This is a genomic window from Natrialba aegyptia DSM 13077 (genome assembly GCF_000337535.1).
Lineage (GTDB): Archaea > Halobacteriota > Halobacteria > Halobacteriales > Natrialbaceae > Natrialba > Natrialba aegyptia.
Genome location: NZ_AOIP01000029.1, coordinates 1 through 55,578 on the forward strand (window position 1 = coordinate 1; position 55,578 = coordinate 55,578).

Consider the following 55,578-nt stretch of genomic DNA (forward strand, 5'->3'; position numbering starts at 1 on the left):
CCCTCGGAATATGTTATAAAGGATGGATGGTTAGCAGCATTTCGGTTGCGTTTAGCGTGACCGCACCTTTCGGACGTTTCACTTCGATTTACGTTCTGTTTTACGAGTCCCTCAGAGTATCCGAGACATTTTAAAACAGGATCTAAGGGATTATATTCTATCTAATCCGTTTCGGACGACTTCCTTGGTTGGTGAAACGTTCTCTACGAATCTATGTGTGGCTGAACGACTAAATCGATTACGATCGCTCGTGAACCCAGAACTCGTCCTCGAGCGTCACCTCCTTTTTGAACAGGGGGACTTCGTCTTTCAGCCGGTTAATCCCGTCCTCAACGGTCCGGAACGCTTCTTCGCGGTGGCCCGCGAGCACGACGACGAAGACGATGTCCTCGCCGTCCTCGACGACGCCGGTTCGGTGGTAGAGTTCGACGGCGAAGACGCCGTCGCGCGCCTCGAGCTCGCGTTCGAGCGCGGCCATTCGTTCGTCCGCGACGCCCTCGTACTTCTCGAACTCGAGGTACTGCGTGGGGGTGTCGTCCTCGGCGTCTTTCTGCCGGACGCGCCCGGTGAAGGTCGCGATTGCGCCGGCGCGCGGTGCGTGGGGGGAGCGCTTGACGCGCTCGACGAGCGAGCCGAGGGTTCGGTGGGGATCGGTCGCTTCGAGGCGCTCGCGGAGGTCGATATCGCCGAGTTCGGTGGCGCTGGCGATCGTGGCGAGGGTGTCGGCGGGAGTGTGCTCGTGCTCGTGCTCGCGCGCGGTCGGGCCGTCGCCGACGACGACGGCGGGGTATCGGAGCGAGGAGACGCCGACGACGACGGCGTAGTCGCAGTCGGGCGCGAGCCGGTCGAGAGCCTGCTGAACGGAGAGGCCGGTTCCGCTCGCAGTCCAATCGCCGTCGGCCCCGAGATCGACGGTCACGTCGCCACCCGTCGTGAGCGCACCGTGTGTCCCGTCCGCGATCGTCGCGTCGTAGCGGATGACGCCGACGCGACCCGCCTGCGCGAGTTGATCGATAGCGCCGTCGACGACCCGATCGACCGTCTCGTCGCCGCCCCCGCCGTCGAGGATTCCGAGTACGTACATCGTCGTTGCGTACGCTTCGGCCGGTCGGACTTTGTAGCTGTCGCCGCCCGTTCCCGGTCGACTGGTGGTCTCTCACAGTCGGTCTGCAGTTGGCAACTCTTAAGATAGCAACCCGGTTACACCGGGTTAGCATGAAAGTGGTCGTCTCTATCGGCGGCAGCGTACTCGTCCCCAAACCCGGGGCTGATCGGGTGGCCGAACACGCCGCCGTCGTCGAAGACCTCGTCGCGGACGGTTGTCGCGTCGGTGCCGTCGTCGGGGGCGGCGGCGTCGCACGCGAGTACATCGGGGCCGCACGCGATCTCGGGGCAAACGAAATCGAACTCGATCAGCTGGGCATCGACGTAACCCGGCTCAACGCGCGCCTGCTCATCGCCGCGCTCGGCGAGGACGCCGTCACCGCGCCCGCGGAGAACTACGACGAGGCCGGCGAGGCGCTCCGGCGCGGCGACGTTTCGGTGATGGGCGGGGTCGCACCCGCACAGACCACCGACGCCGTCGGTGCCGCCCTCGCCGAGTACATCGACGCCGACCTGCTGGTTTACGCCACGAGCGTCCCCGGCGTCTACAGCGCCGATCCCAACGAGGACGACGACGCGACCAAGTACGACGACCTCAGCGCGGACGAACTCGTCGACGTTATCGCGGGCCTCGAGATGAACGCCGGCGCGTCCGCGCCCGTCGACCTGCTTGCGGCGAAGATCATCGAGCGCTCTGGCATGCGCACGATCGTCCTCGACGGCACCGATCCGGACCGGATCGCGAAGGCGGTCCGCTACGGCGAACACGACGGCACCGACGTGATCCCGGACGGTGCCGGCGAAGAACCGACCTACTGGGCGCAGGACGAAGATGAGTGACGACGACGCCGGACGGAGTCCGTACACGCTCCAGCAGGAGGGCGACGAGACTCGCCACGCTTTCTGGGCCGATACGGTCGCAGACCGCGTCGAGGAACGTGTAGCCGACCGAGACGCCGACGAGGAGGACGCGGAGATCGTCATCAAAGGCGGCATCTCCCCCTCCGGCGTTCCACACCTCGGGAACGTCAACGAGATCATGCGCGGCTACTTCGTCGCCGAGGTCCTGCGCGACCGCGGCTACGAGGTCCGACAGGTCTTCACCGCGGACGACCGCGACCCGCTTCGGAAACTCCCGCGCACGCTCTGTACTCTCGACGGCGAACTCGTCGATCTCGGCGAGGTCGACGCCGGCGCGCTCGGACGCAATCTCGGCCACCCCTACACCGACATCCCCGACCCGTTCGGCTGCTGTGACTCCTACGGCGATCACTTCTCGCAGATCATTCAGGACAGCGCGGACGCCGTCGACGTGCCGATCGACATGGTCTCGACGACCGATCTGTACGAGGACGGCGCGTTCGACGACGTAACTCGCCACGTGCTCGAAAATCGGGATCGTGCCCGTGAAGTTCTCGCCGAGTACCAGGACAAGGTCGACGAGGACTACGTCCCCTTCAACCCCATCTGCGAGAACTGTGGCAAGATCACGGAAACGGTGACTGGCGTCGATGTGGACGGTGACGAGACGCCGACGGTCGACTACCGGTGTACCGACCTTGACGCCGGCGACAGCACTATCGACGGCTGCGGCCACGAGGGGACCGCCACGCTTCGGGAGGGCAAGATGCCCTGGCGCTTCGAGTGGCCCGCCCAGTGGCAGGTGTTGGGCGTCGACTTCGAACCCTTCGGCAAGGACCACGCCGAGGGATCCTGGCCGAGCGGCGACGACGTGGCGCGCAACGTCCTCGAGATCGAACCGCCCGTCCCGATGGTCTACGAGTGGTTCACCCTCGACGGCGAGCCGTTCTCCTCCTCCGAGGGGAACGTGATTCTGGTCTCGGACGTGCTCGAACTGCTCGAACCCGAGGTTCTCCGGTACTTCTTTGCAAAGGACCCCTCGCGGGCGCGAGACTTCAGCATCGAACGCCTCGACCAACTCGTCGACGAGTTCGATCGCTTCGAAGCGATCTACTTCGACGAGGTAGCGGAGGCCAGCGAGGACGAGCGGGCGTTCGCAGAGCGAGTCTACCCGTTCGTGGTCGAGGACCCGCGTGAGGAGCGTATCCGGCTTCCCTACACCTTCGCCGCGGTGCTCGGCATGACCGACGACCCGGACCTGCGCGAGGAAATCGCCCGCCGCGAGGGCCACATCCCCGACGACGCCCCCGAGTGGGCCGTCGAGGACGCGCTGGCTCGCGTCGAACGGGCGCGCAACTGGGCGCGCCGCACCGAAAACGAGTTCGACTACGAACTCAAGCGCACTGCCATTCCCGATCACGAGTTCGACGCGGCGACCGAGGAGGCGCTCGCCGAACTCGCGGAGTTCATCGAGGAGGGCCACGGTGCCGAGGAGATTCAGGGGGAGATCTACGAGACGGCAAAGCGCCACGACGTGGCTGTCGGCGAGTTCTTCGGCGCGGGCTACCGGCTCTTTTTCGACGAGGAGCAGGGCCCACAGCTCGGGCCGTTTCTGGCGAAGGTGGATCGGGAGTTCGTCGTTGCGCGGCTTCGCCGGGAGCGGTAGTCGCGGTTCGTGCGTTGCGTTCTGCCGCTCGTTCTCATTGCTCCGTTCTCACTCGCGATCCCGTTCTGCTCTCGCTTCTCGTCCCGTCTCACGCTTCGTCTTCTGGAGATGGCAGCGGTTCGAATTCGCGACGCGATGCCAGACAAAAGCCCTTTGAGAGCACCGCGCTGAATTACTGTCGATGGATCTCGGTACGCCAGCGGTTGTCTCGGTTCCCGAACTCTTCGGGTCGGAGGTTCTCACGTGGGTCGTCGTGGGACTCTTGCTCTACTGGGTCGGGATCATTGCGCTCCAGAGGTCGGGGTACCTCCCCGAGTTCGTCGGCACGCAGGGGCCGATCCTCACCCTCCACACCAAACGCGGCCGCGCCGTCCTAGATTGGCTCGCGGGCCCGAAGCGATTCTGGCGGGCCTGGGCGAACCTCGGTATCGGCATCGCCATCGTCGTTATGGTGGCCATGTTCGGATTCCTGCTGTTCGCGGGGATCGCGGCGGTGAGTTCGCCCCAGCCGACGGGGAGCGTCCAGCAGCCCCGCAACGTGCTCGTTATTCCCGGCGTCAACGACTTTCTCCCGCTGTCTGCGACGCCGGGAATCGTCGTCGGCCTGCTCGTCGGCCTCGTCGTCCACGAGGGCGGACACGGCCTGCTCTGTCGCGTCGAAGACATCGACATCGAGTCGATGGGCGTCGCGATGCTCGCCGTTCTCCCGGTCGGCGCGTTCGTCGAACCCGACCAGGAGAGCAGCAAGGACGCCTCCCGCGGCGGGCAGACGCGGATGTTCGCCGCCGGCGTGACGAACAACTTCGCGATCACGATCCTCGCGTTCGCCCTCCTGTTCGGCCCGATCGTCGGCTCGATCGCCGTCGCCCCGGGCGCTGCCGTCGGCGGCGTCGCGCCGAACTCGCCGGCCGAAGACGCCGGGATCGAACCGAACGATCGAATTACCGCGATCAACGGTGAGCCGGTCGCGGACAACGCCGACCTCTCGACGCAACTCGAGGGAAGCGACGGAGAGGTCTCTGTCGAACTCAACGGCGAGCAAACGGTTACGGCCGATCATTCGCTGCTCGTCACCGCGGCGGTCGACAACGGCCCCGTACCCGTCTCGACCGGCGATTCCGTCGTCGCTGTCAACGGCGAGGGGGTCGCAACCGAAGACGAGTTCCGCGACGCCGTCGGCGACGACGAAACGGCGACGCTCACCGTCGAGTCGGCGAATACCGACGAGACGACGGACTACGAGACTCCGATCGGCCCGCTCGTTACCGTCCTCGAAGATGAGCCTCTTGCGGGCGCAACCGGGATGGCAGACGAATCCGTCGTTATCACTGCCGTCGACGGCGAACGCGTCTACGATTACAGCGATCTCACCGCCCAGCTCTCCGATCGCGACCCCGGCGATGAACTCTCGCTCGTCACGTACGCGGGCGATGACCGCCAGGAGACGACCGTCACGCTCGGTGAACACCCACAGCAGACCGATCACCCGTATCTCGGTATCATCGGCACGGCCGGCATCAGCGGGTTCGAACTGAACGATACGCTCGGGGCCCAACTGTACCCGGCCGACGAGTACCTCGCCGTCCTCGGGAGCGGCGGCGAGAGCAGTTACGGCGCTGTGACCGACACGTTCATCGGGAAGGTCGGTCTTGCGCTCCTGTTACCGCTGATCGGCGTCATCGGCATCTTGCCGTTCAACTTCGCCGGTTTCACCGGCGGCATCGAAAACTTCTACGAGGTGCAGGGCGCACTCGGCGCTCTCGGCGATGGCACCGTCTTTATGCTCGCCAATCTGCTGTTCTGGACCGGCTGGATCAACGTCCAACTCGGCTTCTTCAACTGCATCCCGGCGTTCCCGCTCGACGGGGGTCATATCCTCCGAACCAGCACGGAAGCGATTATCTCCCGACTCCCGATCGATGCAACCCGCGGGATGGTCCGAGTCGTCACGACCTCCGTCGGCCTCACGATGTTTGTGAGTTTCCTGGCGATGATATTCGCCCAGGGGATGCTCGCCGGTTAATCGGATACGAGTGACACTCTTCACTCCTCACCCGTCAATCGGTTATTCTGATTGCTCCGGAACTCAGGCTACTCGAGTCACTTGTCGTCCACGTCGATTCCGTGGCGCTCGTAGAACTCGTCAGGCGTCGAATCGAGGCGCTCGAATTCGGTATCGAAGTAGTGTTCGTGGTGGCGAACGACCTGTTCGACGACCCACCGACTGAACGTCTCGTTGAACTGCCACTCCCCCTCTTTCTCGGGGATCTCGAAGCGCTCATCCGTCGAGAACGCGGCGTAGACATGGAAAAAACCGAGAATAACGTCCGCGAAGTCTCGCGCCTTCTCCGTGCTGCTCTCGCGGCGCTCTTCGAGTTCACTCGCGCCGGCGTCGGTGAGTTCGAAGTACTTGCGGTCGGGTTCGTCCTCGCGTTCGAGGCGTTCGGCCCAGCCTTTCTCTTCGAACTTATAAAGGATCGGATACACGGAACCGTAGGACGGTTCCCAGTGGCCGCCACTGATCTCGCGGATTTCCTTCAGAATTTCGTAGCCGTACCGGGGTTTCTCCTCGAGCAGTTCGAGGACGAGATAGGCGATAAGTCCCTTCGGCGGTCCACTTTTCCGCATACGGGACGTGATTTAAACGGACGTACGTAAAGGGTTTCGGTCACGCGCGTGCTCGCCCGAAACCCGGTCCTTCTTGGCCTCGCCGTCCCAACCCGCGCGTATGGACCGACGGCAACCGCCACAGACCGACGAAGGCTGGTACGTCTTACACGACTTCCGTTCGATCGACTGGGACGGCTGGCGCGACGCCCCCGAGCACCGCCGCGAGCGCGCGCTCGCGGAGGGAGTCGACTACCTCTCGGCCGCAACTGAACTCGCGGACGCCGAAGAGGGCGGTTCTGCGGTGTTCTCCGTGCTCGGCCACAAGGCCGACCTCCTGATCTTGCACCTGCGGCCGACGCTCGCTGCTCTGGATTCCCTCGAGCGACGGTTCGAGCAAACCGCACTCGCCGAGTTCACCGAGCGCGCGGATTCGTACCTCTCGGTAACCGAGGTTTCGGGGTACATGTCCCAGGAGTACTTCGAGGAGGACGGCGAAATCGAGGATACGGGGACGAAACGGTACATCGAGTCCCGGCTCAAGCCGGAGATTCCGGACAGCGAGTTCGTCAGTTTCTATCCGATGGACAAGCGCCGCGGGCCGGAAGATAACTGGTACGACCTGCCGTTCGACGAGCGTGCCGAGCACCTCTCGGCTCACGGCGACATCGGCCGGGACTACGCCGGTCGCGTGACCCAGATCATCTCGGGCAGTGTCGGCCTGGACGACTTCGAGTGGGGCGTGACGCTGTTCGCGGACGACCCGACCGACGTGAAGGAACTGCTCACCGAGATGCGTTTCGACCCGTCGAGTTCACGCTTTGCGGAGTTCGGTCGGTTCCTCTCGGCGCGGCGGTTCCCGCCGGCGAATCTGGGGGCGTTCCTCGCGGGGGAGCCGGTCCCGCAGGAGTCGACGGACCCACACGGCGGGCATTCACACGGGTCTCACGAGCACGGTCATAGCCACGACCACCACGAGCACGGTGGCGATTCGGGCGGCCACCACCACGGCCACGATGCCGACAGCCCACACGACGATGAGAGCGGCGACAGCGACGACGAGAGCGTTCGCAGCGAACTGGATGAACTCGGCGTCTACGCGGGCCAGCCCCACGGCGAAGACGTCCACGCCGTCGTGCTCTACTCCGCGGCCGACTCCGACGAGCTGTTCGAGGAAGTCGAGGGGCTGCGGAAAAACTTCGATCACTACGATACGCACGTGAAGACGGCGGTCTACGAGTCTCAGGGGAGCGACTCCGACGCCGAAACCGCGGTCGTCAGCCTCTGGGAGACCGACCGCGCCGCAAACACCGCCGCCGGCTTCCTCGCCGACCTCCCCGATATCGTTCGCCAGGCCGGCGACGACGAGGACGACTCCTGGGGGACCATGGGGATGTTCTACACCGTCGAACCCGAGCACCGCTCGGACTTCGTCGGCACGTTCGACGACGCCGCCTCGATCCTGGCCGACATGGACGGCCACCGCAAGACCGACCTGCTCGAAAACCGCGAGGACGAAAACGATATGTTCATCGCCAGCCGCTGGGACTCCCGCGAGGACGCGATGACCTTCTTCCGCAGCGACGCCTTCGCGGACGCCGTCGAGTTCGGTCGTGACGTTCTCGCTGACCGTCCGCGACACGTCTTTTTGGCCTGATTACCCGTTTCAGGCTTCACACCCGGCACGATTCCGGTCGTCGCCCTCACGCCGCCCATCACAGGCGACGGTCAGTCTCTCCGGAACCGACATCGGTTGATCGATGCCGTTCTAACACCGGTCAATGAGCGAGACGAACTCGTCGCTTGGACGACGTCTCTGGCGGTCGTATCGGTCGATACCGATTATCTATCGAATCGCGGTCGCGTTCGTTCTGGGGTCGCTCGTCGGGGTCGGCTTCGGCGAGCGAGCGACGCTTCTCGAACCGCTCGGTGAACTCTTCTTGCAGTTGCTCGAGATGCTGATCATCCCGATCATCGTCTTTACGCTGCTGGGCGGGATGCGCAAGCTGACGCCGTCGAAACTCGGGAAAGTCGGCGGGTTGACCGTCGGGATGTACATCGTGACGACGACGATTGCGGCCGTCATCGGACTCGCAGTCGCGAACCTGTTCGATCCCGGTCACGCGGTCGAGTTCACCGGCGGGGAGGCGGACTCGGCCGACCCGCCGACGGTGACGGAGGTGGTACTCGGCATCGTCCCCGACAACCCGCTGTCGGCGATGGCCAACGGCGAGATCCTGGCGACGATCTTCTTCGTCGTCGTCTTCGGACTCGCGCTGACGATGGTGCGGGCGGAAACGACCGACGAGACGGTAAGCGGTGCGGTAGACGGCTTCTTCGCGTTCGTCGAAGCCGGCACGCAGGCGCTGTTCAAGATCGTCTGGGGCGTGATGGAGTACGGCGTGATCGGCGTCTTCGCGCTGATGGCCTCGGCGATCGGCTCGGGCGGGTCCGACGCGCTCCTCCAGTTGGCGTCGCTCGTCGCGGTCATCGCGGTCGGCGTCGCGGTGCACATGACCGTCACCTATCTCGGTTTGCTGACCGTGGGCGTTCTGGGTCAGTCCCCGCTCGCGTTTCTCGCCGGCGCGAAGGACGCGATGGTGACGGCGTTTACGATCCGCTCCTCGAGCGGAACGTTGCCGGTGACGATCACGGACGCCGAGGAGAACCTGCGGATCGACGAATCGGTCTACGGGTTCGGGCTCCCGCTCGGCGCGACGATTAACATGGACGGCGCGGCGATTCGACAGGCCGTCACGGCGGTCTTCGCGGCGAACCTGGTCGGCGTCTCGCTGGGCCTCGGTGAGCAGGTCATGATCCTCTTTACGGTGATCGTCATTAGCATCGGGACTGCCGGCATTCCGGGCGCGGGGCTGATCATGCTCACCGTCATCCTGAACGCAGTCGGACTTCCCCTGGAGATCGTCGGTTTCGTCGCCGGCGTCGACCCGATCCTGGGACGGATCGCAACTATGAACAACGTCACCGGAGATCTCGCCGTCTCCTCCGTCGTCGGCAAGTGGACGAACTCGATCGAGTTCAGCGAGGGCGTCTGGGCTGATGGCGATCCCGGTGACGATGGCGGTGAAACGCGCGGTGTGACGACGGATTGAGATGCATGGACTACCCACGGCCCACGTACAGCGGGAGTCGTAGCGAGTTCAGTTCGAGTTCGCTGTCGGCGACCGGTCGTAGAAGAAGTAGCCTGCGACCCCGGCGATGCCGAGGCCGAGCGTGATGTAGGGCCAGTTGCCCGCCGGGCGATCCGTCAGGAACGCGTGGGCCGTTACGAATACTGCAAACCCGACGTGTGCGGTCAGTGTCGCGAGTCCGAACGCAGCGAGATCCATTAGTGGCGTATTCGACGTGTGGCCAATAGCCGTTTCGGAACGTCGGTTCTTCTGGGTACTGGGTTCTATATTCTGGGCGTTGAGTTCTGCGTTTCAGGTTCTGGAAGCGTTCCGTATTCTCTCCGCTAGAGAGTCGTCTCAATCCCGAGTCGCTTGCTGAACGTCTCGAACCGACGACTACCGACTTGTCCAGGCCGCGAACAAACCGCGTGAGAACGCTTAGAAATCGTGGTCCGGATCGTCTTCGACCGACCGCTTCAGCGAATCGCGGCGGGCCTTTGCGTCCCGGCCGGTTGCCTCGAGCAGGAAGTCGTTTTTCGCATCGACGGCCTCGCCGGCGGCTTCGAGTTCGTCCGGTTCGAGTTCGGTCGGATCGCGTTCGTGAAACTCGACGCCGAGCTTGTCTTTCTTCCCGGAGTATTCGACGGTGCCGGCGACGATTTTCTCGAAGACGGGGTTGTCGGGTTCGCCGATGACGTAGAGGTCGCTGCCCTTGAACTCCTGGGTCTCCGTGATCGGGCCGAAGTAGTCCTCGACTGTCGACTCCATGTCAGGAATTCGCTCTTCGAGATATTCACCGCGACGCATCTTGTACTCCTTCATGGATTGGAGATACACGGGGGAGTGTTTACCTCTTTTCATACTCGATGTTGTCGGTGTTCAACAGGTTCTTCGAGGGCGATTGCGGTCGGAAAAAGGAAGGGAAGTGGAACCGATTTGGCTGCACCCGTCAGCGCTGAGCGATCGAACAGTCACTCGCCAGACAGTCCGTCACTCGCTATGCTGTGCCCGCTCGCCGAGGTATCCTTTTCGACACTCCGGACAGATGTCGCCGGTGCGAAGCGAGCCGCGATCGCCCGTGGTGACGAAGTCACAGCGCGGGCAGTAGAACTCGGTGGGAACGTCCTCCGTCGGGGGACTCGAGTCGCCGGGTGCGGGGGCGTCGCTGACGCGTTCGATACCGGTGCCGGTGCCGGTGTCAGTACCGGGGTCGGCGCTTGAACTCGGACCGCTCGTGGGGGCCTCACCGGACCGACCGGTACTGGCCTCGCCGGTGACGGTATTCGCACCGACGCCCGAGTCCGTCTCGCCGGCGTTGAACTGTGCGTCACTGCCGGAGGGATCTGCCGTCACCGTTCTGGCGTCAACTGCCGACTGGTCTTCGTAGGCGGTCGAATCGTGTTCGAGGACGACGGCATCGTCCTCGGTCGGGTCCGTCTCGTAGTCGTCTGCGTCGGGCCACTCCCCGTTAGGGTCGTCATCGACCGGCGGGCCAACGTCCTCAGAGTCTGGCCACTCGCCGTGTTCTCTGTCCCGGTTGCGTTCGGGTTCGGGGTCGTCGTCTTCGAGAATCTCGCCATCGTCGGTAATCGGCTCGCCGTTCTCGTCGGTTGGAATGTCTCGAGTACTGTCGGTCACCTCACCGTCGGGACGGTCGACGCTGTCACCGTCTGTATTCGCGTCGATCGCTGGCTCGGACTCCGTCTCGCTGCCCGTAGTCGCATCGGGATCCGGATCGGCGTCGATGTCGGTATCGGCGTCGATAATCGTCGCGTCATCGGTAATCGAGTCGGACGCCGGATCGGAACCCTGGTCGTGGACGAATCCGTCCCGCTCAGCGCGTTCCTGCTGGGGAGCCGTCGATGCGGGTGTCTCGGTCTTCGTGGCTGTGCCAGTGTCGGTATCACTCTCGGGAGGCAGTTCTCGGTCCGTCGCCGCAGTCTCGTTCGGCTCGCTCCGAGCGTCGGGCTCGGCCGCCCGCGCTGCCGAGAGACTCGTCACTTCGGTGTTCTCACTGATGACGTGTCTGTCACCGCAGCGAACACACTCCTCGTACTCCTGGACGGTGACGACGACCTCACTGCCCCGTTCTTCGCGCTCGCGGTCGACTCCGGACTCGCCGTAGTCGTGCCCGAGCAGCGAACATCGCAGGACCATTGTCCCATCGTACCGAGCCTGGCCATAAAAAACGTACCGCCTGAACCGTCCCGTTTCGTGTCATGTGACGGCGCTGATGGCTCTTGAGACTGCTCTCGAATAGACACGCTCAGAAACCCGTACTCGTCGTCGCCGTCGGCGGTAACAACAAACGTCAAATCCCAGGTCGTCGAAGCTAGCAACGGACACCGATGAGAGCAAAGCCGGAGTACCGAGACCGGGAGCGGACGGAGGTTGCGGTCCTCGATGCGCTCGTCGACCGCACCGACGACGGGATGTCCGTCCTCGAACTCCGGGCCGCCGTCGAAGTCGAAATCGACGACCTGGAGGACGCCCTCGCGACGTTGAAAGACGACGACCTGATCGTCGTCGAAACGACCGGGAGCGAGACGCTGATCAAACCGGACGAGCGCGTCGTTCCCGACGAGCCGACGACGGAGGACGACGACCGATCCATCGGCGACTGGCTCCGGGACCGCTTTCCGTTCTGACCCGAACTGCCCCGTTCGGACATTCGAATCGAAACGCCTGTGGGGATCTGGCCCCTGTCCGAACGTATGAGCCTTATTTCGTCCGTTCACGAGGATCACGGAGCGACGTTCGGCGAGCGGGGCGGCCGGACGATCGTCGAGGACTTCGGACGCCCGGCACGAACCCACCGCGCGGTTCGCAACGGCGTCGGACTGCTCGAACTCGCCTCCGACGTCATCGTCGTCACCGGCGACGACCGCCGCGAGTACGTCGACAACGTCGTCTCGAACCGCGTTCCCGAAACCGACGGCCGGGGCTGTTACGCGCTCGTCCTCGACCCGCAGGGCGGTATCGAGATCGAACTCTACGTTTACAACGCCGGCGAACGCCTCCTGCTCTTTACGCCGCCCGGAACTGCCCCGGACCTCGCCGCCGACTGGTCCGAGAAGGTCTTCATTCAGGACGTCGAGATCGACGTCGCGACCGACGAGTTCGCAATCTTCGGTATCCACGGCCCGAAGGCGACCGAGAAAGTCGCGAGCGTCTTAAACGGTGCCGCCTCGCCCGACGAGCGGTTTTCCTTCGTCCGCGGCACGATGGGCGACGAGGGCGTCACCGTCATCCGAACGGACGCGCTGACGGGTGAGGAGAGTTACGAGGTCGTCTGCGCCGCCGCCGACGCCGAGGCGGTCTACGACACGCTGTTGAACCAGGGCATGAACGCCGCCCCGTTCGGCTATCGAACCTGGGACAGCCTCTGTCTCGAGGCCGGCACCCCGCTGTTCGAAACCGAACTCGAGGGGACGATTCCGAACGTGCTCGGCCTGCGCACCGCCCTCGACTTCGAGAAGGGCTGTTACGTCGGCCAGGAAGTCGTCTCGCGCGTCGAAAACCAGGGCCAGCCCAGCCGGCGGCTGGTCGGGCTAACGCTCGAACACGGCAGCGAGGCGGCAACTGAACTCGTCCCCGAAGCCGGCGCGGCCGTCTTCGACGGCGATGCCTCCGTCGGCGAGATTACGCGGGCGGGCGTCAGCCCGATTCTCGAGTCACCGATCGCGCTCGCGCTCGTCGAGTTCGGTCTCGAAGCCGATGCGGTCACCGTCCGCGTCGATGGCGAGGAGGTGCCGGCAGTGCGGACCGAACTGCCGTTCGTCGACGGATCGGACGACTCCGCCCGATTGCCGGTGTATCCGTAATCGCGATTCGGTGGCGTCGATGGCGGGTCGGACCCGGAACAGGAGTGAAAACCGGACCCAGACTCGGACTCGGAACCCAAACGAGAACCGGAACCGGAACCCGCACCGGAACTGGCCGGGCCCACGCTCAAGGGCGGCGAGAGTGCACGGTCGACTATGACCGACTCCGACTTCGACGACACCGATTTCGCGGAACTCGCGGACCGCGTTCGCACGCAGTCGGCCGACGCACCAGGCTCCGACACCGAGCGCGTGACCATCCGCTCGCTCGAATCGCTCGATGCCGACGCGCTGTCCGCACTGCTCGAGATGGCCGAAACCGACCACGACCGGCCGGCCGAACTCGTCTTCGTCCTTCCAACCGACGCTACCGAGGCTGACTCGTCCGTCGCTGAACTCGAGGACGCGCTCGGCCATCCGGTTCGCGTCGAGGAGTCGTTACCCAACGACACCGTCCTGTTGCTGCCGACCGATGCCGTCGACGGCGTGGAACTGGTTGATCCGGGTTCAATCACCTGCGGTGTCGTCGGCACGGCATAAACTGGCGAACTGTCGGATCGATATCGACTAAAACGGCCGTCATGGGGCGAGACAGTCGGGTGTGCGTGGGAATAGCGACTCAGTTATCTTCGCCGGGAACGTACGCCGTCACATGGCAACTGCTACCGATACTCCTGGTGAGAGATCGCTTGCTCGCCTCCCGAGCGATGCCGTTCGCTCGTTCAAAGCAGGATTTTCGGGCGAGATCGTGCTTCCGTCGGATCCGCCGTACGACGACGCCCGACGGCTCTGGAACGGCATGATCGACAAGTATCCCGCGATCATCGCCCGCTGTTCGGGCGTCGCCGACGTCGTTGCGGCGGTGAACTTCGCCCGCGAGCACGAGTTCAGCGTCGGTGTTCGCGGCGGCGGCCACAACGTTTCCGGCACGGCCGTCGTCGACGGCGGGCTCGTCGTCGATCTCTCGGCGATGAACGGCGTTCGCGTCGACCGTGAGGCGGGGACGGTCCGCGTCGAAGGCGGCGCGACGCTCGGCGATGTCGACCGCGAAACCCAACTGTTCGGTCTCGCGACGCCGCTCGGTGCCGTTTCGAAGACCGGCGTGGCGGGATTGACGCTCAACGGCGGCTACGGTCATCTCAGCCGCCAGTACGGACTGGCGCTCGATAACCTGGTCAGCGTCGATATCGTCACCGCGGACGGACGAGTTCGCACGGCGAGTGCGGCCCGGAACGAAGAGCTGTTCTGGGGCGTTCGCGGCGGTGGCGGCGCGTTCGGCGTCGTCACGTCGTTCGAGTTTAGCCTCCACGAGGTCGGTCCCGAGGTGTACGCGTTCTTCGCCTGGTTCCGCGGCGACGAGGCACACCGGGCGGTCGATCGGTTCCGGGAGTGGACCGAGACCGCCCCGCGGACCGCAGGTGCTCTCGCGGTCGCTGCACACGTTCCCGAACTCGAGGAGTTTCCCGAGTCGGCGTGGGGCGAGACCGCGGTCGCGTTCCTCGGGTCGTTCCGCGGCGACCTCATGGACGCCGAGTCCGTTTTTGAGCCGCTCCGAACGGGGCTCACCCCGATCGTCGACTTCAGTGGCCCGATGGCGTTTACCGACCTGCAGTCGATGCTCGACGAGGACTACCCCGACGGGCTTCGGTACTACTGGAAGTCGATCTACGTGACGGAGGTTACCGACGAACTCGTCGACGTCATGGTCCGGTACAACGAATCCGCGCCGTCCGAACTCTCGACGGTCGACCTCTGGCACTTAGACGGTGCGGTCGGCGAGATTCCCCAGGACGCGACCGCGTTCTGGCACCGGGATAAGCCGTACATGTTCGCCGTCGAGGCGAACTGGGAGGACGCCGCGGACGACGACGCGAACGTGACGTGGGCGCGCGAGGCCATCGCCGACGTGCAGGCGCTGTCGGTCGGCGCGGGCCGGTACGGAAACTTCCCGGGGATGAACGAGGATCCCGGAACGCTGCTCTACGGGGAGAACGCCGCGCGCCTCGGCGAGCTGAAGGCGACCTACGATCCGGAGACCCTGTTCGTCGGAAACGAGGCGCTCTCGGAGCGGAACGACGACTGACGACGGTCCGATGGCCTGCCGTGACGAGACGTGAGGCGACGTGTGCAGTGACCGCCGGGCGGACCGAGTTCAGTCTTCGGTCTCTTTCTTGGCTTCGGCCTCCGCCCCAGTCCCGACCTCGACCTCGGTTTCGGATCCGGTCGCCGACGGTCGGTAGCGGCGGCTCACGGCTTTCCACCGGCCGCGCCTGACCAGCCAGTAGTTGATCCCGCCCGGCACGTACGTCTCGAGCAGGAGCGCGAGGTACAGCGCCGCGATGCCGAGCGGCGTGACCGGGCCCAGCAACGCGGCCGGTATCGCGAACAGGTATCGCCCCGCCAGCGAGGCGAGAAACGGCAGGCGCGTATCGCCGGCCCCGAGGAGGACGCCCGCTGCCGCGCCGTCGAGCCCGAACCCGATCGAACTCACCGCGCCGACGGCGACGAACGCCGCTGCCGCCGGCACCTCGCTCGACTCGGAGACGAAGGGGACCGCGATCGGCTCCGAGAGCACGATCACCAGCGCCGCGATCCCGGCGTAGAGGACGATCGAGAGTCGAATAATCGCCGTTCCGTAGGCGGCCGCTTCCCCCTCGTCGCTCGATCCCAGATGCTGGCCGACGAGTGAACTCGCCGCGAGCGAGAGTCCCCAGTTGACGCTGTTGATCAGGCCGCGGACGCGTCGACCGACTTCGAGGGCCGTGACGATGACCGGCCCGAAGGTAGCGGCGATCCACAGCAGCGGGAAGACGACGGCGCCGGCCGCGAGTCGGCGGCCGATTTCGGGCAGCGAAATCTCGATCAGTTCGCGGATGAGTTCGCGATCGATCCACGGTCCGTCTGCGGTGATGGGGACGGGACTCGGCGCCATGCCGAGCCAGCCGTACGAGCGGCCGGTCATCCCCCACGCGAGGACGACCGTGACGAACCCGGTCGAGAGCGTCGTCCCGATCGCCGCGCCGGCGACGCCCAGTCCGAAGCCGAAGATCAGCAGGCCGCTCAGGAGGACGTTGAGCACCGCGCCGCCGGCGCGGGCGACCATTTCGGTGAACGTGTCGCCGACGCCGGTGTAGGTCCGACTGGCGATGAGATTGCAGAGTTCGAACAGCGCCGCCGGTGCAACGAACACGAGATATGTACTTCCGTGATCGATCGGTGCCGCTTTCGAGCCGAGGAGTTCGATCAACGCGTTCGGGAACGCGAGAAAGACGGCTACGACCGGAAGGGCAAAGACGACGGCGAGCAGGACGCTCTGGGTGACGACGAGCGACGCGCGCTCGGTCGCCTCGCCGCCGTAGTTCTGCGAGACGAGCGAGACGGTGCCGCCCGCGAGGCCGAGCCCGAGCATCGTCACGAGTTCCCAGTAGGCGAGCGTACGCCAGCCCCGCGGTTCCGGCGGTGCCGACGGCGGTACCGACCATGGCTAGGTCGGCCGTCTGCTTCGACATGATCGCGAAGCCGGTGATAATCCGCGGCCACGCTAGTTCCATCGTCGGGCGGAATCGCTCGGCGTCGATGATACCGAGGCGCTCGAAGAGATTCGCGACGAACGCCACGACGCCGGTCACTCGCCCCGTCATCGCGTGTCCGTTTCGAGAGCGATTCCTTCGGTCTGTCGTTTGGCGTCCCGCGAGAGCCGTCGTTCAGCGGTGAATACATGACAGAACGGGAAGGCTTATTACCGGAACATCGCAGTATTTCGGTATGCGTTCGCCCTCTGTCTCCTCTCGCGCGGCCGCCGGTTTCACACTCGCAGCGATATCGCTGCTGCTGGTTTCGGCAGTACCGGTCCTCGCTCAGCCCGATCCGAACGGCACTCGCGTCGGCACGGATGCCGTGATCGGGTCGTTGTCCACCAGCGCCATCGGGAGTGCGCTGACCACGCTCGTCATCGGTGGACTGTTGATCGCATTCGCTCCCGATCGAACCCGGAGGTTGACCGATACCGCCCTTGACCGACCGGGAGCCGCGTTCGGCTACGGTCTCCTTACCCTGATCGGCTTTCTCGGTGCGGTTCTCCTGTTGGCGATTACGGTGATCGGGATTCTCCTCGCCGTTCCGCTGGCGCTGGTCTTTGCCATCGTGGCGCTCGTCGGCGGTGAACTCGGCTATCTCGCCGTCGGTCGACTCGTCTCCGAGCGGTGGTCATCGGCGTTAGCCGTCGCGATTGTCGTCGCCGCGATCACCGGATTCGTTCCTCTTCTCGGCGAAATCGTCGCGTTCGTGATCTCGAGTATCGGTATCGGAACGCTCGCGATGGCGGTGATCGATGACGGTTCGACGCAGCGTGGCGGCCGTCGCAGTCGTCGCAAGCGCCGCGGACGAGACGGCGCGACGTACGGCACCGATGCCGATTACGATGATTACGGTTACGATGATTACGACGATTACGGCAATGACGACGATACGACCCGGTACTGATCGTACTCAGCGCCAGGAAAGCAACGCCTTCAGGTGCTCGACCGAGGCCAGCGAGGTCGGCCGATCCATGTGGACGCCGATTTCGCCCGAGAGCGCCCCGAGGCCGACGTGCTGGACGGGTTCTGGAAACGAGTACGCCCGACGAATCCAGTGACCCAATCGCTGTTCGCGTTCTAAGTCCTCGCGCCAGGCGCGCTCGTAGGCCGGAAGCGTCGTCGGCCGATCGGGATCGATCTCGCGGGCGGCGTGGTCGGCGCTCGTCATGCCGTAGAGGATCCCGCCGCCCGTGAACGGTTTCGTCTGCGCGGCCGCATCGCCGATGAGAAAGCCTCGCCGACTCGTCACTCGATCCGCCGGCCCGATCGGGATCGCACCCGAACAGCGGTGTGACACGTCGATCTCGTAGCCGTCGATCAGTTCCTCGAAGTGCTTCGTCACCTGTACGCCCGGCGGCGCTGCCAGCCCGTACTCGACGCCGGCCTCACCTCGCGGAATCCGCCAGGCGAAAAACGTCGGCGGCGTGAGGTGCACGTCGACGAAATCCTGCTTGTCCGCCTCGTCGGAAAAGGCGAGCACGCCGTGGAGGAACTCGTCGGGTTCCGGAAGCCCGAGTTCACCTCGCACACGCGAGCGGGGGCCGTCGCAGCCGGCGACCATCTTGGCTTCGTGGGTGACGGTGCCGTCGGGGCCGCTGGCGACCACCTCGACGCGGTCGCGGTGCTCGCGAACGTCAGTGACGGTGTGTTCCTCGCGGATGTCCGCGCCGGCCTCGCGCGCGAGTTCGGCGAGGTGGCGGTCGAGGCCGACGCGGTCGATGACGTTCGAGGCGACGTCTCGCATGTAGAAGGGGTAGGAGTCGCTGTGTGGACCGCCGACGTGGAATCGCGCGCCGTAGATTTCGTTCTGGAAGAGTTCTTCGCGTGCACCGGGACCGGTGAAGTCCCAGATGTCGGTACTGACGTGTCCGGAACAGGCGAGTGGCACCCCGATGGTTCCCTGTTCGAGCGCGAGTACGTCAAAGCCCTTCTCGGCGGCCCGCCGGGCGAACCGCGCGCCGGCGGGGCCGACGCCCACCACGACGAAATCGTACATGTCCGTCACGTTCACGGCTGTCGGTAAATAGCCTGTCGAACGGCTGCACTAGCTGGTGAGAACCCCCTCCACAGGAGGGGTCGCCGCCCTTCCGTCTCTCGAACTTCCCTGTGAATTAGTCACATGTTGTTATGTGTCCCGGCATGATCTCCCAACCTATGTACGATGCGATACCGAGCACTGACGGCACGCTGATCGATCTGAGCATCGGGCTCGAGGACGGCGTTCCGAGCGAGCCGACTCCACCGCAAATCGACGCGTTCGACCACGAGGAGGGCGCGGGACGGCTCGCCGCGACGCCGCGGGTCCAGGGCTACGACATCGAAGCGAGCGACTTTCCCGACGGCCAGGGGCTGGCCTGGGTGGATCTCGCTGTGATCCCCACGCCGGAACGCACCTCGACGCACCCGCCCACTACGGTCCCGAAACCGACGGCGAACCGGCGAAGACGATCGATGAAATCCCGCTGGAATGGTGTCGCGGCACCGCAGTCATCCTCGACTTCCGGCGGAAAGCGCCGGGCAGCGGAATCTCCGTCGACGAGATCGACGCCGCACTCGCTGAACTGGATCACGACCTCTCGCCGGGCGAACTCGTCCTGCTCCAGACCGGCGCAGATGAACGCTGGGGCAGCCCCGAGTACCTCACCCAGTTCCCCGGCATGAACGCCGCGGGGATCGAATACCTCGTCGAGCGTGGAATCCGCGTGATCGGCACGGACGCCTACGGGCTCGATAAACCCTTCTCGGCGATGGCCGAGCGCTACGAGCACTCGGGCGGTGGCTCGAAGACGGCGATACCGTTGCACTCGAAATCGAGGGGATCGGCGTGCTCGAGCACACGGTCGTCGCATAGTTGATCCCCGTTTGCGGTTACTGTGGTTCGCTCTTGCCCTCGACGGCCGCGGCGCTTGCGGTGTGCAAAAAGCCGACGACGCCGATGTAGCCGACGAACAATTGAATGCCTGTCTCTTATACACATCTCTGAGCGNAGATGTGTATAAGAGACAGAACTCGCGCATCAGTACTCGGCGATACCGCACGGCGAAGTAGCCCCACCCGGTGTATAGTGCGACGACGGCGGCGATCAGGAATAGGTTCGAATCGAACACGACGTATAACGACCCGCCGATTGCCAGCCCGATCCCGAGCGCGACACTGATCGCCTTTCTCATAGTGGGGAACACGTCCGTCAGGTAATACGTTTTCTGGATCGTTGCGAACTGCGATCGCGAATCGCAATTTGAAGCCCAAAGGAGAGTTCGTGTGGTCGATTCTACGATTCTACGATTCTACGATCGAATTTCGAGTAACTCCCAGAGCCGCTCGACGTCGCCGTCGAAGCGCTCGAGGAGGTCGCGCATCTCCGCGCGATGCTCGGCGGTCACCGTCACGTGGACCATCCCCTCGTCGGGCTGGCCGTAGACGACGCTTGCACCCTCGGGCGCGGCGGCAATTGCGGGGACGGCAACTAGATCCTCCTCGCCGTCGACCAGCACCGTCGTGGGCTCGTCGGAAGCGAGCCCCTCCCGTAGCGCGCGAATCACGTCGCCAGAGAGTTCAGCCGGCGGGTTGATGACTTCGTGGGTCGGCTCGGTTGCGACGGTCTCACGGATCTCTGCGTCGACGGCGTCGCGTTTCGTTCGTTCGTCGACGAACGCAACGTCGGGAACGCGGCCGGCCGCGAGAAGGTGGTAGGTGACGACGTCCCCGACGGTGATGAGTGGGCCGTCGACGGTTTCGAGAAGGCGGTCGGCATCGGTTTCGATCGGGCCCATCGGCTCTTTGAGTTCGTGGCGAAGCTCCGTGGGCAGTACCAGTAGCTCCTCGTAGTCGCGTTCGCTGGCGTCGGTCGAACTGCTATCGTCGGGTGTCACGGCGGATGCGGCGATTACCGAACCTTGAGCGCGTACGCGCCGGGCTCGGTGACCTGCATTTCGCTTGCAATCTCGCTGTCTTCGGGGTGGGCGATGACGACGTAGCCGGCCCAGTCTTCCGTCAGTGACGAGGAGTTACAGGCGTCACAGGTCTCGCTGTCCGGATCGTTGACCCGGTGACACTCGCGACAGACGAGACGGTCGGATGCCATTGTTACTCACCTGCGGTCGCTTCGCGCTTTTCGTGGTCTTCCTCGAGCCAGCCGTGCTTGCCGAGGCCGGGCTGTTTTGCCGTGAGCCCGATCTTCGAGTCGCGGGGGTTTCGCTCGTCGATGCTTTTGGTGACGATGCGGGCGCGAATCGCGTCGTCGACACCGAGCGTGCGGTTCGATTCGTTCGAGGCGAGCTGTTGGTTCTCGGCGTCGAAGGCCAGATACTCGTCGCTGATCTGTGAGACGTGAAGCAGGCCGTCGACGGGACCGATTCCGACGAACGCACCGAACTCGACGACTTCGACGACGGTTCCGTCGACGACTTCCTGCATCTGTGGATCGAACGTGACGGCGTCGAAATCGGCCTCGTAGTAGACGCCTGGGCGGTTCGGAAGCACGGTCCCTTCACCGATATCGCGTACCTCAGTGACGGAGACGATGCTGCCGACTTCCTCGTCCATGCGTCCCTCGAGTTTGTCCTGTAGCAGTCGCTTGACGAGCGTCGGCGACACGTCGCCGAGCTCCTCCGGCGGTACCTCCACCGTATCCTTCAATCTAACCCGTTTGTACATCTATGGTTGAGTGATCGCTAACTTGTTTCTCCCGCGTAATGCAATTACCGGTCTCTTCGCTTCGAGTACCCGATCGCGTAGTGGTCGATCGTTCGTGACGACGTAGTCGACCGTGCCCTCGCGGGCGAGTTCGACCAGCGCGTCGTCGGCGTAGGATGCCTCGGTGTCGACGACGAGACAGCGTTCGGTCGCCAGATCGTGACCGACGTTCGCGGCGGTGCCTTCGCGGCCGCCCTTCTCGGAGAGTCGGCGGAGTTCTTCGATGACCGCCTGCGGCGTCGTCGGTTCGAACGAATCGAGGAGCCGTTCGAGTTCGTCGAACAGTCTGACGTCGAGTTCGACTGGCATCATCAGCGCGCTCGTATCGAGGGCGACTCGGGTGCTCATCGTGTATCGGTCTGTCTCGGCCCTATTCCTGTAACGTTCCGAGGCCGATCAGCCGCCAGCGAGCGCCGATCCGGCGGTTGATCGCGATTTTCGCGCCGGGGTCGGCGGTGACGGGGCGTTTGAGGTTGACCTCGCACTCGCCCTCGCGGGCGCTCGTTACCGCGCCGACGGTCGTTGCCGTCCCGACGGTCATCATCAACGGTTCGCCGGTGCTGATTTCCTCCACTTCGCCGCCGTCGGTGCCGACGACGCGCTCTAAGAGGTCGACATCCATCGTGAACTGCTGCCAGGTCGGCGGTAGTGAGCCCGGTAGGCCGGCCATGCGACCGGCCAGGGCGTCGCCTTTCGTCAGTGCGGGGTCGAGTCCCGTACCGACTCCGAGCAGGCCGCCGGGTGTGGCGCTGTCGACGGTTTCGCCGCCGGCTTGCAGCGAGCGAATCGTCGTTTCGATCGGGACGTACTCGGTCTGGCCGCCTTCTTCGACCTCGCGACCGGGGCGGATTTCGATCTCCTGGCCGGACTCGAGTTCACCTTCGACGAGGCTGCCGCCGAGGACGCCGCCGGCGAGGTCGCTTGCGGTCGTCCCGGGTTTGTTGATGTCGAAGCTGCGGGCGACGTGCATTCGGGCGTCGGCGTCGGGGTCGCGTTCCGGCGTCGGAATTTCCTCCTCGACCGCCTGGATCAGCAGGTCCATGTTGACCTCCTGGCCGGCCGAGACGGGGACGACGGGGGCGTCCTCGGCGACGGTGCCCTCGACGAACTCCTGGATCTGTTCGTAGTTCCGTCGGGCCTGATCGGAGTCGACGAGGTCGATCTTGTTCTGGGCGATGACGATGTTTTCGATGCCGATGATGTCGAGCGCCATCAGGTGCTCTTCGGTCTGTGGCTGTGGCACGGGTTCGTTGGCGCTGACGACCAGCACGGCCCCGTCCATCAGCGATGCGCCGGAGAGCATCGTCGCCATCAGGGTCTCGTGACCCGGGGCGTCGACGAACGAGACGGTTCGAAGCGGCTCGCTCTCGGTGCCGTCCGGACACTCCTCCTCGACGGTGTAGCGTTCGGGTTCGTCGCGGTCGGGGCACTCGCGGAACGTCGCGTCGGCGTAGCCGAGGCGGATGGAGATTCCGCGCTTCATCTCCTCTGAGTGCTGGTCCGTCCACGAGCCGCTCAGGGCCTGTACCAGCGTCGTCTTGCCGTGGTCGACGTGGCCGACGAGCCCGATGTTCACCTCCGGTTGTTGAGTTCCTGCCATAAGACGATGAGTAATCTTAGATAGGGCTTCCCCCGTGCGATTGATAAACCTACTGTTCTGAGGGCGTCTTTACCGCGTCGACGGTGACATTCTTGAGTGTCATTGTCTCGGACTCGTTTCGACCGCCGTCCGCCTCCGCACACTCCTCCCACCAGATATTGGAATAGTTACAAAAACAGTGTTGAGCGAACTACTTTGGCTACTGCCCGCATACGAGGGGCTATGAGCAAGCCGGATACGGCGGGCGACCGCGAGAGCGTTCTCGAGTGTACGGACTGTCTCGACCCTGCAGACGCGTTCGCCCTGATCGCAAACGATGCTCGGCTGTCGATCCTCGAAGCACTGTGGGCGGCCGATGAGTCGCCCGTTTCGTTCTCGACCCTGCGGCGCGAAGTCGGTATGCGCGACTCCGCACAGTTCAATTACCATCTCCAGAAACTCACGGGCCACTTCGTCACCCAGCAAGCGGACGGTTATGCGTTCAAACACGCTGGCGAGAAGGTCGTCCGCTCGGTGATCGCGGGCTCGTTCAACGAACACCCATCGATCGACCCGTTCCCCGTGGCGGGCCGGTGTGTCGACTGCGGGAGTTCGCTGACCGCGAGCTACGAGGACGAACGACTCGCGATCACGTGCGTCGACTGCGGCCACGGACACGGCGAGTACGCGTTTCCGCCCGGCGGGCTGACCGACCGAACGCGAGCGGAGATCGCCGACGCGTTCGACCAGCGCGTTCGGCACCTCCACTGTCTGGCCGCCGACGGCGTCTGTCCGGAGTGCAGCGGGCGCATGGAGACGCACATCGTCGAGGACGACGACTGCTGTCTCGGCGTCAGCCTCCGCGTCGACCACGAGTGTCGCCAGTGTGCGCACACGCTGTGCTCGGCCGCCGGCCTCCGGCTGCTCGACCACTCCGAGGTCGTCTCGTTCCACCGCGAGCGCGGCGTCTCCCTCGACGAGCGGCCCTACTGGACGCTCCCGTGGTGCGTTTCCGACGAGTTCACTCGGCTCGTCTCGCGCGACCCGCTCGAACTCGAGGTTCGGATGCCGCTCGCGGGCGACGAGTTGCGGGTGACGATGAACGGCGATCTCGACGTTCTCGAGACACACACCGTCGACGACTGATACGGTCTGCTGTAACGATTTCCCGGCGCAACCGCGGATCGTCCTGCGGTTGCGCCGGAAATGACTTACAGCAGTCCGTATGAAACGAATTTCAGTTAGCGACCGTACTGAAATGTTTTTCAGACTACACTTATCGGCGAGCGACGCCTCGGTCGAGACGAGAGATGATGCACGCACCGATCGCCCCTCGTCCGATCGATCCGCTTCCCGGGTACGGTCTGCTCACGGCCGCCGGTATCGCCGTCGGCCTGTCGGTCCTGCTCGTCGCATCGGCGCTCATCGCGTTCACGATCGTCACCGTCATCGGCGACCACCCAGTTCTGGTCCTCTTCGCCGTGTTCCTCGGCGGTGTTGGCCCGTTCGTCGCAAGCCTCCTCGTCCTCAGGCGGGTGCGACACCGATTCGTTACGCGATCGGCGTACGGTCGCGACACGCTACTCGACCCGGCGAACGACCGATAACAACCGCGAATCCGACTCCTTTTCTCGCTCGCCACCCACAGTACGAGTGATCCCTCGTGACCGAGTTCGCGTTTGAACTCGCGCTCTGTGCACACCTAGAGCAGTCCCGCGAGCAGCCGATCGCGGGTACCGATGCGCTCGTGGCCCGGCAACTCGGGGGGAGCGTCGCCGACCCCGGCGGTCGGATTCTCGACGTGGTCTGCGTCGAACCCGGGCCGGAGTTCGACGACCGCGCGGCGATCACGAGCGAGGAGATTCCCGACGCCGCTATCGAGTCCGCCGTCGGCCCCGGTCGCACCCGCTACTGGAAACGCGCCTTCGATTGCCACCCGGATCGCGCGCGTCGAGCGGTCGACCGGGCCTGCGAGATCGGCTTTTTCGAGCGCGAACGCCGCAACGGCCGCGAGTTCGTCCGACAGGTCGCGCGCTATCCCGACTGGTACGACCGCATCGTCGGCATCGAGAACAAGCCCGATCTCGGCCGACCCGGCGATCTCGAGGCGCAGTTGCGCACCGACGTGAGCCTCGCGCTGGTCGATACGGTCGTGCTGGCGACGGAGAGTTACGTCACGCGGGCGCACCTGCATCGGATTCCCGACGAGGTCGGCGTCTGGCGCGTTCATCGACCGGATTCGGGTTCGACTACGGCCGAGATCGAACTCGAGGTCGTTCGCGAACCGACGCCGCTCCCGACCGACGAGCCGGGTATCGAACCGCTCGCGTTCGAGCCCGGCCACGCGGCGATCGAACCCGTGACAGCGACCGCGAAGGCCCGGGCGCGCCGCCGACTCGCCGAACGAGCCTACGGCAAGGGCTGGCGGACGTACGACTTTCCAGCCTGCGAGGCCTGCACGCCGACCGACGCGAACGGCGCGACGCTACCGTACTGCGAGTGGCGCGACCGACTCGTCGACGCGAACTCGGAGTGCGGACCGTCCTGCCCCGGCTACGATTCCGGACCGGCTTCCGACGTTGAACTCGAGGCCGAACGCGATCGGCGGACGGCCTGGCGGCGGAATCCCGCCGGAAAGCGCCGCCGCCAGTCCGGACTCGACCGATTCGGCTGAGGACAGTGGCTGCTCCGACGCCGAAACATGGCGTCAGGATTCCTCTTCGACGCGGCCATAGCGGTCCTCGACAGCGGCGAGATACCCTTCGAGAAACGTCTCCGTCTCCTCCTCGCCGGCGCGGAGTTCGACGAGAAGTTCCTCGAGTTCATCGCGCGGGTGGTGACAGAGGTCGGTGTGGCAGTCGGGACAGAGGTGTTCGAACGCTTTGTCCGTGCGGTCCCACCGGTCACCGTATTTGTCGTACTCGCGGGCGGTCGACCGTGAGACGCTATCGCCGCAGGCGAGACACGTGACCGTCGCGGTACGGGAGCGAGAGGACCATGGCCACATAGGTGTACGAAGGCCATGTGGTTACTTAGCAATTGTCACACGTTCGCTCGGGCGGGAGTGTTCGGTCAGTCAATCGGTCTCGCTCGGGACTATTCGGCGTCCTGGAAGACGTTTGACGCGCCCGTTCGTCGCTGGTAGTACCGGACCCACACCCACTGTAGCGGGATGATCAAAAGCGGCGTGAAAAACGCCAGCGAGAGGCTTTGCGTCGCGACGACGATCGAGAACAGGAACACGGCCGGCGAAATGAGCCCACGGATCGTGATCAGCCGCGCATCCTGTTCGTTGATCCGGCTGTCCGTAAATCCGGCGCGGGCGGCGTAGGCCCAGACGCTCGTCATGAGCACGCCGACCAGGACGAAATTGATGGCGTACACCGTCCAGGCGAACTGCGTCCCGTAGCTTCCGATGATCTCGGTCGGGTACGGGAGAAACGAAATCGAGAGCAAGAACAGGAGATTCAGCCACAGCAGCACGCGGTCGTGACCGGTAATCGACTGAAAGAGGTTGTGGTGGATAATCCAGTAGAGACCGACGACGGCGAAACTCAGGAGATAACTGACCAGCAACGTCTCTTGGTCGCCGACTGCCGCCGGAAGCCTCGACGCAGGAACGTCTGGAACCTCGAACTGCAACACCAGGAGCGTGAGAACGATCGCGAAGACGCCGTCGCTCATCCCCTCCATTCGGTCCGTTCCTTCGCCGCCGAGTACCCTGACCATACCAGTACCCCTCGACGCGAGGTGCTGAATAGCCATCCCCGCCGCCGTGACCGGCCGCACCCACCCACCGATCGGAGCGGGACGAGACTCCCGCTCGATGAACCGGGTTAGTCGCGTTCCTCGCCCGTCCGATCGGTGGCGTCTGCACGGTCGCCGTCGCTTCCGTCGACGGTCGCGAATGGCTTTCCGGAACCGGGGTCAGCGTCAGCGCCAGTGTCGGAATCGCGTTCGAACGCGCCATCGGGTGTCTCGAGCGTCCCGTTCGGGTCGATCACCGTTCGCGCCGGAATCGGTTCCGCCGCCGGCGGACGGCGCGCGACCAGTCGCTGAAAGCGGGTGAGATCCAGCGACTGGTCCGTCTCGATCTTCTCGTACTCGACGACGATCCGGTCCCCCTCGGGAAAGATCCGGAAGTAGTTCAAACGAAAGGAGGGGTAGTAGATGCCCGGCAGCCGCGAAAACCAGGTCTCGACGTGCTGGAGCTTTTTCAGCCAGGTTCCGGTGTTGATGACCAGTCGGTCACCCCACCGAGTGAGCGACGCCCGATGCGTGTGCCCGTAGACGAAGACGGCGACATCAGAATTGGCCTCGAGAACGTCCCTTGCCGCACGCAAAAACGGTTCGTCCCCCTGCCCTACGCGGACGCCCGATAGCATAACCCCGAAGCGATCCAGCGTCTTTCTGAGATCCCGTCTGAATAGCCACAGCGGAATCGCGAGCAACAGGAGAATCGCGATAATGACGATGTTGATTGCGATGATGAACTCGAGAACGACCTCGCCGATACCGAGTGCATGGATGACGGGATTATCGGTGAAAAACGCCGACGGAAGGATACCCATTACCTCGAGGACGGTCCCGAACAGGTAGAGGAGCGTGATGTTGAAAAACAGCAACAGTGGGATGACGACGGCTCGAAGATACGGGCTCATCTCCCGATAGAAGTAGTTCGAGAGGAGCCAGCGCGGAATCTCCTCCATCGGCGCGACCGACTGGATGTCGCGAAGCCAGTCGCCCTTGGCTCGCCCGGAGTAACGACCGGCGGCGGCGACGATCCGCTGGACCACGAAGTACCCGACCGGGAGCGCGTTGGGATTTCCCCAGTCCGGCATCCGGTTGTTCGCGTCGTGTTGCTGGCCGTGTTCGATCCAAATTCGCGGCGTTTCGTCCTCGTCACCCCCGTCGACATCGACCTCGCGCGTGATCGAAACCACCGGTTCGAGCACGATGTTATACGCCGCGAGGCGGTCGATGTACGAGGTGTAACAGGCGAGGTCGTAGTCGTGATTGCCCGGGATGAGGGTAATGTCGATCACCTCGCCGGTCGCACGGAACTGCTCGAAGACGCGCGGGTGGTCCTCGATCACACGGTCGAGTTTCGCCGTCCCCGTCACTTCGGCGTACTCCCAGAGTCCGAAGGCGTCGCCGTTGATGATCAGTTCGACGTCGCCGCCACGCTCCTCGAGTTCGGCGAGAAAGTCGAGCAGTTCCGCCTCGAAATCGAGCGCCGTGAGCTGTTCGTCGCCGCCCATGTGGAGGTCGCTGATGAAGACGTATTCGCTGGCCATCGAACGCAGTCCGACGTACTACCAGCCACGGGTGGATAGTGGTTTCCCCGATCTCTCCGGGCACGTCGGTGCAGTTGGCTCAGTCCCCGTTCGCCATGACGATCGAGAGAGTGAGAGACGGCGAGGGAAAGAGAGAGAGAGAGGGGGAGACGGACCGGACGATAGCTATCCCGAGTCCCTCGGGGAGTTCAACGATGACTGCGAGAAGATGGCCGACGATATGTGCGCCATCGATATCTCGGACGGAGACGGCGAATCACCGCGCTAAACCTATTCCGTTAAATGGGTATAGCAGGTAGGGCGAGTATGCAAGTTAAATCCCGTCACCACCTTCGCAGCGACGACGTTTCCGAACTCGAAACGGATCTGTCCGACAAACTGGGCGTCTCCCTCGACGGCGACGCCTACGAGCGCGTCGAGTTCGAGGATGCGGATCGCGAGGTCATCCTGATCGACGGCGAGCCCCGAGTTGCCTTCTTCGACGAGGAGGCGTTCCTGACGGTTCGCGGCGCGAACGCCTACGAACCCGAGCGACGACTCGTCACGGTCGATACCGGCGCAATCTCGTTCGTCAGCGACGGTGCCGACGTGATGCGTCCGGGGATCACGGAAGCCACCGAGGACATCTCACCGGACGATCTGGTCGTCATCGCAGAGGAGACTCACGGCAAGGTGCTGGCCGTCGGCCGGGCGCGCGTCGAGGGCGCGGAGATGGCCGGTAACGAGGGGAAAGTCGTCGACTCGCTACACCACGTCGGCGACGAGTTGTACGAGTTCACGGCGTAGACGACCGGTTTCATCACCAATCACACGAGAATCAGTGCAGCCGCCGTTCTCAAACGGTACACCGGCGTTCTCCTCACTTGCGCCCACAACGCTCTTGGTTCTATTCGTGGGGCGGCTAGCTATGCCGACACCGAACGACGCGCGTGATTCCGCGTCCGAAACTGACACTACAGACACAACCGCGGACACGAACACCGCCTCGGACGAGGCCACAGACGCATCTTCAAAGGCCACTCATCCCGCGTTCGAACTCGACCTCGCCGACGACGAACTCGACGCCCTCCACGATCTCCAACTCGGCATCGAGAATCTCCATCGCTCCTACGGCGCACTCCTCGAGTTCCACCATCAACTCGGGCACGCGATGGACCGCATGAGAGACGCCGAAGCCGAACTTCGAAACGCCGGCCACGACGAGTGGGCCAACCAACTTCGCGACGAGCACCTCCCCGCCGGCGCGATCAACGACCAGTGGTCGTACGAACTCGTCGAAGAGTTCTCCGGGGAGTTTCTTACCGACGTCGAGACGTTCGAAACGGCCGTTCGCGACGAACTGGCCGACGGCCTCGATCACGTCAGCGAACGCCGCCAACAGCACCACCTCCGCGAGCGAGCACGAGACTCCCGGTAACTGGTGAGACGGTGAGGAAGTGTTTTCGACACCCTCGTCGTATCACCGCGCATGACAGACCGGTACGACGTTATCGTGCTCGGCGTCGGTGGCATGGGAAGCGCGACGGTCGCCCACCTCGCCGCACGCGGCGTCGACGTTCTCGGCCTCGAACGCTACGACGTTCCCCACGGCTACGGGTCCTCACACGGTATCACTCGTATCTTCCGTCTCGCCTACTACGAACACCCGGCCTACGTCCCGCTGCTCCGTCGCGCCGACGAACTGTGGACCGAACTCGAGAGCGACCACGACCGCCAGCTGTTGTACCGCACCGGCACCATCGACGCCGGTCCGCGCGGCGATCCGCTCGTCGAGGGCTCGAAGCGCTCCTGCGAGGAACACGACCTCGATCACGAGGTCCTCTCGAGTGCGACACTCTCCGACCGCCATCCGGGCTACCAGCTCCCGGAGACGTACGAGGCCGTCTCCCAGCCCGACGGCGGCTTTCTCGTTCCCGAGGAGTGCATCGTCGCACACGTCGACCGCGCCCACCACACGGCGCGACCGTCCGCGCCCGCGAACGCGTCGTCGACTGGCGGCCGACCGGCGACGACGGCGTCCGCGTCGAAACCGACCACCGCGCCTACGAGGCCGACGAACTCGTCGTCACCGCGGGCGCGTGGGCCGCCGAGTTCATCGACGAACTCGACGGGCTCGCCGTTCCCGAGCGCCAGGTTCTCGCCTGGCTCCAACCCGAGGAACCCGCCGCCTTCGACCCCGAGGCGTTCCCCGTCTGGAACCTGCAGGTTCCCGAGGGGCGGTTCTACGGCTTTCCGATTCACGGGGTTCCCGGGTTCAAGTTCGGCCGGTACAACCACCGCGAGGAGACCGTCGATCCCGACGCCTTCGAGCGCGAACCGACGCAAGCCGACGAGCGACTGTTGCGCGAGTTCGCCGAGCAGTACTTCCCGGATGGCGCGGGGCCGACGATGCGGTTGGAGACCTGTCTGTTCACGAACACGCCGGACGACCACTTCGTGATCGATACCCTCCCTGCGCATCCGCAGGTGTCGGTCGCGGCCGGCTTCTCGGGTCACGGATTCAAGTTCGCCAGCGTCGTCGGCGAGATCATGGCCGATCTGGCGCTCGAGGGCGAGACGGACCACGGGATCGGTATGTTCGGGCTGGATCGGTTCTGATACCGTCGGCGCACTGGGTCAGTCTCGCTTGCGGAGCGCTTGCGAAGCGCTTGCGACCGCTACTCACCGGGTTGACCGACCCGGTCCTCGGTCTTCGGCATCGCTGCTTACCCACAGTTTGACCTCGGAAACGAGCGCGTCGCTCTGTTGCAGGCCGTCGATATCGTAGTCCACCGAGATGTAGGTGATCTCCCGCTGTCTGACAACGTACGTCGCCGCTTCGGACTCCTCCCGGTAGCTGACCGACTCCGTCTCGAGGTCCCCGTCCGCGCGGGCCTCGACGAACGAGACGCGATCGCCCACGTCCGGGATCACGATCGACTCGGCGTCGTAAATCGCATCCACGAGTTCGTCGGTCTCGAACTCGTAGACGTAGAGCGAAATTTGATCGGAGCCGGTTCCCGTTTCCGTCGTTGACTTCCGTCCGTCTTCATGCATAGCAGTGAGCATATCGATTGTCGTTGCTGCTGAACGCACGGGTGGGCCGATCGAGGATCGAGACGCCTGCGTGATCGGTGATGGGGGTGCCACACTGTTGGCTCACTCCGTGCGTTAGCGCTACGAGAACGCCGAACGGCTGTGGGATCATTGTAATACGATCGTTGACCGTGGTATCGACGAGTCGAAATGCGAGACTTCCGTCATCGGTACCCAGTATTGCTGGCGTTGACTTCCGTTCTCTGAGACTAATCCGCGATTTCAGCCACCTGACTCGCGCGTGACGGACGACTCCGAAACCGACCGGTTACGCCGACGATTCCCGCGGCTGCTGCAGTCTCAGTATCGAGATGACACGACTCGATCGGGTGCTCCCACTCCGAACCGTCGCGTGGTGAGGAACTGATCCCGTCGCGACCGGTTGTTCTCGTTCGGTACGACCTCGAAACCAGCGAGAACACAACGGTCGCTTCGATGGACGGGGACGACCACTCCGTTCCGATATTCGACGACACGATGCAAGCACAACGTTCCTGATCCATCGCAGTCGCCTCCGACCTTCATGGAAAAATTGCAGACTCTCTTCCCGATAGATAGTTTTATCTATGGAAATGTAGACTCTCTAACTGATGCGGGGGTCGGAGTAGCACTCGTGATGGAGAGACAGGTCTCACAATCGGAGTCAGCGCACGGTGAACTTACCGAAGACGAACTCTTCGAATTACTGGCAAACCGCCGTCGACGGCACATCCTTCAGACGCTCATCTACCGGGACGAACGGATCGATATCGGGACGCTCTCACAGTCGATTGCTGCCAGCGAAGACGACCTCGCGTTCGATGAGGTCTCGAGTAGCGACCGCAAACGCGTCTACACGGCACTCCAGCAGTCCCACCTGCCGAAGATGGACAACGCCGGCGTCCTCGAGTTCGACCGCGACCGAGGAACCGTCGAACCGACACCGGTGCTCGACGACGTCAAAATTTATATGGACACCGTCCGCGGACGCAATCTCTCCTGGAGTGATTACTACCTCGGGCTGACAGCACTCGTCACCGTGGTTCTCGGCGGAACGCTACTCGATATCGTCCCGTTTTCGCTACTCCCGGCCGCCGCCTGGTCCGCGTTCGTCGTCATCACCCTCGGTGGCTTCGCGCTCGCTCATCGCCACTACGCCCACCAGAACCACCTCCGGATCGGCACCTCGTCGCCCGACGTTGAACTCGAATACGACGAATCGAGCGAGCAGTGATGGAGACCTGCCGGCAAATAGAGCAGGCGTCTCGCTCAGTCCGCGTCGATAATCGCCGCTGCAAACCGCTCTATTCCCCGCTCCGGATCGTCGTTCTCGATGGAGACGATAACGTGGTCGACGCCGAGTTCAGCGAGCCGTCCGAAGTAGTCCTGAAACCACTCGGTGCCCGCCCGGTAGCCCAGGTGTAACTGCTCCGGTTCGGCCGTCGGATCGTCCGCGAGTTCAGCGCGGACGGCCATCGCGAACGGCTTTTCACCGGCGGCCTCCCGCCACGCATCGAGGTAGTCCGTCAGCGTGCGCTCGGGGAGGTGATAGAACAGCCAGCCGTCGCCGTGTTCGGCGATCCACTCGCGCGATTGGCGGGCGTTCCCGGTCGGGAGCAGCGGAATCGTCTCCGCCGTCGGTTTCGGTACGACATCGAGTGCACCGTCGAGGCTGCCCCACCGTCCCTCGCGCTCGGGGAACTCGTCGCGCCACAGCGTGCGAAGGGTTTCGACGTGGTCGCGAAACAGCGCGCCGCGCTCGTCGCGGTCGACGCCGAAGGCGGGGTACTCCGGATCGCGGTCGCCGGAGGCGACCCCGAGGACGAGCCGCCCGTCCGAGAGTCGGTCGACCGTCGCGGCGGACTTCGCGACGTGAATCGGGTGTCGAAGCGGGAGGACGATACTCGAGGTGCCGAGCGCGATCTCGTCGGTGTGGGCGGCGACGTGCGAGAGCCACGGCCAGGGGTCGAACGTCTGACCGGCATCGCCGAATTCCGGCCAGTACGTCGGCACGTCGCGCGCCCAGAGGCCGTCGAAGCCGACCGCCTCGGCGCGTTTCGCGAGCCGAATCTCCGCCTCGGGGTCGGGCGTCGACCGGTTCGCGCCGGTAAGCGGGAATCCAGCGCCGAACGTGAGTCCGTCCGTCTCGAACAACCGTCGGTACCCCTCGTTTTCGTGTCCGGTCGGCATTCGCTCGAGCTATCGGTCACGGGCGGATGACGGCTTCGGTCCGCGAGGCCGTCGTAGTGCCCACCGGTTCGACCGCCGATCCGGGTGCAGATCAGATATCGACCGCGAACGGCGTGAACTCGTCGGCCCGGCTCGCAAACGCACCCAGCAACGTCGCAATTTCCTCGAGGTCGTCGGTGTCGATCACTTCGACGGGCGTGTGCATGTAGCGGTTCGGCACGCTGACCACCTGCGACGGAATCGCCCCCGCCGCGGTGAAGAAGCCGTCGGCGTCCGTCCCGGTCCCGACCCCGAGCGCCTCGATCTGTACCTCGAGTTCGCGCTCGTCGGCGACCGAGCGCAGCGCGTCGAACACGGCGGGGTGGTTCGTGCTGCCGCGACCGAGTGCCGGCCCGCCGCCCAGTTCCATCTGGCTCGTCTTCTCGCTCGGCGCGGAGGGGTAATCGACGGCGTGACCGACATCGACGACGACGACGGCGTCGGGTTCGAGGTCGAACCCGACCATCCGTGCGCCGTTGAACCCGACTTCCTCCTGGACGGTGGAGACGGCGTAGACGGTCGCGTCGGTTCCGGCCTCGACGGCCTGTCGGAACCCCTCGGCCGCGGCCCACGTTCCGACGCGGTTGTCGAGGCCGCGGCCGGAGAGACGCGTCTCGGAAAGCCACGAGACCGTCGAAGAGAAGGTGATCGGGTCTCCGATTTCGAGGCGTTCGTGCGCCTCGTCCTCGCTTTCGGCCCCGATGTCGATCCAGAGGTCCTCGATGTCGGTCTCCGACTCGTCCTCGCGGAGGTGAATCGCGTGCTGCCCGATCACGCCCTCGACGGGACCGTCGGCGGCGTGGATCGTGACGTGTTGGCCCTTCGAAACGGAGGGGTCGGAGCCGCCGATCCGCCCCAGTCTGACGAAGCCGCTATCGTCGATCGATTTGACGATGAAGCCGATTTCGTCGGCGTGGCCGGTGAGTACGATTTCGGGTGCGCCGGATGCATCGGGCGCTCCCTCGTGCACTGCGATGGCATTTCCGTAAGCGTCCGTCCGAACGTCGTCAGCAAACTGGTCGACGTAGTCGACCCAGACCTGCTGGCCGCGGGTTTCATAGCCCGATGGGGAGGGCGTCTCGAGCAATTCGGTGAGGAAATCACGCGAAGGATCGTCCATAGTACCTAGTTAGCGACTCGCCTCTTTACGTCTTAGATTCACTCGTACACGAAACGGGTAAACCGAGGTCCGAACAGACTACCTGGGCGCACTCGCCCTTCGAGACGGATACTTCGGCGGGTCACGAACACCGCGCGCAAAAAAATCCGCAAATCGACTGATCAGATCAGTCGTCAGCCGGAGCCGCGCCGCTTGCGCCCTCGGCCTGTTCTTTCGTCCAGGCGAGCTTGCCGCCGGCCGCGAGAATGTCGCGTTCGCGCTCGGAGGCGTCGAGGACCGCCGTGTACTCGTCCTCGCCGTTGATGCGGACGGTGAACTCTTCCTGACCGCTCGTGACGGCGTCGTAGACGTCGTCGACGATTTCGACGTCGTCGCCCTGGTCGATGTTCTCGTAGGTGTCCTCGTCGATCTGGAGCGGGACGATCCCGAAGTTAAAGAGGTTCGCGCGGTGGATCCGTGCGAAACTCTGTGCGAGGACGCCCTCGATGCCGAGGTACATCGGACAGAGGGCGGCGTGCTCGCGCGAGGAGCCCTGGCCGTAGTTCTCTCCGGCGACGAGGAAGCCGCCGTCGGCGTCGAGCGCACGCTCTGCGAACGTATCGTCGACGCGCGAGAGCGTGAACTCGGAGAGCTTGGGGACGTTCGACCGGTACATCAGGATGTCCTGCGTTGCAGGGATGATGTGGTCGGTCGTGATGTTGTCCTCCATCTTGAGCAGCGCTTCACCCTCGACATCGGCGCTGAGCTGGTCCTTCAGCGGCACGTCGCCGATGTTCGGACCCTTGACGAGTTCGTCGTCGACGGCCTCGTCGGGCGTGATGAGGTCCGTCTTGGAGCCGTCGTATTCGTCGGGGAGTTCGACGCCGGGGGCCTCGAGGCCCTCCTCTTCCTCGGCGAGGTCGCGCGGGTCGACGATTTCGCCCTTGATCGCCGCGGCGGCGGCGACCTCCGGCGAACAGAGGAAGACGTTGTCGTCTTCGATACCCGAGCGGCCCTCGAAGTTGCGGTTGAAGGTCCGCAGCGAGATGGAATCGGAGGCGGGCACGTGGCCGATCCCGATACAGGCACCGCAGGTCGCCTCGGAGAAGTTGACGCCGGCGGCCATCATCTCCGCGACCCAGCCCTGGCGCTGGCTCTTATACACATCTCTGAGCGGGCTGGCAANNATCTTGGCGACGGGGAGGATGTCCTCGTAGCCGCCGTTCGTACAGGAACCGACGATGACCTGGGAGACGTCCTGGCCGGCGACTTCGCGGACCGGGACGACCTTGTCCGGCATCGACGGCTGGGCGATCAGCGGCTCGAGGTCAGAGAGGTCGACGACGATCTCGTCGTCGTACTCGGCGTCCTCGTCGGGCTGGATCTCGGTGAACTCGTCGCCGCGACCGACGCGTTCGAGGTAGTCCTCGGTCTGGTGGTCGGTCGGGAAAATCGACGTGGTCGCGCCGAGTTCAGTGCCCATGTTGGTGATCGTCATCCGCTCGGGTGCGGTGAGCGTCTCGACGCCGGGGCCGGTGTACTCGAGGATCTTGCCGACGCCGCCTTTCACGGAGAGGCGACGGAGCATCTCGAGGATGACGTCCTTTGCCGTGGCCCACTCGGGGAGTTCGCCCTCGAGACGGACGTTGACGATCTCGGGCATTTCGATGTAGTACGGTGCGCCACCCATTGCGACGGTCACGTCGATACCGCCGGCACCGATGGCGAGTTCACCGAGGCCGCCGGGGGTCGGCGTGTGGCTGTCGGAGCCGAGTAGCGTCTTGCCGGGTGCGGCGAAGTTTTCGCGGTGAACGTTGTGACAGATACCGTTGCCGGGGCGAGAGAAATAAGCGCCATATTTACCGGCTGCAGAACGCAGGAAACGGTGGTCGTCAGTGTTCTTGAAGTCGAACTGGTAGGTCTGGTGGTCGCAGTACTGGGCTGCGATTTCGGTCTGGACCTCGTCCAGTCCCATCGCTTCGAACTGGAGCCAGACCATCGTTCCGGTCGTGTCCTGAGTAAGTACCTGATCGATCTCGATACCGATTTCCTCGCCGGTCTCGAGATCGCCCTCGACGAGATGGTCGTCGAGAATCTTTTCGGTGAGAGTCTGTCCCATAGCATCCGAATCTCGGCCGTCCGTCCTGATAAATCCAGCGTGTTTCCTTGAGGATCGACCGTGTTAGATACGCCCATGCGCGCAGTTTTCGAGCAATTATTGCGCTACAACTACAGACGTAGACAGTGCTGCGCGGAGGAGGTTGGACCGGAATTAATTGTTCTCCGCGCACGGAACTCGTTCAGTTCCTGATCTCGTGTGAAACACAGTCTCGAACTGCATCACCGGTACTCTCGAACCGCGTCATCTGCCGGTCGACTCGAAAGGACACGTTTTTCCCGATACCGCTATCTCTCGGCTATACGATCATGTTTCGCTCCGGTACCTTCGTTGCGGATCACGTCTCGCCGACGACCCCCGAACAGGTCCAGCCCAACGGCGTCGATCTCACCCTCGACATAGTCTTCGACCAGCTCGAACCCGGCCGGATCGGCCGGGACGGCAAGCAAATCGGCGACCGAGCCGCCCGCCCGCTCGAAGAACTCGAGCAGAAAGCGCCCGACACGTACTATCTGCCCGAGGGCGCGTACGTCGCGCGCTACAACGAGCAAATCGCGATTCCGGACGGGCACATCGGGTTCGTCTATCCCCGCTCGTCGCTGATGCGAAACTCCTGCATGCTCAATACGGCGGTCTGGGACGCCGGCTACGAGGGTCGCGGCGAGGGGCTCTTGCAGGTCCACCACGACGTCGAGATCGAACGCGACGCGCGGATCGCCCAGCTCGTGTTCGCCGAGGCGAACCACGAGGAAACCTACGACGGCAGTTACCAAGGCGAGAACGTCGACTGAAACAGTTGCTGACCACTGGACGGTCCACTTTTGGTGCCGTCCGTCGAACCGTCGGTATGGCCGGTGATCACACTCGATGATGGCGACGACGCACGCGTTCGCCGGTCTCACTGTTGTCTCCCCTCTCGCATATCTCATGCCCGAGTTCTCTGTGCCGCTCGCACTCGGTGCGCTCGCCGGCGGTCTCGCACCCGACTTCGATCTGCCGCTCGCTCACCGCCGGACGTTTCACTTCCCGATCGTCGGACTCGTCGGGGTCGTTCTGGCGGTCGGGCTCGCGTTCTACGCACCGACAGCGGCGACGTTGACCATCGCTGCGTTCGTCGCCGCGGCTTGGCTCCACGCCGCCAGCGACGTTTTCGGCGGCGGACCGGAGATGGACCCCTGGCGAAACCGTACCGAACGCGCCGTCTACGACCACGTCCGCGGTCGATGGTTCCGTCCGAAGCGATGGATCCGATACGACGGGGCACCGGAGGATGCCGTTCTCGCGTTCGTCCTCGCACTGCCGGCCCTCGTGGTCTTCGACGGCTGGATCAGGACCGTCGTGTTCGGCGGTCTCGGCGTCTCGGTAGCCTATGCGCTTCTCCGACGGCGATTGATCCGGTGGACCGCTGACTGGGAGTGGCTCGAGTAAGCTAGTGACAGTAGCAAGCAGCCGGCCCGCCGCAAGTCGGAACCCTGATACCTCCAGTCTCCGAGAGAGTACTATGGTCGAGACGTTCGTTACGCAGACCCTCCATCTCGTCTTTGGGGCACTCTGGGCCGGCAGCGTCTTCTACGTCGCGTTCGTCGTGTTGCCGCTCGCTCGCGACGGCGAGTTCAATACGACGAAGCCGCTCGAGGCGATCGCCGGCAAGTTGACGACGATTTCGCGCGTCAGCGCGCTCGTCCTATTGCTGACGGGCGGCCATCTCGCACAGGCGCGGTACACGTCCGAGAGTCTGTTCGGCTCGACCAGGGGACACCTGGTGCTGCTGATGGTCGCGCTCTGGCTGTTGCTTGCCACCCTCGTCGAAATCGGCTCGAAACGACTCGAGAGCGGTCTCAACGGAAAGAAGCTTCGCGAACCCGCGGCCGATGCATTGGGACTGTATCGGGCGGCTGCGCTCGTCGGAATCGCGTTGCTCGTCGTCGGCGGGGCGATCACGACGAACCTGGCGGCAACCCTCTCTTTGTAGGTTTGCGAACTCGTCGGCTCGGGAACCGATCGTGGAACTACCATTCTTGCGAAAGATACTTAGTCGGTTACTGTAAGATACTCCCATGCTCAGGGGGACTGGGAACAGAACTGGAAACGGGGGCACAAAGGCGAACACAACCGTCGCGAGGAGTGGTGCCAAAGGAATCGCACTCTCGCTGCTCGCCGTCGGCACGGCAGCCCTCGCCGGCTACGTGCTCAGTTCGAACCGCTCGAAGAACTCGACGGCTCGCTCGAAGGCCAATCTCGGCGCTCGAATCATCGACCCGGACGAGGTTCCTGCTAATGCCACCATCGTCGACGCCTCGTCGCGCCAACTCGACGAAATCCCCGGCGCACGGCGGGCGATCAACCGTGCGATCCGACGCCGTGCACGCGAGGAGTGGGAACACGTCACACTGGAACGCGACGGTGCCTGGTCCGTCGTCGATACGATTCGCAGTTCGCTGCCGTACCACGAGGGAACGGAACACGAATACAACGGCGTCTACGTCCACTACGACGATCGATTCATCGTCTTGGACGCCATTGGCTGGGCGCATCTTCAGGAGCCACTGCAGTAGCAGTACGGTCTGGGAGGGAACCGACCAGTACGGCCTGAGTGGCCCTGACGCAATCGCGGGCGCGTAATTCTCGGCACGGTGTGAACTCCGGTTGTGAGTCTGCTGCCACGAGCGGACTCACTCACAGCACTCACGATCCTCCGAAGCCACGAAAACCACAACCCCTACTTCACTCCGTCGCGGACGGTCCGCTATGCAACTGGGCGTCATCGGACTCGGACGTATGGGACAGATCGTCGTCGAACGTGCCCTCGCGGCGGGCCACGACATCGTCGCCTTCGACCTCGATCCCGAAGCCGTCGCAACGGCCGCCGACGCCGGGGCCGAACCCGCCGATTCTATCTCGGATCTCACGGACCGCCTCGACACCGACAAACGCATCTGGCTCATGGTCCCCGCCGGCGAACCGGTCGACGCAACGCTCGACGAACTCGACCCGCACCTCGACGAGACGGACATCGTCGTCGACGGCGGTAACTCCTACTTCGAAGACTCCGTCCGACGAGCCGACGCCTGCCCCGCCGCCTACCTCGACTGTGGCACCTCCGGCGGCCCCGCCGGCGCTGAACTCGGCTTCTCGCTCATGATCGGCGGCCCGACCTGGGCCTACGACGAACTCGAACCCGTCTTCGACGCCGTCGCAACCGGTCCCGACGGCCACGGGCGCATGGGCCCCGCAGGCTCCGGCCACTACGTCAAGATGATCCACAACGGCGTCGAGTACGCGCTCATGCAAGCCTACGGCGAAGGCTTCGAACTCCTCCACGAGGGCCGGTACGACCTCGATCTCGAATCCGTCGCCTCCGTCTGGAACAACGGTGCGGTGATCCGCTCGTGGCTCCTCGAACTTTGCGAGGAAGCGTTCCGCGAGGAAGGCACCGACCTCGGAACCGTCGCAGACCGCATCGAAGGCGGCTCCACCGGCACCTGGACCGTTCAGGAAGCCCTCGAACAGGAGGTCCCACTACCGCTCATCTATACCGCACTCTCCGAACGGTTCGGCTCACGCGCGGACGACGGCCGCTTCTCGCGACGACTCGCCAACCGCCTCCGGTACGGCTTCGGCCGACACGAAGTCCCCCGGCGCGACTGACTCCAGTAGCCGCTGCAAGTCACTGCACACCCGGCCGCACGACGGCTCTGCGATCGGCGTGTCACTCGTTGCAGTCGGTGCTACAGTCCGCACCGAGTTCAGCCACTGACTGGCGTGCCCCATCACTACTCGCTATTCAGAACCACCGTTCAAAATCACTCCGTAATAGCCGCTCCTGAGGTAATACGTGTCTTCTATCTTATCTGTACAGCATCAGTTCCTGTCGTGCGTGTTCGATTATCGGCGGTTTTAGCCGCTTATCTGGCGATATTCGGTCGGGTATTCTGAACAATCGTTCTCTCCTGACTCCGCCACCTGAAATATTGGGTCACCTTCTTTATCACCGGCACCCACAGCATCAGTTATGAACTCGCAGTGTGCACGTTCGATGGAAGTCACGGTGACGGATCAACGACCAAGCATGGCTATCGTCGACCTCATCGCTCGCGAATCCGGGACAGATCCGATTGAACTCGAGCCGCTTTATAACGTTATCGACCCAGATATGCTCGATTCGCTCTGTGAATCGAGTAGTGGATTTACGAGCCTCGAGTTCACCTATCACGGTCGGAACGTCACTGTACGAGCCGATTCTCAGCCCGAAGAGACGGTCGAGATTTCGCTGGCGGAGCCCGGGACGGTCGCCGAGGGGACGAGCGACGTTTTCAATACGGAATCCACGATTTAATTCTGCAGCCGGTGTGACGGTCAGCCACGACCGGTGACAGCGATGGAAGAATCGAAAAGGGAATCGTTTTGGCGGCGGTTGCAGTAGGGCGGAGTGAGGGCGCGTAGCTCAGTGGACAGAGTTCTTGGTTCCGGACCAAGATGTCGGGGGTTCAAATCCCTCCGCGCCCGTCGTTTTGCTGCGAACTCTCCTCGTGAGCGGTAGCGACGGCGGAGAGACGTGAACCGTGGTCGACCCGGCTTGCAGTCGCTCCAGTGAATCGGTAGATGCGGGCGCGTGTCCGCTCGTCATTTGATGGTGCGGGCGAGGAACTGTTCGATCGCTGCCGGGCCAGCCGGTAACGCGGTATCGAGAAGCGGCTCCGGCGTCTCGCCCTCGTCAACGTGAGTTGCGCTGTACACCGATTGGCTGGGTGTCGGCTCGGTCGTGAGGAGGTCCATCGCCACCCGTTCGGATTCGATGTCCTTGATGCGCTCTGCCCAGACGTGGTTGCGGTCGTGTAACTCGTAGAAGACGGCGTTCACACCTGCTTCGTCCAACGCATCGAAGAATCGCCGGCTGTGTTCGACGGCTACGACCTCGTCAGCTCGCCCGTGCATCAGGAGCGTCGGTGGACTGTCCGCGGAGACGTGGGTGATGGGGCTCGCCTGCTCGAACCGCTTCGGGCGGTCGGACGCGGGGCCGCCCAGTAGCAGCGAGGGAATGCCGGGTGCGTTGTCCGCCGCGAACGTGAAGTCGGTGAGACCGTACCAGCTGACGACTGCCTGTACAGCCCCCGAGGTGTCGGGTGCGACGGACTTCTTCAGTTCACCGTCGAACGCCGCTCCGAGATCCATCACGTCCTCGACGACGCCCGCGAGCAGGGCCAGGTGGCCGCCCGCCGAGGACCCCCACGCCGCGATGCGCTCCGCGTCGTAGCCGTATTCCGCGGCATTGGCTCGAAGCCACCGAATCGCGGCCTTTACGTCGACGAAGTGTGCGGGGAACGCTCCCCGGGGAGTCGGGTTGGTCGGGTCGTACATCCCCTGCATCTCCGGCCCGGCGTCGTCCGGCACCTCGGCCAGACGGTAACTCACGCTGGCGATTGCACAGCCCCACTCGGCCGCGTAGCGCGCCGGATCGGGGACGTTGTCGCGGGTTTCGGCGATCCACCCGCCCCCGTGGATGTAGACGACCAGCGGCGGACGCTCTTCGCCGGGGAGGTACAGGTCGAGTTCCATTTCGCCGGCCTCGCGGTCGGCGTAGGTGATGCCCTCGTGGACCGAGACGTTCGCGTCGGCCGCTTCGCCCGTCGGTTCGCTCATACGTAACGGACGTGGGGCGCGTGGCATAACGGTACGTCTCCCGGAAACTCGTGTGTCCTGGCATCTCGTGTATCGCAGCCAGCCCTCCGACGAGCGCCCGTATGAGACGGTTCTAGTGGTAGGACCGAGTAAAGGAGATCCGGAAGCGACGAGTTCACTCCCGCTCAGCCGAATCGGTAGCCGTTCGAATAGCTTCGACGCCGAATCGAACGACGTTCGCCGGGAGTTCACTCGTCCGAAGTTCCGGTATCCGATACCATCGCCATGCATCCGCTCCGACTTCACCGGGTCCGGGACAGAGGTCGCGATCCGGGACCGTAGCGTAGTAGACGTGGTCGATATGCTGATGGCCAACGGTCCCGTCGTGGACGTTTATATCGTATAGCATCTGGTGGCGGGGCTGCGGGAGCACCCGACCGCCGGGGGTATCGACTGATCGCGTGTCGTCGAGGAGCGTCGGATCGAGTCCGGTTTCCTCCCGAACTTCTCGAAGGCCGGCTTCGTGGGGGAGTTCGTCCCGGTCGACGTGGCCCGTCGGCGGGATCGTTTTTCCGACGTGCTCGTGTTCGTGCAGTGCTGTCGCCCCGTCGTTCACCACGTACACGGTGGCCGTGAAATGACGAGTTATCTCCATGCTCTGAACAAGAAACTATTGTTACATGTGTTCTCCGTGTTTAGTACGGCTTCGCAACAGCTATGGATAGCATCAATTGTCGCTTCGGTGCCCGCTCGATCGTACGGACCGATCCGAGCGCACGAGCGCTCAAACGGGCTCGCGAAGCGCCCAGATATCTGCGGTCGGGTCGAGTCGGTGCGGTTCCGTCCCGTTCGCCGTGAGAATGCCGACGTGGTAGAGCATCGTCTTCAACTGGAACACCGTCGGCGAGTGGTAGATGTCGCCATCCTCGAGTTCAGCGCGCTGGAGGTCGCCCTCGGCGGTCAGCACCCGCCGGCGAACCGCCTCGTCGCCGCGAACGAACAACTCGACGGCGAACGTCGGGTGGAGTTCGTGGAGGTGGATCACGAGGTCGACCAGCGACGGCTCGGGAATCCAGTCGTCGTGCATCGTCTGGAGTTCGTTGACGAGCAGTTCCGTTGCGGGGTATTCGAAGAGAACGCGGCGGGCCAACTGTCCCCAGGCCGGCGCGAGGTCGACGAACCGCTTTCGCGAGCGATACCAGTCGGAGAACGTCTCGAGCGCCGCCTCGACGGAGCCACAGTGGGCTTTCCCGAAGCGGATCACCTCCTCGCCGAGGGCGGTCAGCGCGACCCGTTCGCGGTCCTCGATCAGCCCGAGGAACGCGGCCCCGCGCCTGGCGTCTCGGACCGCTCCGACGACGTTGAACTCGGAGAGGAGGCTCGCGGTGTCGCCGTCGGCGTAGTGGGCGAGCGGGTAGCCGAGGTAGTTCTTCGGGTGGTTCAGCCCGAAGGAGTTCTCTGCGACGCCCTGGGCGCTGGCCTGAAATCGTAGCGCCGAGGCCTCGGTCGCAGTCCGGTTCCCGACGAGGCGCGGGGATTCGAGCACGTCGACCGCTCCCGTGGTGTCGACGCCGAGGACGCCGACGTTCAGCTCTCGCGCGAGCGTTCGATCGGTGTCCGTGATCGCCTCTACCGGGGCGGCGAGGTACGCCGCGTTGGCCTCGTGGAGTCGGTCGTAGGCCTGGACGATGCCACGTTGGGTGTCGACGCCGCCGCTCGCGTACCCCTTGGCTTCGATGGCGAGCAGCGGCGGGTCGTCACCGAGGCGGTCGACGGCCAGCAGTTCCGGATCGAGTTCGCCGAGTTCGTGCACGCCGACGAGGTCAGGGAAGCCGCCGCCGATTTCGACGTGGTTGAACGGGGCGAGTCGGTCGCGGACGGCGGGATCGATGGGCTGGCCGGGGAGCCACTCCTCGCGTGCGAACTGGGTGTCGGCCACGACGTAGGACCGGTCGCTCGCCGCGGGGAAGAGCCGTTGCTTGGCGTGGGCGAGGACCTGCGGTTCCGAGAGCGGGCGAGCCGCGCTGCTCATGGGGCTGCATCGGAGGGGGCCACAAAGAGTGTTCTGGCGGTCCGCGTCGCGAGTCCCGCCGAGCGCTGTCGACCGCTACGATGGGGTGGTGCACTGTCACCGTCACACCGCGCTCGCCGACAGTTCGGACTCACGCGAACGGCGAGACGGTGAGTTCGCGCCGGATTCCGGCGAGGATGGCGACGGTGCCACAGAGCGCAAGCGCCGCGCCGGCGATCCAGGGCGGGGAGCCGACCGCGACGAGTTCGGCGAGCCAGAGGCCGGCGAGGAGACAGAGCCCGCCGGCGACGATGAGGGTGACGAACCGTTCCATCGCTCTCTCGGGCCGGTATTCGCGGGTAAGGGGAATGGATGTTGGGGTCGACGCGAAGTGAACTCGACGGTTCGGTGCGTCGCCGGCGTGCCGGAGACGGCCGGCTTCGGACCGACGCCGCAGTAAACGTTAGTGGATACGGGACGTGTGTCCGGGTATGGAGCGACCAACGCTCGTCTACGACGACGACTGCGGGTTCTGTACCTGGTGGGCGGACCACCTCTCGGAACGGTCATCGATCCGGCTCGTCGGGTTCAGCGACCTGACGCCGGAACTGCGGGCCGAACTCCCCGAGAGCTACGAGGACTGCTCGCACCTGCTTACCGAAGAGGGCGTCTACTCATGTGGTGCCTCGATCGAGCAGGCTTTCCTTCGCTCCGATATCGACGGTCCGGCGCGCGAGTTCGTCCAGTTTCTCCGGCACTTCGAGGAGTACGATCGGCTGCGCGAACGCGGCTACCAGGTGGTGGCGAACAACCGCGACCTCTTCGGCAAAATCGTCTCGAAGACCCCGCCAGCGAGACGGGACTCCTGACGCCGAGGGGAGCGACGCGTGATACGGTCTGCTGTAACGATTTACCGGCGCAACCGCGCCCGCCCTGCGATTTCGCCGGAAATGACTTACAGCAGTCCGTATGAGTCCGGTTCGGGACGCCGTTAGTCCGCCGACCAGCCGGGCGCTCGCCGTCGCACGTCGGTCAGCGAGACGGGGTGGACGTAGGAACTGACGCGCTCGCGGTGCCACCACCGGCCGGTTTCGGCGCGTTCCTCGGGCGTCGTGTACCGGTAGCGATACCGGACTGCACGGACGTGGGCCGGCCGTTCGGAGCCGGCAAACGGGTCCTCGGCGAGTAGCGACAGCGTCTCCGCGTCGCCCTCGAGGAGTTTGCCCAGGAATCGCAGGAACCAGGGGTGGCGACGCGGCGTCGGGGCCATCGCGGCGAACCAGAGCTGCCAGTCCAGGCGCAGGTGGTACGGGGCGATCTGGGGCGGGCGGCGCTCGGGATCTGTCGGCTTCCCCTTGAACCGGTACTCGCGCCACACCGTGTCGTCGGTGATCTCCTCGTCGGTCGTCCCCTCGATGACGATTTCGTAGCGCGTCTGCGTGATGGAGCCGAACGCCCCGTAGGTGTTGACCAGGTGTAGCGGATCGAAGGCGGTGTTCATCGTCTGACTTTCCGAGAGCATGTTCTCGACGGGACGGATGCTCATCGCGACCACGACGAGCGCGACGACGACGGCGAGCGCCTGGAGGTACAGCGGCGTCGCGGCAGCCGCCGGCGCGGAAAGCGGGAGGACGGCCGCGAGCACGCCGTCGCTGAACGTCGGAATCGCCAGGACGATCGTGATCGCGTTCAGCCAGGCGAAATTCCCGGTGGCCATCAGCCACCCCTGAAAGCCGATCGTGGCGAGCCCGGCCAGCGCCGAGGCGGGCTGCGGTGCGAAGTAGAGAAACGGCACCGCGAGTTCGACGACGTGGTTACCGAACGTCTCCACGCGGTGAACTCGTTTCGAGAGGTGGTGGGCGAACCAGCTGACGGGGTTTGGAATCGGTTGGGTCTCGTAGTGGGAGTCCATACAGGAGAGGTCCCGCCAGCAGTCGTCGCCGCGGAGTTTGATCAGCCCCGCGCCGAACATGTTTCGGAAGAGTACCCACTGGAGCAACAGGATGATGAGAAACGGCGGCGCGACGGAGCCGGCACCGAGGAAGATGGCGAGAAAGCCGGTTTCGAGCAGCATCGACTCCCAGCCGTAGCCGTAGAACGTCTGGCCGGCGTTGACGAAGGAGAGGTAGAGCAGCCACATTGCGGTCCACAGGGCCATCGACGCGGGCGTGGCGTAGCTATCGGGCACCCAGTAGGGCACGGCGAGCAGCGCCAGCGCAGCGAGGCCGACGCCGCTCCAGGCTGCGAAGCCGATCGCCCGATCGGTCGGGACGAAATAGAAGAGGCTCGGCCGTTCGCGGAACGACGCGCCCTCGGCGTACCACTCTATCGGCAGGAGGCCGTCCTCGCCGGCCAGCGGGCGGAACTGGAAAGCGGCCACGAGAAAGGCGAGCAGATACAACAGCGCGAGCCCCCGCTGGAACAGTAGCCGGACGAGCCAGAACTCCTCGCCGTGGAACATGTGGGGATCTGAATCCGCCGACGAGCAAAGAGGTGGCGGGGCGTCTCCGGGACCCGACGAAAATCGGAGTCGGACCCGACGCCGCTACCGACTCGCCGGACCGCCCCCGAGTTCATGGCGAGCGCTCGTGAACAGCCCGGTATGGAGCACGTCTCGATCGACGATATCGATCCGCGCTCGACCGACTATCACTCGGATCGACGCGAACTCGCGGTCCCGCTCGGGACCGAGCACCTCGCGATTACGCGCTACGTTCTCGACCCCGGCGAACGATTCAGCGGGTCGGTGCACACGCATATGGATCAGGAGGAGGTCTTCGTCGTGCTCGCCGGCGAAGCGACGTTCGAGATCGAACGCGACCGCGCCGCCGACGCGGCAGTCGAGAGCGCGGCCGGCGACGAACACGAACTCGTCGTCGGTGAGTTCGAGGCCGTCCGGTTCGCCCCCGGCGAGTTCCAGTCCGGCCGGAACGACTCGGACGACCGCGTCGTCGCGCTCGCGCTCGGCGCGCCCCGGGACAGCGAGGACGTGCGGGTCACGCGCATTCCCGTACTCGAGGATCGGAACGTCACCTGTCCCGACTGCGACCGCGACCACCTGCGAATCGGCGACGACGACGAGGCCGAACTCGTCTGTCCCGCCTGCGGCGCGCCAGTTGAACTCGAGTAATTGGCCAGTGCTGGCCGTTCGTCCGCATCTCGTGTCCGAGTCCACCGAGTTCGGAAGCCGTCCTACGCCGGAAGCAGCGACCGCGACGAGTTCAGCACGATCAGGCCGGCGGAAACGCCGACGGCAACGGCGGTAAACAGCGGATTCAGGAGGCCGGCCAGGGCGAGCGGAACGACGATGGCGTTGTAGCTGAGTGCGAGCGCCAGGTTCCGGACGACGCGGCGGCGGGCGGCGCGCGCGAGTGCGAACGCGCGCTCGACGCCGGTGAGGTCGTCGTCGACGATGGCGAGGTCGGCCGCGTCGGAGGCCAGCGCCGTGCCGCCGCCGAGCGAGAGCCCCAGATCCGCCGCGGCGAGCGCCGGGGCGTCGTTCGTTCCGTCGCCGACCATCGCGACGCGGTCGTCGGTCCGGAGCCGGCGAATGGCTTCGGTTTTGCCGTCCGGCGGGACGCCGGTGAAGACGTGGTCGACGCCCGGATGGCGGGCGAACGCGTCAGCGGAGCGGCCCTCGTCGCCGGTGAGCACGACGACCGAGACGCCGCTCTCGGAGAGGGCCGTGACGGTTTCTTCCCAGTCGTCCCGGGCTTCGTCACCCACGACGACGAGGCCCTCGGTGCGACCGTTCCGGCCGATCACGACCGGGAGATTCCCCGCCTCGCGTGCGTCGCTCGCTCGCTCCGCGAGTTCAGGATCGAGGTCCCAGTCGCGGTCACCGAACAGGTCGGGGTGGCCGACGAGGAGGCGGTCGCCGTCGACGACGCCCGAGACGCCGTTGCCGTGATCGGTGAACTCGCGGACGAACTCGTCGCCGGCGGAGTCGGTGGGATCGGGACGGTCGGTGGGGTCGGTGGACTCTCTCTCGTCTCGTGAACGCGTCGAATCGTCGACCGTGCCGCCGTCGGATGCCGAGTCGTCGACCGCGTTCGGGGCGTCCGGGGAACCCGAGGAACCGGGGCCTCCATTCGACGCAAACGCCGCCGTAATCGCCGCGGCGGCCGGGTGGGATGCGTGTCGTTCGAGTCGGCCGGCCGCTCGAAGCAGAGCCGGCGAGCCATCGGCCTCGAGTACCGTCATCTCGCCCGTCGTCAGCGTCCCGGTTTTATCGAAGACGACGGTATCGATCTCTCGCAATCGCTCGAAGACGGTTTCGTCGAAGACGACGATACCGTGGTCCATGGCCTCGCGGATACTCGACGCGATCGAGTAGGGCGTTGCGAGGCCGAGCGCCCACGGACTCGCCACCATGATCGTCAGGAGCACGGCCAGTACCGTCGTTGTTGACGCGAGTCCGTTCCCGTGAAAGACGTTCCAGGCGCCCACGAGTGCCCCAGCGCCGAGCACGATCGGGAGGAAGATCGCCGCGAGTTCGTCGGCGCGCCGCTGGATGCCGTGGGCTGCGCTCTGGAGGTTCCAGACGGTTCGAGTGAGCCTGTCGATGCTGCTGTCGGTTCGGTCGCCGACGGCGACGATCGCGGCGTCGCCGGTGACGACGGAGCCGCCGACGACCGCGTCGCCGGGGGTTTTCGAGATCGGGAGCGACTCGCCGGTGACGACCGCTTCGTCGACCGTACACGAACTCGCGACGAGTTCGCCGTCGACGGGGATGCGTTCGCCGGCTCGGACGAGGACTCGGTCGCCGGCGGAGAGGTCGGTGACGGGGACGGTCCGGGTGTGCTGCGTCGATGTATCGGGGTCGGCGGCCGTCGTCGCAGCGGCGGTGGGGTCGGCGGGGTCGGAGCCGGTCTCCGAACCGGCGCTGTCGAACACGCGGGCCGTGTCGACCTGCGAGATCGTGAGTTCGGTGAGCCGGTCCATGGCCTGGCGCTTGACCGTCGCTTCGTAGAAGAGCGCGGCCATGACGATGGCGGCGACGATGATCGTCAGGTCGTAGTAGAGGTCGTTGCGACCGGAGACGAAGGCGATGGTGCCGTAGCAGAAGGCGCTCACGACGGTGAGCGACGCGAGCAGTTGGGTGCTCGGCTGGCGGTGTTTGAGGCTGACGTAGGCACCCCGTAAGAGCGGCATGCCGGTGAGATAGAGGACGGCACCGGTGACGGTGAAAAACAGCGGCAAAAAGAGTAGGCCGCCGAATCCGGTAAACGCCTCGTCGTAGAGGGCGAGGACTCGCCAGTCGAAGACCGAGGCGAGGTACGTCGGATACAGGAGCGCGGCGTAGGGGATGAGCAGGAACGATCCGAAGACGATGCCGATGACGTACCGAACTTCGAGCATATCGTCCGTCCGTCGCTTTCGCAGCCCGGACATCTCGCGCGAGCGTCGCGTGCCGCCGGTCTCGTCGTCGCTCGAGGCCTCTTCGCGGCGGTAGGCTGTGTAGCCGGTCGTCGTCAGTGCCGCCTCGAGTTCGGCGGCGGAGCTGCGGGCGGGGTCGTGATCGATGCGGATGGTTTCGGTGACGTAGCTCGCGGCGGCGTCGGTGACGCCGTCCTGGGATTTCGCGACCGATTCGAGGTAGCGTTCGCAGGTGGCGGCGTACATGCCGTCGACGCGGAGGAAGGTTCGGTCGGGTGCTGGGGCGTCGGCGGACGTGGCCGCGGAGTCGTCTGCGGTCTCGATGCTGGGCGTCGAGCCGGCGGCGGGCTGACCGGCTTCGTCGCCAGGGGTTGGCTCATCGAGCGTCTCGTCGATCTGCCGACAGCCGGTCGAACAGAAGGTGTTCGTGGCTGTGGCATTGCTGTGGGTCGGTTGCTCGTCACTGTCGCTCTCGGCGGGCGTCAGTGCCGTCCCGCAGAGTCGACAGCGGCTCGGTCCGGGGGTAGGGCTGGCCGTCGACCGTTCGGCATCGTCGTCCACAACGGATCTCGCGCGGCGAGCCAAATAACGGTGTCTCTCCGCTCTCGATCGACGCTCGCTCTCGGCGTCTGATCGACCCGGAACCGGCCGCGCGATCGCTACCGCGGATCGAACTCGGTCGCCGCGTTCGCGAGATCCCGAACGAACGGCCGCGGGTCGTCACGACTGAGATAATCACACCGGCGCTCGGTTGCCATCGACCGGCAGATGTCCCACAACGCCGTCCGGAACGGCGGTTTCTCGACCAGCGGCACGTCGGCCGTCAGGATCGAGTAGAGGTGTAACAATTCGCCGCGGACGAGGTGGCCGCCGATCCCGACCTCGTAGTCGTGGTCGATCCGCTCGCGCTCGTCGCCCGCGAGCAGCCAGTAGTAGTAGGGAAAGTCGGCCCCCGTCTGGACCGAAAACGGCAGCGACGACCAGAACCGCGGGTTCACCTCCATCAGCTTGAACTCGCCCGTCTCCTCGTCGCGAAGGAACTCGACCATCGCGAGGCCGTGCCACTCGAGGTGATCGAGCAGGGCACGTCCCGCGCGTTCGAGTTCGGGAATCCAGACCGATTCGCGGTAGGAACTCGGGCCGCCGGCGTAGCTGTAGCCCCGGCGTTGGCGGTGCTGGAACGTGGCGACCGGCTCGCCGTGGTCGTAGAGGGCGAAGAAGCCGTACTCGTCCGTCGTCGGGACGTATTCCTGCCTGATCGGCGTGTGTCCCATCTCGGTTCGGAGCGTTTCGAGGGAGGGTGCGTCGGCGGTCCCGCTGTTCGCGTTCGTGTTCGTGTTCGTATTCGTATTCGTACTCGTACTGGTGGTCGTATTGGTATTGGCGCTCGCGCTCGTCTCGGTCGTACTGGAACTGGTACTGGCCGTGCTCTCGGTAGCCGTGGACGACGCCGTAACGGTACTGCTCGTCGTCGAAACGCGCTCGCCGGTCGAGTCGACGGCCGTATCCGCGTTCGACGAACCGTCCTCGACGCTTTCGTTCACGTCGATAGCCGTCCGGGTCGTCCCGGTCGTACTCGTTGTCGCCGTCGCGCCGGCAGTCGCAGCCGCGGCCGCCACCGTGCCGGGTGCCGTCCCGTCGTTCTCCGTTTCCAGATACCGCGTCGATGGCGGCGCGATACACGTCTCCGGGCCGTACCGGTCGAGATACTCGTCGCCCAGTACCGAGTACCGCGGCTTGACGATCCACTCGCCCGATTCCGGAAGCTCCGTACACAACACCGTCTCCGGCGCGCCGACATCCGCGTTCGCCGCCGCCTCGAAGAGTTCAACCCGGTCCTGCGCCCTGGCGAGCGTATCCATCTCGGGCCAGGGCGTTCCGATATGCTCGCTGAACTCGTCGCGGTACTTCGAGAGGACGTACACGTCGGGCTCTCTGACCGGAATTATCGTCCGCACGTCCGGCCGCATCGCAAGCGCCTGCAGCGCATCCCGATAGGCGAGCAGATCCTCGTAGGGAGACGGCACGACGACCGCCTCGTCGCAGTACCGCGATTTCGCGGCTGGCGTCCGCTCGTCGCTCGAGACGACGATCGTCCGAATCCCGCGCCGAGCGAGCGATCGAACACACGCAACTGAACTCGGCGCGGTAATCCCTGGTACGACGACCGACTGGCACTCACCCGGGGCGTTCGATCTCATAGTGGGCCGTCGACCTCGGGTGGAAATGTTATGTCGTCGCTACGGTACTCGCAGGGAGTCGCCGCTCCCGTACGGAGACGCGAGGCGATACAGCGAGACCCACCGCTGAACCGGTACAGCGCCGTCAGCCACCGGGAGAAAGCAACCCGTACTCGGGCGTATGCCGGGCCTTCCATGATCTCGAGACCCGTTCAGTGCTGGCGCTCCACGATCGCGCCGTCGCTACCGACGGCGACCGCTCGCGGCGGCCCGACCGCAACCGCCCGCAGCGAGTCGGCTATCCCAGTCGCAGAACTGAACTCGGTCGAGTTCAGTTGCCGTTCGAACACCGCTCCGTCGTCGGTGCAGGCGAGCAGTCGCTCGCCGCCGACTGCGAGGCCGGTCACTGCGGTATCCGTGACGCGCTCTGGGGTCCAGGTCGCGCCGTCGTATCGGTGGACGACGCCGTCGTCGGCGCTGACCAGTACCGGTACCGGCGACGGACTGGCAGGGGTAGCCGCGACGATGTCCGTGAACGTCCCCGCCGCATCGTCGAGGCCGATTCGGGAGAACGACGTGCCGCCGTCGGTCGTCTCGAAGACGCCGTTGTTGGTGTCACAGCAGTAGCCCATCGCGTCGTCGGCGAGGTCGACGCCGCTCAGACTGGAGCCGCTGCCGGGGGTGAGCGGCTCGTCCCACGCGAGTTCACCGGGCCCGCTCGTTGCGTTGTCCGTACCGGTCGGATCGCGTCGGTAGCGCCCGCAGAGCAGTTCCCCGGAGCCGTTGCTGAGCAGGATCGTCTCGGTTCCGGCGTCGCCGCCGACGGCGATGCCGAGCCAGTTGTCGGTGATTCCGGTCGGAGCCGTGTAGTCGGTGTGGCGGTCGGTGGCGGTATCGATCCGGGCGACGGTCCCGCTGTCGCCGGCGATCCAGACGGCATCGCCGTCGTCGGTTGCGGCGACGCCGGCAAGATCGTTGCCGGCGGCGGCGGGGCCGTCTTCGAGGACGGTGCGCCAGTCGCCGGCGTTCGAACTGGCAAGGACGACGCCACCGTCGCCGACGGCATAGCTGTGCCCGGCGTCAGTGATGGCTACGTCGGAGAGCGGTGCCTCGGTGGGTGCGTCGGCGGTGGTCCATTCGACGTCTCGATCCGGACGAGAACGGGGCACGTCCGCCGTCGATTGCTCTTCGTCCGGCGCTGTACCGGCGTCGACTGCCGGTTCGTGAGGTGTACTGTCGCTCGCAGTTTCATCGGTATCCGGAGCAGTCGCAGCATCACTCACATTCTCGTTCACCGACGCTGACACAGCGGCCGGCTCGTCCTCCTGGCTCTGGGGCTGCTGATCGTCCATCGATTGCGCCACGGAACGGCTTGCGGACTGATCAGCAGCACCCGGCCCCATTCCGAGTTCACCGCCCGTCCTGCGCCAGCGGGCGTAGAGGACGACGAGCGGGACGAGATAGGCGGCGAGTGCAAGCGCAGCGAACCAGCGGTTGACGACCGTCAGCGTTCCGAAGGCGGTCAACGCCGCAGCGGCGAGCGCGTGAACCCACGTCTTGGTGTAGGCACGAACGAAGTCGACGAATCCGTCGGCGTCGTGCTCCGACCCCGAGTGTGGCTCAGTAGCTGACATGTCGTTCGCCGTCTGCTGGTTCGATCGATCGGTGTTCGCGGCCGACTCGCGCTCGATTTGCGGGGCCACGCTACAGGTAGCCGAGATCCGCGAGTCGTTCCTTCGTTCCCTCTCGCATCGCCACCTCGCCTGTCGAAACCGACTCTCCGAGCGGCTCGAACTCGTCCTCGAGGCGCTGGCGGAGTCGCCGAACCGTCTCCGGTTCCGCGTCCGAAATGTCCGTCCGTTCGTGCGGATCGGTTTCGACGTGGTGGAGCCGCTCGAAGCCGTCGTCGCCGCGGACGTACTTGTACTCGCTCGTCCGAATCGCCCGGAGCCGCCGGTCGAACTCGCGGACGCGGTCCGGAACGTCGTCGAACCGCGCTTCGAGCCGATCGATCGAGGGCTGCGGAGCGACGTACTCGGCGAAGACGGCGTCCCGCGAGTTCGGTGCCGCCGCGGGTGCCGTCGCGTCCGGTTTCGGCGTCCCGGTCGCGGCGGTCGTCGTTGCCGATGTCGCTCCGGCCGAGGGCGCGTCCGGCCTCGAGCCGGGATACAGCGAGTAGCCCGTCGCTTGCTCGCGCAGTTCGGGGTCGTCGACGCCGGCGGCTTCGAGCACCGTCAGCGGCACGTCGAGCAGTTGCACGAGTTCACTGCGGCGGTCGCCACCGACGAAGGGGCCACCGTGACAGACGAGCGGGACGTTGAGCAGGGTGTCGTAGAGGTTATACTGGTGACCGAAGAATCCGTGATCCCCGACGTGTTCGCCGTGGTCGCCGCAGACGACGACGAGCGTGTCCTCCCACTCGTCGTTCGTCTCGAGCGCCTCCCGAAGCCGGCCGACCTGCGCGTCGGCGTACGCCAGCGACGCGCGATACAGGCCGCGGAGCAGCGTGAACTCGCGGTCGGTGATCTCGTAGTCCTCGCAGTCGTAGGCGCGCGGGTCCTGTCGGATCGCGGTCGCCTCTTCGTAGGTCGCATCCGCGGGGAGAAATCGCTCCGCGAACTCGCGCGGCGGGTCGTACTCGACGTGGGGTTCGATGAAGTTACAGAACAGGAAGAACGGCCGGTCGTCGTCGCGGGTGGCGAGCCAGTTTTCGACCCAGTCCGCCGAGCGGGACGCCCCGTCGTCGCCCGCCGGCTGGAAGAGTTCACTGTAGAGGATGTTCGCCGCATTGACGACCGGGTTGCCGTCGAAGAGGCGGTTACGGGTCGCCCGAAGCTTCTCGTGGAGGTCCTCGCCGCGGACGACGGTCCCCATGTCGGTTTCTGACTGGATGTACTGCCAGCCCTTGCGCAGGTCGTCAAAGCCGCGGTCGAAGCCGAACTCTTCGGTGATCCACGTATTGTTCGAGACGCCGATCGTTTCGAAGCCGGCGTCGTCGAACGCCTCGGGGAGCGTCCGCAGGTCGGAATCGAGATACGTGTGGTCGCCGTGGGTGCCGTGCTCGGAGGCGTAGAGCCCGGTAAACATCGAGGCGTGGGAGGGAAGCGTCCACGGTGCCGTCGCGAACGCGTTCTCGAACGTCGTTCCCGTTTCGGCGAGCCGGTGCAGTTCCGGGGTCGTCCGATCGTGGGTGGCTGCGGCCCCGTTATTCTCGTCCCATTCGTTCTCATCGGTCTGGCCCCAGTCTCCGGCGACTCGCCGCGCCCGTGCCGTATCGAGAACGACGAGAACGACGTTCCGAACCGTAGAATGTGACTCCGATTCACCCGAATTCGACTCACGCTGGGTTTGCTCCGCCATGGATAGCGTATCTCCGCTTCACATGGGGAAGGTCACCAGCCCGGAACTTGCAGGTGTTTCACGATATCGTGATGGCCCGATGTGCACCTTCCCGGCCCGACCGTCTTGGGAGATTTCCCGCGTCTCGGCTGGTGTTATACGGGTCGTCAGAAGGGGAGAGTTTCTGTGGATTCGAGCTTCAGCCGT

General features: G+C 64.8%; 51 protein-coding genes, 1 tRNA gene and 4 pseudogenes. 28 read left to right on the forward strand and 28 right to left on the reverse strand.

Features of this window, described 5'->3' with window-relative positions:
- Window positions 1-238: 238 nt before the first annotated feature.
- A complete protein-coding gene (locus C480_RS10470) occupies window positions 239-1,084 on the reverse strand; it encodes a molybdopterin synthase (RefSeq protein ID WP_006665588.1) in 846 nt (281 codons plus the stop codon).
- A 131-nt stretch (window positions 1,085-1,215) separates the two neighbouring features.
- Here C480_RS10470 and pyrH point away from each other — a divergent pair, with 131 nt between their 5' ends.
- From pyrH to C480_RS10485, 3 genes are all read left to right on the forward strand, one after another.
- A complete protein-coding gene (gene pyrH / locus C480_RS10475) occupies window positions 1,216-1,944 on the forward strand; it encodes a UMP kinase (protein WP_006665589.1) in 729 nt (242 codons plus the stop codon).
- Window positions 1,937-3,631, forward strand: a complete 1,695-nt coding sequence (lysS, locus tag C480_RS10480) for a lysine--tRNA ligase (RefSeq protein ID WP_006665590.1) — start codon at window positions 1,937-1,939, stop codon at window positions 3,629-3,631. Before pyrH ends, lysS begins: the two co-directional genes overlap by 8 nt.
- 181 nt (window positions 3,632-3,812) lie before the next feature.
- Entirely contained in the window at window positions 3,813-5,654 is a 1,842-nt protein-coding gene (locus C480_RS10485) for a site-2 protease family protein (RefSeq protein WP_006665591.1), read from the forward strand.
- 77 nt (window positions 5,655-5,731) lie between these two features.
- Here C480_RS10485 and C480_RS10490 read toward each other — a convergent pair whose 3' ends face one another.
- Window positions 5,732-6,259, reverse strand: a complete 528-nt coding sequence (locus tag C480_RS10490) for a PadR family transcriptional regulator (RefSeq protein ID WP_006665592.1) — start codon at window positions 6,257-6,259, stop codon at window positions 5,732-5,734.
- Between the two features lie 100 nt (window positions 6,260-6,359).
- Between C480_RS10490 and C480_RS10495 the strand changes: the two genes are divergently transcribed.
- On the forward strand, window positions 6,360-7,895 hold the full coding sequence (locus C480_RS10495) for a heme-binding protein (RefSeq protein ID WP_006665593.1): 1,536 nt from the start codon (window positions 6,360-6,362) through the stop codon (window positions 7,893-7,895).
- Window positions 7,896-8,019: 124 nt separating this feature from the next.
- Window positions 8,020-9,351 carry a dicarboxylate/amino acid:cation symporter gene (locus tag C480_RS10500; protein ID WP_006665594.1) on the forward strand — a complete coding sequence of 444 codons (1,332 nt, stop codon included), beginning with the start codon at window positions 8,020-8,022 and terminating at the stop codon, window positions 9,349-9,351.
- A 48-nt stretch (window positions 9,352-9,399) separates the two neighbouring features.
- On the opposite strand, the gene C480_RS10505 is transcribed toward C480_RS10500, so the two are convergent.
- The 3 genes from C480_RS10505 to C480_RS23480 all read right to left on the reverse strand — a co-directional run bounded on the left by C480_RS10505 (window position 9,400) and on the right by C480_RS23480 (window position 11,526).
- Window positions 9,400-9,588 (reverse strand): hypothetical protein, encoded by a 189-nt coding sequence (locus tag C480_RS10505; RefSeq protein WP_006665595.1) that lies wholly within the window; start codon window positions 9,586-9,588, stop codon window positions 9,400-9,402.
- Window positions 9,589-9,807: 219 nt separating this feature from the next.
- Entirely contained in the window at window positions 9,808-10,191 is a 384-nt protein-coding gene (locus C480_RS10510; protein WP_006665596.1) for a DUF5611 family protein, read from the reverse strand.
- 168 nt (window positions 10,192-10,359) lie between these two features.
- Window positions 10,360-11,526: a DUF7093 family protein gene (locus C480_RS23480; RefSeq protein WP_006665597.1), complete on the reverse strand. Its 1,167-nt coding sequence runs from the start codon at window positions 11,524-11,526 to the stop codon at window positions 10,360-10,362.
- A gap of 191 nt (window positions 11,527-11,717) precedes the next feature.
- Here C480_RS23480 and C480_RS10520 point away from each other — a divergent pair, with 191 nt between their 5' ends.
- The 4 genes from C480_RS10520 to C480_RS10535 all read left to right on the forward strand — a co-directional run bounded on the left by C480_RS10520 (window position 11,718) and on the right by C480_RS10535 (window position 15,276).
- Window positions 11,718-12,017, forward strand: coding sequence for a DUF6432 family protein (locus tag C480_RS10520; RefSeq protein ID WP_006665598.1), 300 nt, complete (start codon window positions 11,718-11,720; stop codon window positions 12,015-12,017).
- Window positions 12,018-12,083: 66 nt separating this feature from the next.
- Complete coding sequence (ygfZ, locus tag C480_RS10525; RefSeq protein WP_006665599.1) at window positions 12,084-13,193, forward strand: CAF17-like 4Fe-4S cluster assembly/insertion protein YgfZ; 1,110 nt, start codon at window positions 12,084-12,086, stop codon at window positions 13,191-13,193.
- 156 nt (window positions 13,194-13,349) lie between these two features.
- Complete coding sequence (locus C480_RS10530; protein ID WP_006665600.1) at window positions 13,350-13,733, forward strand: hypothetical protein; 384 nt, start codon at window positions 13,350-13,352, stop codon at window positions 13,731-13,733.
- Between the two features lie 112 nt (window positions 13,734-13,845).
- Window positions 13,846-15,276, forward strand: a complete 1,431-nt coding sequence (locus C480_RS10535; protein ID WP_006665601.1) for an FAD-binding oxidoreductase — start codon at window positions 13,846-13,848, stop codon at window positions 15,274-15,276.
- A 69-nt stretch (window positions 15,277-15,345) separates the two neighbouring features.
- On the opposite strand, the pseudogene C480_RS10540 reads toward C480_RS10535, so the two are convergent.
- Window positions 15,346-16,834, reverse strand: a pseudogene (locus C480_RS10540) (MATE family efflux transporter).
- Window positions 16,835-16,958: 124 nt separating this feature from the next.
- Here C480_RS10540 and C480_RS10545 point away from each other — a divergent pair.
- Window positions 16,959-17,675: a hypothetical protein gene (locus C480_RS10545; protein ID WP_006665603.1), complete on the forward strand. Its 717-nt coding sequence runs from the start codon at window positions 16,959-16,961 to the stop codon at window positions 17,673-17,675.
- A gap of 6 nt (window positions 17,676-17,681) precedes the next feature.
- Here C480_RS10545 and C480_RS10550 read toward each other — a convergent pair whose 3' ends face one another.
- Window positions 17,682-18,767: a geranylgeranyl reductase family protein gene (locus tag C480_RS10550; RefSeq protein WP_006665604.1), complete on the reverse strand. Its 1,086-nt coding sequence runs from the start codon at window positions 18,765-18,767 to the stop codon at window positions 17,682-17,684.
- Window positions 18,768-18,925: 158 nt separating this feature from the next.
- Here C480_RS10550 and C480_RS10555 point away from each other — a divergent pair.
- Window positions 18,926-19,545, forward strand: a pseudogene (locus tag C480_RS10555) (cyclase family protein); the annotation flags it as partial.
- Window positions 19,546-20,058: 513 nt separating this feature from the next.
- Here the strand turns inward: C480_RS10555 and C480_RS10560 are convergent.
- From C480_RS10560 to C480_RS10580, 5 genes are read right to left on the reverse strand one after another with little or no spacing between them, the layout of a single operon-like run.
- Entirely contained in the window at window positions 20,059-20,643 is a 585-nt protein-coding gene (locus tag C480_RS10560) for a GTP-dependent dephospho-CoA kinase family protein (protein WP_006665606.1), read from the reverse strand.
- 14 nt (window positions 20,644-20,657) lie between these two features.
- Window positions 20,658-20,855: a transcription elongation factor subunit Spt4 gene (gene spt4, locus C480_RS10565; protein ID WP_006107700.1), complete on the reverse strand. Its 198-nt coding sequence runs from the start codon at window positions 20,853-20,855 to the stop codon at window positions 20,658-20,660.
- Window positions 20,856-20,857: 2 nt separating this feature from the next.
- Complete coding sequence (locus C480_RS10570) at window positions 20,858-21,427, reverse strand: DNA-directed RNA polymerase (RefSeq protein WP_006107702.1); 570 nt, start codon at window positions 21,425-21,427, stop codon at window positions 20,858-20,860.
- On the reverse strand, window positions 21,428-21,814 hold the full coding sequence (locus tag C480_RS10575; protein WP_006665607.1) for a PIN domain-containing protein: 387 nt from the start codon (window positions 21,812-21,814) through the stop codon (window positions 21,428-21,430).
- Between the two features lie 22 nt (window positions 21,815-21,836).
- A complete protein-coding gene (locus C480_RS10580; RefSeq protein WP_006665608.1) occupies window positions 21,837-23,066 on the reverse strand; it encodes a translation initiation factor IF-2 subunit gamma in 1,230 nt (409 codons plus the stop codon).
- A 222-nt stretch (window positions 23,067-23,288) separates the two neighbouring features.
- On the opposite strand from C480_RS10580, the gene C480_RS10585 reads away from it, so the two are divergent.
- From C480_RS10585 to C480_RS10595, 3 genes are all read left to right on the forward strand, one after another.
- On the forward strand, window positions 23,289-24,191 hold the full coding sequence (locus C480_RS10585) for a DUF7351 domain-containing protein (RefSeq protein ID WP_006665609.1): 903 nt from the start codon (window positions 23,289-23,291) through the stop codon (window positions 24,189-24,191).
- Window positions 24,192-24,355: 164 nt separating this feature from the next.
- On the forward strand, window positions 24,356-24,652 hold the full coding sequence (locus C480_RS10590; protein WP_006665610.1) for a hypothetical protein: 297 nt from the start codon (window positions 24,356-24,358) through the stop codon (window positions 24,650-24,652).
- Between the two features lie 56 nt (window positions 24,653-24,708).
- Complete coding sequence (locus C480_RS10595) at window positions 24,709-25,719, forward strand: DUF5787 family protein (RefSeq protein WP_006665611.1); 1,011 nt, start codon at window positions 24,709-24,711, stop codon at window positions 25,717-25,719.
- Between the two features lie 33 nt (window positions 25,720-25,752).
- On the opposite strand, the gene C480_RS10600 is transcribed toward C480_RS10595, so the two are convergent.
- The 3 genes from C480_RS10600 to C480_RS10610 form a co-directional block, all read right to left on the reverse strand.
- The gene (locus C480_RS10600) at window positions 25,753-26,052 is read right to left on the reverse strand and encodes a DUF7562 family protein (protein WP_006665612.1); all 300 of its coding nucleotides are present in this window, start codon (window positions 26,050-26,052) and stop codon (window positions 25,753-25,755) included.
- A gap of 89 nt (window positions 26,053-26,141) precedes the next feature.
- On the reverse strand, window positions 26,142-26,774 hold the full coding sequence (locus tag C480_RS10605) for a TMEM175 family protein (protein WP_006665613.1): 633 nt from the start codon (window positions 26,772-26,774) through the stop codon (window positions 26,142-26,144).
- Between the two features lie 107 nt (window positions 26,775-26,881).
- Entirely contained in the window at window positions 26,882-28,342 is a 1,461-nt protein-coding gene (locus C480_RS10610) for a metallophosphoesterase (RefSeq protein ID WP_006665614.1), read from the reverse strand.
- Between C480_RS10610 and C480_RS10615 the strand changes: the two genes are divergently transcribed.
- The 4 genes and pseudogenes from C480_RS10615 (at window position 28,320) to solA (ending at window position 30,940) form a co-directional block, all read left to right on the forward strand.
- Window positions 28,320-28,610 carry a hypothetical protein gene (locus tag C480_RS10615; RefSeq protein ID WP_152424046.1) on the forward strand — a complete coding sequence of 97 codons (291 nt, stop codon included), beginning with the start codon at window positions 28,320-28,322 and terminating at the stop codon, window positions 28,608-28,610. The two genes, C480_RS10610 and C480_RS10615, sit on opposite strands and share 23 nt — an antisense overlap.
- Before the next feature lie 38 nt (window positions 28,611-28,648).
- A complete protein-coding gene (locus tag C480_RS10620) occupies window positions 28,649-29,128 on the forward strand; it encodes an RNA-binding protein (RefSeq protein ID WP_006665615.1) in 480 nt (159 codons plus the stop codon).
- A gap of 121 nt (window positions 29,129-29,249) precedes the next feature.
- Window positions 29,250-29,759, forward strand: a complete 510-nt coding sequence (locus C480_RS10625; RefSeq protein ID WP_006665616.1) for a hypothetical protein — start codon at window positions 29,250-29,252, stop codon at window positions 29,757-29,759.
- A 51-nt stretch (window positions 29,760-29,810) separates the two neighbouring features.
- A pseudogene (gene solA, locus C480_RS10630) lies at window positions 29,811-30,940 on the forward strand (N-methyl-L-tryptophan oxidase).
- A 63-nt stretch (window positions 30,941-31,003) separates the two neighbouring features.
- Here the strand turns inward: solA and C480_RS10635 are convergent.
- On the reverse strand, window positions 31,004-31,390 hold the full coding sequence (locus C480_RS10635) for a hypothetical protein (RefSeq protein ID WP_049903566.1): 387 nt from the start codon (window positions 31,388-31,390) through the stop codon (window positions 31,004-31,006).
- A gap of 643 nt (window positions 31,391-32,033) precedes the next feature.
- Between C480_RS10635 and C480_RS10645 the strand changes: the two genes are divergently transcribed.
- Complete coding sequence (locus C480_RS10645; RefSeq protein WP_006665619.1) at window positions 32,034-32,630, forward strand: DUF7344 domain-containing protein; 597 nt, start codon at window positions 32,034-32,036, stop codon at window positions 32,628-32,630.
- Window positions 32,631-32,665: 35 nt separating this feature from the next.
- Here the strand turns inward: C480_RS10645 and C480_RS10650 are convergent, their stop codons facing one another.
- The 3 genes from C480_RS10650 to C480_RS10660 all read right to left on the reverse strand — a co-directional run bounded on the left by C480_RS10650 (window position 32,666) and on the right by C480_RS10660 (window position 36,843).
- Window positions 32,666-33,586, reverse strand: coding sequence for a TIGR03571 family LLM class oxidoreductase (locus tag C480_RS10650; protein WP_006665620.1), 921 nt, complete (start codon window positions 33,584-33,586; stop codon window positions 32,666-32,668).
- Between the two features lie 91 nt (window positions 33,587-33,677).
- Entirely contained in the window at window positions 33,678-34,745 is a 1,068-nt protein-coding gene (locus C480_RS10655) for a M20/M25/M40 family metallo-hydrolase (RefSeq protein ID WP_006665621.1), read from the reverse strand.
- 166 nt (window positions 34,746-34,911) lie between these two features.
- On the reverse strand, window positions 34,912-36,843 hold the full coding sequence (locus tag C480_RS10660) for an aconitate hydratase (RefSeq protein WP_006665622.1): 1,932 nt from the start codon (window positions 36,841-36,843) through the stop codon (window positions 34,912-34,914).
- A 308-nt stretch (window positions 36,844-37,151) separates the two neighbouring features.
- Here C480_RS10660 and C480_RS10665 point away from each other — a divergent pair, with 308 nt between their 5' ends.
- The 7 genes and pseudogenes from C480_RS10665 to C480_RS10695 all read left to right on the forward strand — a co-directional run bounded on the left by C480_RS10665 (window position 37,152) and on the right by C480_RS10695 (window position 41,349).
- On the forward strand, window positions 37,152-37,634 hold the full coding sequence (locus C480_RS10665) for a deoxyuridine 5'-triphosphate nucleotidohydrolase (RefSeq protein WP_006665623.1): 483 nt from the start codon (window positions 37,152-37,154) through the stop codon (window positions 37,632-37,634).
- 76 nt (window positions 37,635-37,710) lie between these two features.
- Window positions 37,711-38,271 (forward strand): hypothetical protein, encoded by a 561-nt coding sequence (locus C480_RS10670; RefSeq protein ID WP_049903569.1) that lies wholly within the window; start codon window positions 37,711-37,713, stop codon window positions 38,269-38,271.
- Between the two features lie 73 nt (window positions 38,272-38,344).
- On the forward strand, window positions 38,345-38,815 hold the full coding sequence (locus C480_RS10675; RefSeq protein WP_006665625.1) for a hypothetical protein: 471 nt from the start codon (window positions 38,345-38,347) through the stop codon (window positions 38,813-38,815).
- Window positions 38,816-38,900: 85 nt separating this feature from the next.
- Window positions 38,901-39,398 carry a hypothetical protein gene (locus C480_RS10680; protein ID WP_006665626.1) on the forward strand — a complete coding sequence of 166 codons (498 nt, stop codon included), beginning with the start codon at window positions 38,901-38,903 and terminating at the stop codon, window positions 39,396-39,398.
- A 133-nt stretch (window positions 39,399-39,531) separates the two neighbouring features.
- Window positions 39,532-40,491 (forward strand): annotated as a pseudogene (gene gnd / locus C480_RS10685) (phosphogluconate dehydrogenase (NAD(+)-dependent, decarboxylating)); the annotation flags it as partial.
- Window positions 40,492-40,855: 364 nt separating this feature from the next.
- Window positions 40,856-41,179, forward strand: coding sequence for a HalOD1 output domain-containing protein (locus C480_RS10690; protein WP_275040275.1), 324 nt, complete (start codon window positions 40,856-40,858; stop codon window positions 41,177-41,179).
- 97 nt (window positions 41,180-41,276) lie between these two features.
- Window positions 41,277-41,349, forward strand: a tRNA-Arg gene (locus C480_RS10695).
- Between the two features lie 117 nt (window positions 41,350-41,466).
- Here the strand turns inward: C480_RS10695 and C480_RS10700 are convergent.
- The 4 genes from C480_RS10700 to C480_RS10715 all read right to left on the reverse strand — a co-directional run bounded on the left by C480_RS10700 (window position 41,467) and on the right by C480_RS10715 (window position 44,807).
- Window positions 41,467-42,483, reverse strand: a complete 1,017-nt coding sequence (locus C480_RS10700; RefSeq protein ID WP_006665629.1) for an alpha/beta hydrolase — start codon at window positions 42,481-42,483, stop codon at window positions 41,467-41,469.
- A gap of 154 nt (window positions 42,484-42,637) precedes the next feature.
- Window positions 42,638-43,117, reverse strand: coding sequence for an NUDIX hydrolase (locus C480_RS10705; protein WP_006665630.1), 480 nt, complete (start codon window positions 43,115-43,117; stop codon window positions 42,638-42,640).
- A gap of 129 nt (window positions 43,118-43,246) precedes the next feature.
- Window positions 43,247-44,494, reverse strand: coding sequence for a hypothetical protein (locus C480_RS10710; RefSeq protein ID WP_006665631.1), 1,248 nt, complete (start codon window positions 44,492-44,494; stop codon window positions 43,247-43,249).
- 130 nt (window positions 44,495-44,624) lie between these two features.
- The gene (locus tag C480_RS10715) at window positions 44,625-44,807 is read right to left on the reverse strand and encodes a hypothetical protein (RefSeq protein ID WP_006665632.1); all 183 of its coding nucleotides are present in this window, start codon (window positions 44,805-44,807) and stop codon (window positions 44,625-44,627) included.
- Window positions 44,808-44,964: 157 nt separating this feature from the next.
- Here C480_RS10715 and C480_RS10720 point away from each other — a divergent pair, with 157 nt between their 5' ends.
- Window positions 44,965-45,342: a DCC1-like thiol-disulfide oxidoreductase family protein gene (locus C480_RS10720; protein WP_006665633.1), complete on the forward strand. Its 378-nt coding sequence runs from the start codon at window positions 44,965-44,967 to the stop codon at window positions 45,340-45,342.
- 122 nt (window positions 45,343-45,464) lie between these two features.
- Here C480_RS10720 and C480_RS10725 read toward each other — a convergent pair whose 3' ends face one another.
- Window positions 45,465-46,934, reverse strand: a complete 1,470-nt coding sequence (locus C480_RS10725; protein WP_006665634.1) for a lipase maturation factor family protein — start codon at window positions 46,932-46,934, stop codon at window positions 45,465-45,467.
- Between the two features lie 141 nt (window positions 46,935-47,075).
- Here C480_RS10725 and C480_RS10730 point away from each other — a divergent pair, with 141 nt between their 5' ends.
- Window positions 47,076-47,603, forward strand: a complete 528-nt coding sequence (locus C480_RS10730; protein ID WP_006665635.1) for a cupin domain-containing protein — start codon at window positions 47,076-47,078, stop codon at window positions 47,601-47,603.
- A gap of 62 nt (window positions 47,604-47,665) precedes the next feature.
- On the opposite strand, the gene C480_RS10735 is transcribed toward C480_RS10730, so the two are convergent.
- The 4 genes from C480_RS10735 to C480_RS10750 all read right to left on the reverse strand — a co-directional run bounded on the left by C480_RS10735 (window position 47,666) and on the right by C480_RS10750 (window position 55,392).
- Window positions 47,666-50,413 carry a heavy metal translocating P-type ATPase gene (locus tag C480_RS10735; protein ID WP_006665636.1) on the reverse strand — a complete coding sequence of 916 codons (2,748 nt, stop codon included), beginning with the start codon at window positions 50,411-50,413 and terminating at the stop codon, window positions 47,666-47,668.
- 98 nt (window positions 50,414-50,511) lie between these two features.
- Window positions 50,512-52,053 (reverse strand): carboxylate--amine ligase, encoded by a 1,542-nt coding sequence (locus tag C480_RS10740; protein ID WP_006665637.1) that lies wholly within the window; start codon window positions 52,051-52,053, stop codon window positions 50,512-50,514.
- A 191-nt stretch (window positions 52,054-52,244) separates the two neighbouring features.
- A complete protein-coding gene (locus C480_RS10745) occupies window positions 52,245-53,735 on the reverse strand; it encodes a sialidase family protein (protein ID WP_006665638.1) in 1,491 nt (496 codons plus the stop codon).
- Between the two features lies 1 nt (window position 53,736).
- The gene (locus tag C480_RS10750; protein ID WP_006665639.1) at window positions 53,737-55,392 is read right to left on the reverse strand and encodes a sulfatase; all 1,656 of its coding nucleotides are present in this window, start codon (window positions 55,390-55,392) and stop codon (window positions 53,737-53,739) included.
- Window positions 55,393-55,578: the final 186 nt, after the last annotated feature.

What these genes read in the sequence shown, in the direction of transcription:
- C480_RS10485 (WP_006665591.1), top strand. Translation starts at nt 3,813, where the DNA reads ATGGATCTCGGTACGCCAGCGGTTGTCTCGGTTCCCGAACTCTTCGGG.
- C480_RS10550 (WP_006665604.1), bottom strand. Translation starts at nt 18,767, where the DNA reads ATGTACGATTTCGTCGTGGTGGGCGTCGGCCCCGCCGGCGCGCGGTTC.
- C480_RS10510 (WP_006665596.1), bottom strand. Translation starts at nt 10,191, where the DNA reads ATGAAGGAGTACAAGATGCGTCGCGGTGAATATCTCGAAGAGCGAATT.
- C480_RS10610 (WP_006665614.1), bottom strand. Translation starts at nt 28,342, where the DNA reads ATGGCCAGCGAATACGTCTTCATCAGCGACCTCCACATGGGCGGCGAC.
- C480_RS10500 (WP_006665594.1), top strand. Translation starts at nt 8,020, where the DNA reads ATGAGCGAGACGAACTCGTCGCTTGGACGACGTCTCTGGCGGTCGTAT.
- C480_RS10530 (WP_006665600.1), top strand. Translation starts at nt 13,350, where the DNA reads ATGACCGACTCCGACTTCGACGACACCGATTTCGCGGAACTCGCGGAC.
- C480_RS10750 (WP_006665639.1), bottom strand. Translation starts at nt 55,392, where the DNA reads ATGGCGGAGCAAACCCAGCGTGAGTCGAATTCGGGTGAATCGGAGTCA.
- C480_RS10520 (WP_006665598.1), top strand. Translation starts at nt 11,718, where the DNA reads ATGAGAGCAAAGCCGGAGTACCGAGACCGGGAGCGGACGGAGGTTGCG.
- C480_RS10585 (WP_006665609.1), top strand. Translation starts at nt 23,289, where the DNA reads ATGAGCAAGCCGGATACGGCGGGCGACCGCGAGAGCGTTCTCGAGTGT.
- C480_RS10720 (WP_006665633.1), top strand. Translation starts at nt 44,965, where the DNA reads ATGGAGCGACCAACGCTCGTCTACGACGACGACTGCGGGTTCTGTACC.
- C480_RS10545 (WP_006665603.1), top strand. Translation starts at nt 16,959, where the DNA reads ATGCGTTCGCCCTCTGTCTCCTCTCGCGCGGCCGCCGGTTTCACACTC.
- C480_RS10680 (WP_006665626.1), top strand. Translation starts at nt 38,901, where the DNA reads ATGCTCAGGGGGACTGGGAACAGAACTGGAAACGGGGGCACAAAGGCG.
- C480_RS10715 (WP_006665632.1), bottom strand. Translation starts at nt 44,807, where the DNA reads ATGGAACGGTTCGTCACCCTCATCGTCGCCGGCGGGCTCTGTCTCCTC.
- C480_RS10580 (WP_006665608.1), bottom strand. Translation starts at nt 23,066, where the DNA reads ATGGCAGGAACTCAACAACCGGAGGTGAACATCGGGCTCGTCGGCCAC.
- C480_RS10650 (WP_006665620.1), bottom strand. Translation starts at nt 33,586, where the DNA reads ATGCCGACCGGACACGAAAACGAGGGGTACCGACGGTTGTTCGAGACG.
- C480_RS23480 (WP_006665597.1), bottom strand. Translation starts at nt 11,526, where the DNA reads ATGGTCCTGCGATGTTCGCTGCTCGGGCACGACTACGGCGAGTCCGGA.
- C480_RS10740 (WP_006665637.1), bottom strand. Translation starts at nt 52,053, where the DNA reads ATGAGATCGAACGCCCCGGGTGAGTGCCAGTCGGTCGTCGTACCAGGG.
- C480_RS10535 (WP_006665601.1), top strand. Translation starts at nt 13,846, where the DNA reads ATGGCAACTGCTACCGATACTCCTGGTGAGAGATCGCTTGCTCGCCTC.
- C480_RS10665 (WP_006665623.1), top strand. Translation starts at nt 37,152, where the DNA reads ATGTTTCGCTCCGGTACCTTCGTTGCGGATCACGTCTCGCCGACGACC.
- C480_RS10690 (WP_275040275.1), top strand. Translation starts at nt 40,856, where the DNA reads ATGAACTCGCAGTGTGCACGTTCGATGGAAGTCACGGTGACGGATCAA.
- C480_RS10615 (WP_152424046.1), top strand. Translation starts at nt 28,320, where the DNA reads ATGAAGACGTATTCGCTGGCCATCGAACGCAGTCCGACGTACTACCAG.
- C480_RS10620 (WP_006665615.1), top strand. Translation starts at nt 28,649, where the DNA reads ATGCAAGTTAAATCCCGTCACCACCTTCGCAGCGACGACGTTTCCGAA.
- C480_RS10505 (WP_006665595.1), bottom strand. Translation starts at nt 9,588, where the DNA reads ATGGATCTCGCTGCGTTCGGACTCGCGACACTGACCGCACACGTCGGG.
- C480_RS10675 (WP_006665625.1), top strand. Translation starts at nt 38,345, where the DNA reads ATGGTCGAGACGTTCGTTACGCAGACCCTCCATCTCGTCTTTGGGGCA.
- C480_RS10670 (WP_049903569.1), top strand. Translation starts at nt 37,711, where the DNA reads ATGATGGCGACGACGCACGCGTTCGCCGGTCTCACTGTTGTCTCCCCT.
- C480_RS10730 (WP_006665635.1), top strand. Translation starts at nt 47,076, where the DNA reads ATGGAGCACGTCTCGATCGACGATATCGATCCGCGCTCGACCGACTAT.
- C480_RS10725 (WP_006665634.1), bottom strand. Translation starts at nt 46,934, where the DNA reads ATGTTCCACGGCGAGGAGTTCTGGCTCGTCCGGCTACTGTTCCAGCGG.
- C480_RS10700 (WP_006665629.1), bottom strand. Translation starts at nt 42,483, where the DNA reads ATGAGCGAACCGACGGGCGAAGCGGCCGACGCGAACGTCTCGGTCCAC.
- C480_RS10705 (WP_006665630.1), bottom strand. Translation starts at nt 43,117, where the DNA reads ATGGAGATAACTCGTCATTTCACGGCCACCGTGTACGTGGTGAACGAC.
- pyrH (WP_006665589.1), top strand. Translation starts at nt 1,216, where the DNA reads ATGAAAGTGGTCGTCTCTATCGGCGGCAGCGTACTCGTCCCCAAACCC.
- C480_RS10605 (WP_006665613.1), bottom strand. Translation starts at nt 26,774, where the DNA reads ATGGTCAGGGTACTCGGCGGCGAAGGAACGGACCGAATGGAGGGGATG.
- ygfZ (WP_006665599.1), top strand. Translation starts at nt 12,084, where the DNA reads ATGAGCCTTATTTCGTCCGTTCACGAGGATCACGGAGCGACGTTCGGC.
- C480_RS10655 (WP_006665621.1), bottom strand. Translation starts at nt 34,745, where the DNA reads ATGGACGATCCTTCGCGTGATTTCCTCACCGAATTGCTCGAGACGCCC.
- C480_RS10570 (WP_006107702.1), bottom strand. Translation starts at nt 21,427, where the DNA reads ATGTACAAACGGGTTAGATTGAAGGATACGGTGGAGGTACCGCCGGAG.
- spt4 (WP_006107700.1), bottom strand. Translation starts at nt 20,855, where the DNA reads ATGGCATCCGACCGTCTCGTCTGTCGCGAGTGTCACCGGGTCAACGAT.
- C480_RS10600 (WP_006665612.1), bottom strand. Translation starts at nt 26,052, where the DNA reads ATGTGGCCATGGTCCTCTCGCTCCCGTACCGCGACGGTCACGTGTCTC.
- C480_RS10590 (WP_006665610.1), top strand. Translation starts at nt 24,356, where the DNA reads ATGATGCACGCACCGATCGCCCCTCGTCCGATCGATCCGCTTCCCGGG.
- C480_RS10645 (WP_006665619.1), top strand. Translation starts at nt 32,034, where the DNA reads ATGGAGAGACAGGTCTCACAATCGGAGTCAGCGCACGGTGAACTTACC.
- C480_RS10625 (WP_006665616.1), top strand. Translation starts at nt 29,250, where the DNA reads ATGCCGACACCGAACGACGCGCGTGATTCCGCGTCCGAAACTGACACT.
- C480_RS10490 (WP_006665592.1), bottom strand. Translation starts at nt 6,259, where the DNA reads ATGCGGAAAAGTGGACCGCCGAAGGGACTTATCGCCTATCTCGTCCTC.
- C480_RS10635 (WP_049903566.1), bottom strand. Translation starts at nt 31,390, where the DNA reads ATGCTCACTGCTATGCATGAAGACGGACGGAAGTCAACGACGGAAACG.
- C480_RS10575 (WP_006665607.1), bottom strand. Translation starts at nt 21,814, where the DNA reads ATGAGCACCCGAGTCGCCCTCGATACGAGCGCGCTGATGATGCCAGTC.
- lysS (WP_006665590.1), top strand. Translation starts at nt 1,937, where the DNA reads ATGAGTGACGACGACGCCGGACGGAGTCCGTACACGCTCCAGCAGGAG.
- C480_RS10470 (WP_006665588.1), bottom strand. Translation starts at nt 1,084, where the DNA reads ATGTACGTACTCGGAATCCTCGACGGCGGGGGCGGCGACGAGACGGTC.
- C480_RS10710 (WP_006665631.1), bottom strand. Translation starts at nt 44,494, where the DNA reads ATGAGCAGCGCGGCTCGCCCGCTCTCGGAACCGCAGGTCCTCGCCCAC.
- C480_RS10495 (WP_006665593.1), top strand. Translation starts at nt 6,360, where the DNA reads ATGGACCGACGGCAACCGCCACAGACCGACGAAGGCTGGTACGTCTTA.